This is a genomic window from Ruegeria sp. P10 (assembly GCF_056534925.1).
In genome coordinates this window covers 55,572-110,438 of the sequence record NZ_JBQERJ010000009.1, presented here as the reverse complement: position 1 = coordinate 110,438, position 54,867 = coordinate 55,572, and the positions used below count along the sequence as shown (strand labels likewise).

Annotated in this window: 56 protein-coding genes (1 of these 56 cut by a window edge); 29 read left to right on the top strand and 27 right to left on the bottom strand. The window is 59.3% G+C overall.

Annotated features, from left to right (window positions below; all coding sequences use genetic code 11):
- Positions 1–457 carry the 5' end (the start) of a carbamoyl-phosphate synthase large subunit gene (gene carB, locus ACR0FB_RS15770; protein ID WP_480621227.1) on the bottom strand. It extends 2,888 nt beyond the left edge of the window, so only the first 457 of its 3,345 coding nucleotides appear in the window; it begins with the start codon at positions 455–457; the stop codon falls past the left edge of the window.
- Between the two features lie 177 nt (positions 458–634).
- On the opposite strand from carB, the gene ACR0FB_RS15765 reads away from it, so the two are divergent.
- From ACR0FB_RS15765 to aspS, 4 genes are all read left to right on the top strand, one after another.
- A complete protein-coding gene (locus ACR0FB_RS15765; RefSeq protein WP_171634384.1) occupies positions 635–1,762 on the top strand; it encodes an aminodeoxychorismate synthase component I in 1,128 nt (375 codons plus the stop codon).
- Positions 1,717–2,364, top strand: a complete 648-nt coding sequence (locus ACR0FB_RS15760; RefSeq protein WP_171722764.1) for an aminotransferase class IV family protein — start codon at positions 1,717–1,719, stop codon at positions 2,362–2,364. Before ACR0FB_RS15765 ends, ACR0FB_RS15760 begins: the two co-directional genes overlap by 46 nt.
- Positions 2,361–3,032 carry a CPBP family intramembrane glutamic endopeptidase gene (locus ACR0FB_RS15755; protein ID WP_480621224.1) on the top strand — a complete coding sequence of 224 codons (672 nt, stop codon included), beginning with the start codon at positions 2,361–2,363 and terminating at the stop codon, positions 3,030–3,032. Before ACR0FB_RS15760 ends, ACR0FB_RS15755 begins: the two co-directional genes overlap by 4 nt.
- Before the next feature lie 77 nt (positions 3,033–3,109).
- The gene (gene aspS, locus ACR0FB_RS15750) at positions 3,110–4,888 is read left to right on the top strand and encodes an aspartate--tRNA ligase (protein ID WP_171722765.1); all 1,779 of its coding nucleotides are present in this window, start codon (positions 3,110–3,112) and stop codon (positions 4,886–4,888) included.
- 172 nt (positions 4,889–5,060) lie between these two features.
- Here aspS and ACR0FB_RS15745 read toward each other — a convergent pair whose 3' ends face one another.
- Positions 5,061–5,780 (bottom strand): response regulator, encoded by a 720-nt coding sequence (locus tag ACR0FB_RS15745; protein WP_480621222.1) that lies wholly within the window; start codon positions 5,778–5,780, stop codon positions 5,061–5,063.
- A 136-nt stretch (positions 5,781–5,916) separates the two neighbouring features.
- Here ACR0FB_RS15745 and mce point away from each other — a divergent pair, with 136 nt between their 5' ends.
- Both mce and ACR0FB_RS15735 read left to right on the top strand, forming a co-directional pair.
- Complete coding sequence (gene mce, locus ACR0FB_RS15740) at positions 5,917–6,321, top strand: methylmalonyl-CoA epimerase (RefSeq protein WP_170346086.1); 405 nt, start codon at positions 5,917–5,919, stop codon at positions 6,319–6,321.
- A 24-nt stretch (positions 6,322–6,345) separates the two neighbouring features.
- On the top strand, positions 6,346–6,618 hold the full coding sequence (locus tag ACR0FB_RS15735; protein WP_117867937.1) for a DUF1467 family protein: 273 nt from the start codon (positions 6,346–6,348) through the stop codon (positions 6,616–6,618).
- A 6-nt stretch (positions 6,619–6,624) separates the two neighbouring features.
- On the opposite strand, the gene ACR0FB_RS15730 is transcribed toward ACR0FB_RS15735, so the two are convergent.
- The gene (locus ACR0FB_RS15730) at positions 6,625–7,323 is read right to left on the bottom strand and encodes an EI24 domain-containing protein (RefSeq protein WP_171634371.1); all 699 of its coding nucleotides are present in this window, start codon (positions 7,321–7,323) and stop codon (positions 6,625–6,627) included.
- Positions 7,320–7,898: a nitroreductase family protein gene (locus tag ACR0FB_RS15725; protein ID WP_171722766.1), complete on the bottom strand. Its 579-nt coding sequence runs from the start codon at positions 7,896–7,898 to the stop codon at positions 7,320–7,322. Before ACR0FB_RS15725 ends, ACR0FB_RS15730 begins: the two co-directional genes overlap by 4 nt.
- A gap of 135 nt (positions 7,899–8,033) precedes the next feature.
- On the opposite strand from ACR0FB_RS15725, the gene ACR0FB_RS15720 reads away from it, so the two are divergent.
- The gene (locus ACR0FB_RS15720) at positions 8,034–8,309 is read left to right on the top strand and encodes a DUF167 domain-containing protein (protein WP_480492128.1); all 276 of its coding nucleotides are present in this window, start codon (positions 8,034–8,036) and stop codon (positions 8,307–8,309) included.
- Here the strand turns inward: ACR0FB_RS15720 and ACR0FB_RS15715 are convergent.
- On the bottom strand, positions 8,297–8,545 hold the full coding sequence (locus ACR0FB_RS15715) for a hypothetical protein (RefSeq protein ID WP_170346090.1): 249 nt from the start codon (positions 8,543–8,545) through the stop codon (positions 8,297–8,299). The genes ACR0FB_RS15720 and ACR0FB_RS15715 overlap by 13 nt on opposite strands.
- A 120-nt stretch (positions 8,546–8,665) precedes the next feature.
- On the opposite strand from ACR0FB_RS15715, the gene ACR0FB_RS15710 reads away from it, so the two are divergent.
- The 5 genes from ACR0FB_RS15710 (at position 8,666) to ACR0FB_RS15690 (ending at position 10,603) form a co-directional block, all read left to right on the top strand.
- Positions 8,666–9,373, top strand: coding sequence for a M48 family metallopeptidase (locus tag ACR0FB_RS15710; protein WP_480621220.1), 708 nt, complete (start codon positions 8,666–8,668; stop codon positions 9,371–9,373).
- The gene (locus tag ACR0FB_RS15705) at positions 9,370–9,738 is read left to right on the top strand and encodes a YigZ family protein (RefSeq protein WP_171206242.1); all 369 of its coding nucleotides are present in this window, start codon (positions 9,370–9,372) and stop codon (positions 9,736–9,738) included. The genes ACR0FB_RS15710 and ACR0FB_RS15705 overlap by 4 nt, the downstream gene beginning before the upstream one ends.
- 69 nt (positions 9,739–9,807) lie before the next feature.
- Positions 9,808–10,059, top strand: a complete 252-nt coding sequence (locus tag ACR0FB_RS15700; RefSeq protein WP_171634356.1) for a DUF6455 family protein — start codon at positions 9,808–9,810, stop codon at positions 10,057–10,059.
- Between the two features lie 14 nt (positions 10,060–10,073).
- Positions 10,074–10,343: a DUF6455 family protein gene (locus tag ACR0FB_RS15695; protein WP_480621218.1), complete on the top strand. Its 270-nt coding sequence runs from the start codon at positions 10,074–10,076 to the stop codon at positions 10,341–10,343.
- A complete protein-coding gene (locus ACR0FB_RS15690) occupies positions 10,343–10,603 on the top strand; it encodes a DUF6455 family protein (RefSeq protein WP_171634351.1) in 261 nt (86 codons plus the stop codon). The genes ACR0FB_RS15695 and ACR0FB_RS15690 overlap by 1 nt, the downstream gene beginning before the upstream one ends.
- Here ACR0FB_RS15690 and ACR0FB_RS15685 read toward each other — a convergent pair whose 3' ends face one another.
- Complete coding sequence (locus tag ACR0FB_RS15685) at positions 10,604–10,846, bottom strand: CDGSH iron-sulfur domain-containing protein (protein WP_171634349.1); 243 nt, start codon at positions 10,844–10,846, stop codon at positions 10,604–10,606.
- 229 nt (positions 10,847–11,075) lie between these two features.
- Here ACR0FB_RS15685 and ACR0FB_RS15680 point away from each other — a divergent pair, with 229 nt between their 5' ends.
- Positions 11,076–11,264, top strand: a complete 189-nt coding sequence (locus ACR0FB_RS15680; RefSeq protein ID WP_050604769.1) for a hypothetical protein — start codon at positions 11,076–11,078, stop codon at positions 11,262–11,264.
- A 136-nt stretch (positions 11,265–11,400) separates the two neighbouring features.
- Here ACR0FB_RS15680 and ACR0FB_RS15675 read toward each other — a convergent pair whose 3' ends face one another.
- Positions 11,401–11,760 (bottom strand): hypothetical protein, encoded by a 360-nt coding sequence (locus ACR0FB_RS15675; protein ID WP_480621216.1) that lies wholly within the window; start codon positions 11,758–11,760, stop codon positions 11,401–11,403.
- Positions 11,761–11,872: 112 nt separating this feature from the next.
- Positions 11,873–13,261 (bottom strand): 30S ribosomal protein S12 methylthiotransferase RimO, encoded by a 1,389-nt coding sequence (gene rimO / locus ACR0FB_RS15670; RefSeq protein ID WP_171634341.1) that lies wholly within the window; start codon positions 13,259–13,261, stop codon positions 11,873–11,875.
- A 40-nt stretch (positions 13,262–13,301) separates the two neighbouring features.
- Here rimO and ACR0FB_RS15665 point away from each other — a divergent pair, with 40 nt between their 5' ends.
- Positions 13,302–15,311, top strand: coding sequence for an AsmA family protein (locus tag ACR0FB_RS15665; protein WP_480621214.1), 2,010 nt, complete (start codon positions 13,302–13,304; stop codon positions 15,309–15,311).
- A 47-nt stretch (positions 15,312–15,358) separates the two neighbouring features.
- Here the strand turns inward: ACR0FB_RS15665 and ACR0FB_RS15660 are convergent, their stop codons facing one another.
- Genes ACR0FB_RS15660 through ACR0FB_RS15645 form a run of 4 tightly spaced genes read right to left on the bottom strand, consistent with a single transcriptional unit; the run spans position 15,359 to position 19,924 of the window.
- Positions 15,359–16,855 (bottom strand): phosphomannomutase/phosphoglucomutase, encoded by a 1,497-nt coding sequence (locus ACR0FB_RS15660; protein ID WP_171634338.1) that lies wholly within the window; start codon positions 16,853–16,855, stop codon positions 15,359–15,361.
- 15 nt (positions 16,856–16,870) lie between these two features.
- The gene (kdsA, locus tag ACR0FB_RS15655) at positions 16,871–17,704 is read right to left on the bottom strand and encodes a 3-deoxy-8-phosphooctulonate synthase (RefSeq protein WP_171722771.1); all 834 of its coding nucleotides are present in this window, start codon (positions 17,702–17,704) and stop codon (positions 16,871–16,873) included.
- A gap of 5 nt (positions 17,705–17,709) precedes the next feature.
- Positions 17,710–19,287: a KpsE/RkpR family capsule polysaccharide export protein gene (locus ACR0FB_RS15650; RefSeq protein WP_171722772.1), complete on the bottom strand. Its 1,578-nt coding sequence runs from the start codon at positions 19,285–19,287 to the stop codon at positions 17,710–17,712.
- Positions 19,265–19,924, bottom strand: coding sequence for an ABC transporter ATP-binding protein (locus ACR0FB_RS15645; RefSeq protein ID WP_152458943.1), 660 nt, complete (start codon positions 19,922–19,924; stop codon positions 19,265–19,267). The genes ACR0FB_RS15650 and ACR0FB_RS15645 overlap by 23 nt, the downstream gene beginning before the upstream one ends.
- Positions 19,925–20,172: 248 nt before the next feature.
- Here ACR0FB_RS15645 and ACR0FB_RS15640 point away from each other — a divergent pair, with 248 nt between their 5' ends.
- Together ACR0FB_RS15640 and ACR0FB_RS15635 are read left to right on the top strand one after the other, a co-directional pair.
- Positions 20,173–20,760, top strand: a complete 588-nt coding sequence (locus ACR0FB_RS15640; protein ID WP_171634328.1) for a uracil-DNA glycosylase family protein — start codon at positions 20,173–20,175, stop codon at positions 20,758–20,760.
- Positions 20,753–21,541 carry an SseB family protein gene (locus ACR0FB_RS15635; protein WP_480621211.1) on the top strand — a complete coding sequence of 263 codons (789 nt, stop codon included), beginning with the start codon at positions 20,753–20,755 and terminating at the stop codon, positions 21,539–21,541. Before ACR0FB_RS15640 ends, ACR0FB_RS15635 begins: the two co-directional genes overlap by 8 nt.
- Before the next feature lie 60 nt (positions 21,542–21,601).
- Here the strand turns inward: ACR0FB_RS15635 and yghU are convergent, their stop codons facing one another.
- Positions 21,602–22,480 carry a glutathione-dependent disulfide-bond oxidoreductase gene (yghU, locus tag ACR0FB_RS15630; RefSeq protein WP_480621209.1) on the bottom strand — a complete coding sequence of 293 codons (879 nt, stop codon included), beginning with the start codon at positions 22,478–22,480 and terminating at the stop codon, positions 21,602–21,604.
- 235 nt (positions 22,481–22,715) lie between these two features.
- Between yghU and ACR0FB_RS15625 the strand changes: the two genes are divergently transcribed.
- Positions 22,716–23,234: a YHS domain-containing (seleno)protein gene (locus ACR0FB_RS15625; RefSeq protein WP_171634317.1), complete on the top strand. Its 519-nt coding sequence runs from the start codon at positions 22,716–22,718 to the stop codon at positions 23,232–23,234.
- 49 nt (positions 23,235–23,283) lie between these two features.
- On the opposite strand, the gene ACR0FB_RS15620 is transcribed toward ACR0FB_RS15625, so the two are convergent.
- The gene (locus tag ACR0FB_RS15620; protein WP_480621207.1) at positions 23,284–23,949 is read right to left on the bottom strand and encodes a J domain-containing protein; all 666 of its coding nucleotides are present in this window, start codon (positions 23,947–23,949) and stop codon (positions 23,284–23,286) included.
- Between the two features lie 230 nt (positions 23,950–24,179).
- Entirely contained in the window at positions 24,180–25,046 is an 867-nt protein-coding gene (metF, locus tag ACR0FB_RS15615) for a methylenetetrahydrofolate reductase [NAD(P)H] (protein ID WP_480621205.1), read from the bottom strand.
- 94 nt (positions 25,047–25,140) lie between these two features.
- Between metF and ACR0FB_RS15610 the strand changes: the two genes are divergently transcribed.
- Together ACR0FB_RS15610 and ACR0FB_RS15605 are read left to right on the top strand one after the other, a co-directional pair.
- Positions 25,141–26,046: a LysR family transcriptional regulator gene (locus tag ACR0FB_RS15610; protein ID WP_171723621.1), complete on the top strand. Its 906-nt coding sequence runs from the start codon at positions 25,141–25,143 to the stop codon at positions 26,044–26,046.
- 98 nt (positions 26,047–26,144) lie between these two features.
- A complete protein-coding gene (locus ACR0FB_RS15605) occupies positions 26,145–26,930 on the top strand; it encodes an inositol monophosphatase family protein (protein WP_171118687.1) in 786 nt (261 codons plus the stop codon).
- An 18-nt stretch (positions 26,931–26,948) separates the two neighbouring features.
- On the opposite strand, the gene ACR0FB_RS15600 is transcribed toward ACR0FB_RS15605, so the two are convergent.
- Positions 26,949–27,692: a rhomboid family intramembrane serine protease gene (locus ACR0FB_RS15600; protein WP_171722778.1), complete on the bottom strand. Its 744-nt coding sequence runs from the start codon at positions 27,690–27,692 to the stop codon at positions 26,949–26,951.
- A 42-nt stretch (positions 27,693–27,734) separates the two neighbouring features.
- Entirely contained in the window at positions 27,735–31,133 is a 3,399-nt protein-coding gene (putA, locus tag ACR0FB_RS15595; protein ID WP_480621203.1) for a bifunctional proline dehydrogenase/L-glutamate gamma-semialdehyde dehydrogenase PutA, read from the bottom strand.
- A gap of 108 nt (positions 31,134–31,241) precedes the next feature.
- Here putA and ACR0FB_RS15590 point away from each other — a divergent pair, with 108 nt between their 5' ends.
- Positions 31,242–31,724 carry an Lrp/AsnC family transcriptional regulator gene (locus tag ACR0FB_RS15590; RefSeq protein ID WP_171634300.1) on the top strand — a complete coding sequence of 161 codons (483 nt, stop codon included), beginning with the start codon at positions 31,242–31,244 and terminating at the stop codon, positions 31,722–31,724.
- Positions 31,725–31,808: 84 nt separating this feature from the next.
- The gene (locus tag ACR0FB_RS15585) at positions 31,809–32,321 is read left to right on the top strand and encodes a tetratricopeptide repeat protein (RefSeq protein ID WP_480621200.1); all 513 of its coding nucleotides are present in this window, start codon (positions 31,809–31,811) and stop codon (positions 32,319–32,321) included.
- Positions 32,322–32,435: 114 nt separating this feature from the next.
- Here the strand turns inward: ACR0FB_RS15585 and ACR0FB_RS15580 are convergent, their stop codons facing one another.
- Positions 32,436–33,209, bottom strand: a complete 774-nt coding sequence (locus tag ACR0FB_RS15580; RefSeq protein WP_152458933.1) for a FadR/GntR family transcriptional regulator — start codon at positions 33,207–33,209, stop codon at positions 32,436–32,438.
- A 335-nt stretch (positions 33,210–33,544) separates the two neighbouring features.
- On the opposite strand from ACR0FB_RS15580, the gene ACR0FB_RS15575 reads away from it, so the two are divergent.
- The 4 genes from ACR0FB_RS15575 to dld all read left to right on the top strand — a co-directional run bounded on the left by ACR0FB_RS15575 (position 33,545) and on the right by dld (position 39,640).
- Positions 33,545–34,594 carry a TRAP transporter substrate-binding protein gene (locus ACR0FB_RS15575; RefSeq protein ID WP_171634294.1) on the top strand — a complete coding sequence of 350 codons (1,050 nt, stop codon included), beginning with the start codon at positions 33,545–33,547 and terminating at the stop codon, positions 34,592–34,594.
- Between the two features lie 120 nt (positions 34,595–34,714).
- Positions 34,715–36,778, top strand: coding sequence for a TRAP transporter large permease subunit (locus ACR0FB_RS15570; protein ID WP_480621198.1), 2,064 nt, complete (start codon positions 34,715–34,717; stop codon positions 36,776–36,778).
- Positions 36,779–36,790: 12 nt separating this feature from the next.
- Positions 36,791–37,942 carry an alpha-hydroxy acid oxidase gene (locus ACR0FB_RS15565; protein ID WP_171118676.1) on the top strand — a complete coding sequence of 384 codons (1,152 nt, stop codon included), beginning with the start codon at positions 36,791–36,793 and terminating at the stop codon, positions 37,940–37,942.
- Positions 37,943–37,960: 18 nt separating this feature from the next.
- Positions 37,961–39,640 carry a D-lactate dehydrogenase gene (gene dld / locus ACR0FB_RS15560; RefSeq protein ID WP_480621196.1) on the top strand — a complete coding sequence of 560 codons (1,680 nt, stop codon included), beginning with the start codon at positions 37,961–37,963 and terminating at the stop codon, positions 39,638–39,640.
- A 722-nt stretch (positions 39,641–40,362) separates the two neighbouring features.
- Here the strand turns inward: dld and gph are convergent.
- Entirely contained in the window at positions 40,363–41,022 is a 660-nt protein-coding gene (gene gph, locus ACR0FB_RS15555; protein ID WP_171722783.1) for a phosphoglycolate phosphatase, read from the bottom strand.
- Between the two features lie 206 nt (positions 41,023–41,228).
- On the opposite strand from gph, the gene hemP reads away from it, so the two are divergent.
- Positions 41,229–41,396, top strand: coding sequence for a hemin uptake protein HemP (hemP, locus tag ACR0FB_RS15550; protein WP_083445319.1), 168 nt, complete (start codon positions 41,229–41,231; stop codon positions 41,394–41,396).
- Positions 41,393–41,869: a hypothetical protein gene (locus ACR0FB_RS15545; RefSeq protein ID WP_171228953.1), complete on the top strand. Its 477-nt coding sequence runs from the start codon at positions 41,393–41,395 to the stop codon at positions 41,867–41,869. The genes hemP and ACR0FB_RS15545 overlap by 4 nt, the downstream gene beginning before the upstream one ends.
- Before the next feature lie 50 nt (positions 41,870–41,919).
- Here the strand turns inward: ACR0FB_RS15545 and ACR0FB_RS15540 are convergent, their stop codons facing one another.
- The 8 genes from ACR0FB_RS15540 to ACR0FB_RS15505 all read right to left on the bottom strand — a co-directional run bounded on the left by ACR0FB_RS15540 (position 41,920) and on the right by ACR0FB_RS15505 (position 52,903).
- On the bottom strand, positions 41,920–44,985 hold the full coding sequence (locus ACR0FB_RS15540; RefSeq protein WP_480621194.1) for an aminotransferase class III-fold pyridoxal phosphate-dependent enzyme: 3,066 nt from the start codon (positions 44,983–44,985) through the stop codon (positions 41,920–41,922).
- Between the two features lie 104 nt (positions 44,986–45,089).
- Positions 45,090–45,962 (bottom strand): NAD(P)-dependent oxidoreductase, encoded by an 873-nt coding sequence (locus tag ACR0FB_RS15535; RefSeq protein ID WP_480621192.1) that lies wholly within the window; start codon positions 45,960–45,962, stop codon positions 45,090–45,092.
- Positions 45,963–46,063: 101 nt separating this feature from the next.
- The gene (gene cueR, locus ACR0FB_RS15530; protein WP_171634268.1) at positions 46,064–46,453 is read right to left on the bottom strand and encodes a Cu(I)-responsive transcriptional regulator; all 390 of its coding nucleotides are present in this window, start codon (positions 46,451–46,453) and stop codon (positions 46,064–46,066) included.
- Positions 46,450–48,918: a heavy metal translocating P-type ATPase gene (locus tag ACR0FB_RS15525; RefSeq protein ID WP_480621190.1), complete on the bottom strand. Its 2,469-nt coding sequence runs from the start codon at positions 48,916–48,918 to the stop codon at positions 46,450–46,452. The genes cueR and ACR0FB_RS15525 overlap by 4 nt, the downstream gene beginning before the upstream one ends.
- 79 nt (positions 48,919–48,997) lie before the next feature.
- A complete protein-coding gene (locus tag ACR0FB_RS15520) occupies positions 48,998–49,762 on the bottom strand; it encodes an SDR family NAD(P)-dependent oxidoreductase (protein ID WP_171634261.1) in 765 nt (254 codons plus the stop codon).
- Positions 49,759–50,691, bottom strand: a complete 933-nt coding sequence (locus ACR0FB_RS15515) for an SDR family oxidoreductase (protein WP_171722786.1) — start codon at positions 50,689–50,691, stop codon at positions 49,759–49,761. The genes ACR0FB_RS15520 and ACR0FB_RS15515 overlap by 4 nt, the downstream gene beginning before the upstream one ends.
- On the bottom strand, positions 50,688–51,590 hold the full coding sequence (locus tag ACR0FB_RS15510; protein ID WP_171722787.1) for a bile acid:sodium symporter family protein: 903 nt from the start codon (positions 51,588–51,590) through the stop codon (positions 50,688–50,690). The genes ACR0FB_RS15515 and ACR0FB_RS15510 overlap by 4 nt, the downstream gene beginning before the upstream one ends.
- A complete protein-coding gene (locus ACR0FB_RS15505) occupies positions 51,587–52,903 on the bottom strand; it encodes a flavin-containing monooxygenase (RefSeq protein WP_480621188.1) in 1,317 nt (438 codons plus the stop codon). Before ACR0FB_RS15505 ends, ACR0FB_RS15510 begins: the two co-directional genes overlap by 4 nt.
- Before the next feature lie 65 nt (positions 52,904–52,968).
- On the opposite strand from ACR0FB_RS15505, the gene ACR0FB_RS15500 reads away from it, so the two are divergent.
- Positions 52,969–53,631: a TetR/AcrR family transcriptional regulator gene (locus ACR0FB_RS15500; protein WP_480621186.1), complete on the top strand. Its 663-nt coding sequence runs from the start codon at positions 52,969–52,971 to the stop codon at positions 53,629–53,631.
- Positions 53,632–53,888: 257 nt separating this feature from the next.
- On the top strand, positions 53,889–54,584 hold the full coding sequence (locus ACR0FB_RS15495) for a THxN family PEP-CTERM protein (protein ID WP_480621184.1): 696 nt from the start codon (positions 53,889–53,891) through the stop codon (positions 54,582–54,584).
- The last annotated feature ends 283 nt before the right edge of the window (positions 54,585–54,867 follow it).

The following is a 54,867-nucleotide window of genomic DNA, read 5'->3' as shown; positions in this document are numbered from 1 at the left end:
TGGGGGCGGTCACAATCTCGGCCTTGGGGTTTTCGATGCCCAGCCGGTCCATCGCCTCGCGGAACAGGGCGCGGTCTTCGGCCATTTCGATGGCATCGCGCTTGGCGCCGATCATCTCGACGCCGAACTTGTCCAGCACGCCCATTTCTTCCAGTGCCAGCGAGGTGTTCAGGCCGGTCTGTCCGCCCATGGTGGGCAACAGGGCGTCAGGGCGTTCTTTCTCGATGATCTTGGCGACCACTTCGGGTGTAATCGGCTCGATATAGGTGGCGTCGGCCAGACCGGGGTCGGTCATGATCGTCGCCGGGTTCGAGTTCACCAGAATGACCCGGTATCCTTCCTCGCGCAGGGCCTTGCAGGCCTGAGCACCGGAATAGTCGAATTCACAGGCCTGACCGATAACAATGGGGCCCGCCCCAATGATCATGATCGACTGGATGTCGGTTCTTCTCGGCATGGCCTTGTTCCTTCGATTGTCCGCGAGTCAGGGCACCGCCCCAGCGCCCAAATTGTCCTGCGTTATAGGGACCGCGCAAAAAGGTGCAAGAGGTATCGGAAACAGGGACGAAATTGCCGCTTTCCCCTCTTTCACTTGGCAGAGTATTCTCTATATGGCCCCTCACGGCAAATGAGGATGCAAGTGCGTATTCGTTTCGATCAGGGACCGGCCGGGCGAGGAACCCGGTTTCAGCGTCCGTCTCAGGTGATCCGCGCGGATGTGGCGGAGGACGTGCCCCAGGCTCTGGCGGCGCTGGACGAGGCGCGCGCAGGCGGTGCCTGGCTGGCAGGGTATGCCAGTTACGAGCTGGGCTATGCGCTTGAACCCCGGCTCAATGGTCTATTGCCGGAAGAACGACGCCTGCCTTTGTTGTGCTTTGGAGTCTATGATGCACCGGATCGTGTCGCCCTTCCGTCGCCTGCGGGTGAAGTGGGCGCATTCCGGCCGCGCTGGGATGAAGCGCGCTACGGCAAGGCCTTCAGGGCCGTGCATGACGCCATCGGTGCCGGCGACATCTATCAGGCCAATCTGACATTTCCGATTGATCTGTCCGTCTCGGGCAACAGCGAAACGCTCTATGCCGCGCTGGCGGTGGGGCAGCCAGTGGGCCACGGAGCACTGGTGCAGCAGGATGGGCTGCCCGATCTGCTCAGCCGCTCGCCGGAGTTGTTTTTCCGCACCGATGAGGGTGGGCGGATCGAAACCCGGCCGATGAAGGGCACGCAACCGCGCAGTGAAGACCCGGATGAGGATGCGCGCCGCCGAGCTTTTCTGAGCGCGGACGAAAAGAATCGGGCCGAGAACCTGATGATTGTTGATTTGCTGCGCAACGATATCAGCCGCGTCGCGCTGCCCGGATCCGTTCATGTGCCTGACCTGTTCCGGGTGGAAACCTATGCCACCGTACATCAGATGGTCTCGCTGGTGCGGGCGCAGCTGCACAAATGCGTGGGGTTGGGTGAAATACTGACCGCCCTGTTTCCCTGCGGGTCGATCACCGGAGCCCCCAAGATTCGCGCGATGGAAATTCTTGCGGAACTGGAGCCATGGGCGCGCGACATCTATTGCGGGACGATTGGCTGGGCCGCGCCTGATGGTCGGTCCGAGTTCAACGTGGCCATCCGCACCTTGATGCTTGAGGATGATCAGGCCACTCTGAACGTAGGTGGCGGTGTCGTTTGGGACAGCACCGCCCCGTCAGAGTATGAGGAGGCGTTATGGAAAGCCCGCTTCGCCCGCCAGCTGAACCTGATTTCAGCCTGATTGAAACACTGGCCTTCCGCCCAGATCAGGGCTTTGTCAGGCTGGACCGCCATCTTGCACGAATGGCCCGTACTGCGCGGGTGTTCGAGATTCCTTTCAACCCCGATGAAGCAACCGCCCGACTGAATGGCGCTGCTTGTGACACCCCGCTGCGTTGCCGCCTTACGCTGGATGTGTCGGGATCGTTCGATCTGTCGACCGGCGAACTGGTGGACAATCCCAGAATCTGGCGCGTCGCTCTGTCGGATCAGCGTCTGGCTTCGAATGACCTGTGGTTGCGTCACAAGACCACGCGCCGTGCGCTCTATGATGCCGCGCGCGCAGCGCTGCCCGAGGGGGTGGACGAACTGTTGTTTCTGAATGAACTGGATGAGCTTTGTGAAGGCACCATTACGAACCTGTTTCTGGAAATGCCTGATGGCCGGGTTCTGACGCCCGCTCTGTCCTGTGGGCTCTTGCCGGGGATACTGCGCGAAGAACTGTTGGAAAATAAAGCGGTCACCGAAGCTGTGCTGACCTTGACCGACCTGAAAAATGCGCAAACTGTGCGGATCGGAAATTCACTGCGCGGACTGATCGAGGTGGAGCTGATAGACGGGTGACAAAAAACAGCATGATGATCGGACCGCCGGTTGCATTGCGACAGCTGCGGCTGGAATTTGGCCTGTTCTATATTGGCTTGCCGCTGCTGATCGCTGTTCTTTTCCCTCCGAACTGGATGTTTCCGGCGCTGTTTGCGCTGACCGGGCTTGGTATCGTGCTATTGCACCGGACGCCCGGGTTTCAATGGGCCGAACTTCGTTATGACTGGGCCAACTGGACCCTGCGCGAGGTGGCTTTGTTCTCTGCCATCGTGGCTGCCTTTTGTGTTGGGTTGATTCAGATCACGCGCCCGGAGGCCGCGTTCTTCCTGCTTGTGCACCGCCCCGAAATGCTGGCCTTCATCTGGGTCGGCTACCCACTTTTGTCAGCGCTGCCGCAAGAGCTGCTGTTCCGTCCTCTGTTTTTTCGCCGCTATCACGCGATCCTACCGGATGGGCGTGCGGCCTATCTGCTGAACGCGGCCATATTCTCGTTCGCGCACCTGATGTACTGGAGCTGGATCGTCGCGCTGATGACATTCGCCGGCGGCCTGCTGTTCACATGGGCCTACCGGCAGCGTGGGTCATTCTTCTATGCGGTGTTGTTGCACGCGATTGCGGGCAATATCATTTTTGCGGTGGGGCTGGGCGTATATTTCTACTCGGGCAATGTGCAAAGGCCGTTTTGAAGGGGCAACCCGCCTTGACTTTCCGGGGCTGACAGGGTGTATCGGCGCGACGAATTCTGCGCCCGAAGGGATATTCCATGCACGCCTATCGCAGCCACACCTGCGCCGCCTTGACCGCCGCCAATGTCGGAGAAACCGTTCGCCTGTCCGGTTGGGTGCATCGGGTTCGAGATCATGGGGGCGTGCTGTTCATCGATCTTCGCGACCATTTCGGCGTAACCCAGATCCTGTGCGACGGCGACAGCGCCGCCTTTGCCGAGCTGGAAAAGGTGCGGTCCGAATGGTGCATCCGTATCGACGGCACCGTCAAAGCCCGTGACCCGGACTTGGTGAACCCGAAACTGCCCACCGGCGAGATCGAGGTTTACGTGCGCGAACTGGAAGTTCTGGGGGCCGCCGACGAATTGCCGCTGATGGTCTTCGGCGATCAGGAATACCCCGAGGAAACGCGTCTGCGCTATCGCTATCTGGACCTGCGCCGCGAGGCGATGCAGCGGAACATGACCCTGCGCTCGGACGTGGTAGCCTCAATGCGCAAGCGTATGTGGGATCAGGGCTTCCGCGAGTATCAGACGCCGATCATCACCGCCTCGTCGCCCGAAGGCGCGCGTGACTTCCTGGTGCCGTCGCGTCTGCACCCGGGCAAATTCTACGCGCTGCCACAGGCACCTCAGCAGTTCAAACAGCTGATCATGGTGTCGGGCTTCGACAAATACTTCCAGATCGCACCATGCTTCCGTGACGAAGACCCGCGCGCCGACCGCTCGCCCACCGATTTCTATCAGCTCGACCTCGAGATGTCCTTTGTTGAACAGCAGGACGTGTTCGACACGATCCAGCCCGTTCTGACCGGCGTGTTCGAAGAGTTTGGCGGTGGCCGCAAGGTCGATCAGCACTGGCCGCAGATCTCGTACAAGGACGCGGCGCTGTGGTACGGCACCGACAAGCCGGACCTGCGGAACCCCATCAAGATGCAGGTTGTATCCGACCACTTCCGCGGTTCCGGTTTCGCGATCTTTGCCAAGCTGCTTGAACAGGAAGGCACCGAGATCCGCGCGATCCCCGCGCCGGGCGGCGGCAGCCGCAAGTTCTGCGATCGCATGAACGCCTTTGCCCAGAAAGAGGGTCTGCCGGGCATGGGCTATATCTTCTGGCGCGATCAGGGTCAGGGGATGGAGGCTGCGGGACCGCTGGCCAAGAACATCGGCCCCGAGCGCACCGAGGCAATCCGTCAGCAACTGGGTCTGGGCGTTGGCGATGCGGCGTTTTTCCTGGGCGGCAAGCCAAAAGCCTTTGAAAAGGTTGCCGGCAAGGCGCGTGACGTGATCGGTGAGGAATTGAACCTGACCGAAAAAGACCGTTTTGCCTTTGCCTGGATCGTCGATTTCCCGATCTATGAGCAAGACGAGGAAACCGGCGCGATCGATTTCGAACACAACCCGTTTTCGATGCCGCAGGGCGGTATGGAGGCGTTGCAGGGCAACCCGCTGGATGTGCGCGGCTACCAGTATGATCTGGCGTGCAACGGGTACGAGCTGGTTTCAGGCGCGATCCGGAACCACAAGCCGGAAATCATGCTGAAGGCCTTTGAACTGGCGGGCTATGGCGAGGATGAAGTGAAATCCCGCTTTGGTGCCCTGTTCAATGCCTTCCACTACGGCGCCCCGCCACACGGTGGATGCGCGGCTGGTATCGACCGGATCGTGATGCTGTTGGCAGATGAGGCCAATATCCGCGAAGTCATGATGTTCCCGATGAACCAGCGAGCCGAAGATCTGATGATGGACGCACCTTCGGACCCGACCTCGGATCAGTTGATGGAGCTGGGTCTTCGCATTATCCCTCAGGACCAGTAAAAAAACCGCCCGCTTGTCGCGGGCGGTTTTTTTGCACGCAGGCAGTCTGTGTCAGTCCAGCGGGTCTTTCAGATTGGTTCGGTTGACGCGGATGGAACGCGCGGCCTGCCGTGTTTGGCGGTACAGCCAGATGCACAAAAGGGTTGCAGTGATGAAATACGCTGTCACCATTTCAAATCGCCTCTTGCTGTTCCAGTCGGTTCTGCACCATCCCGGCAACCTGCGCCGCCTGCGCCATGATCGGCGTCCCATTCGCGCGTGACAATGCCAGCTTTCGCGCTGCTTCCGCCAAGGGCCTGTCATTTGCTTCGCGCGCGACGCCGTGCAGGAACTGTGCGGCGTAGTCCAATGTACGGTGATCGTTGGGACCTGCGAGCACATCGGCGATATGGGCCATGTCGTCCTGATAGGCCAGAGGGTCCGGGCGGATGATTTCATCGCGCACGGCATGAAGCCCGCTGGGGCGCCGGTCCTCTGGCAGGCGTTCCAGAATGGATTTCTGAAAATGGGACATTGATTTTAGCGGCTTGGACAAAAAACCATCCGCGCCGGCCGCAAGAGCCATGTCTTCGCTGCCGTCATCGCCCGAAAGGCCCATGATGACACTGATACGGGGCGTGGCCTCGGCCAATTCGGCGATCAGGTCGGCGCCGGAACCGTCCGGCAGGCCCATATCGACCAGGATAACCGAAGGCCGATAGATCTGTAGGTGCCTTCGGGCCGATTTCAGGCAATCCGCACGGCGAATGCGCGCGCCGCTGTGCAGGCACATCAGGCGGATGGCATCGCAAGCGTACCGGCTGTCTTCGACAACCAATATGGTCTGACCCAGCAAGGGTCGAGTCGCGGTAGGCGCGGCGGCGGTGGTGGCAAGTAGGCCCGAATCGTCCATGGCAGCTCTCCTATGCAGCAGATGCTTCACGCTAGGAACTTCTGGCTAACACGACGTTAACGCGCGATTTGGCGCACTTGTCCTTTGGCGGATCAGCCCCCATAACCCATGCAACGCAGGACAGCAGGAGTGAGACATGATTGGACGTCTGAACCACGTCGCCATCGCCGTACCGGATCTTGAGGCGGCGTCTGAGCAATACCGCAACGCGCTGGGCGCCAAAGTCGGCGCGCCGCAGGACGAGCCGGATCATGGTGTCACGGTCGTGTTCATCGAACTGCCCAACACCAAGATCGAACTTCTGTATCCACTGGGTGACGACAGCCCGATCAACGGGTTCTTGGAAAAGAACCCGGCCGGCGGCATCCACCATGTATGTTACGAGGTCGAGGATATCATCGCGGCCCGTGATCATCTGAAAGCGACCGGAGCCCGGGTTCTGGGATCAGGTGAGCCCAAGATCGGTGCGCATGGCAAACCGGTTCTGTTTCTGCACCCCAAGGATTTCAACGGCTGCCTGGTCGAGCTGGAGCAGGTATAACCCCCCAGCCCCGGAGGGCCTGAAATGACCATTACTGCCGCGCTGGTGTTGTTCGCCGTCATCTGGTTCATGACGTTATTGGTGGTGCTGCCCATTCGCATCAAAACCCAGGGCGATCTGGGCGACATCGTTCCCGGCACGCATGCGGGCGCGCCGGAAGTGCATCACATGAAAAGAAAGATGTGGATCACCACCGGTATCTCTGTGGTTCTGTGGGCGATCATCGCCGGGATCATCCTGTCGGGCGTGATCTCGGTGCGGGATTTCGATTGGCTGAACCAGTTGGAGCCAAGGTAATCCCCGTCAGGCCTTTTGGCCTGACAAGGCATGATAGATATGGGTGAACGTGGCGGCCCCGATGATCGGGATCACGAGGTTCACCAGCGGCACTGAAAGCGGAATGGCCATCAGTGTGCCCGCCACCCAGATCGTCGTTGAATGTTTGGCCCGCAGTTTGCGCGCGCCGTCGCGCCCGATCCTTCGCATCGCGGCAAGGGTAAAATATTCACGCCCCAGCAAAAATCCGTTCATCGCCCAGAAGATGAAAGGCGCAAGCGGGGTGAAAATCGCATAGAGGATCAGCGCCAGCAGGTTTGCCACAATCAGAAGGCCAAGGAAGCTGAGACCGTCCATAAGCGCCTCTGACACCGGGATGCGCCGTGCGGGCGGCAATGTCGGAAAATGTTTGTCCTCAACCGCCTGGGCCACCTCGTCCAGAAAGATCGAGGTGATGGCCGACGCGACCGGCACCATCAGGAAAACGGGCAGGATCAGAACGAGCACGATACCGGAATAGTTCAGAACGTCGTTCAGCCACGGCACAGCTCCCACAAACGGCAGTGAGATTTCGCTGCCGGACAGCCAGTTGATCAACCAAATCGCACCTGCACAGGCCAGAACCAGCAGCAGAATGGTCAGGCCCACGCCGCGCAGCAATACGGCGCGAAACCTGGGGTCTCCGGTCTGGCCAAGTGCGCTGAAAAAGGCGTTCAGGATGATCATTCCGAAACCCACTCTGTCAACGCGGCCACGTTGGGCCGCGGGCGTTCCGGCGGGGTCGCTCCCTCGGTGGCGATATGAATCAAACCGGCCACGCGTTCGTTTTCGGCAAGCCCGAAAGCATCGACACAGAATTCGCGATCATGTGTTTGCCAACCCGACAGCCAATTGGCGCCCCAGCCCGCAGCCAGCGCGGCATTCAGCAGCGCCAGACAGACCGCGCCAGCAGAGTAGGATTGTTCGATGGCCGGAATCTTTTCGGATTGTTTGCGAACCTCGATGACCGCGACGGCCAGATGCCCCATATCGAACTGGCTGCGCGCTTTGGCGATGTCTTCCGGGCTCTTGTTCAGCCTTTGTCCGCAGGCCTCGGTCAGGGTCGCCAGGCGTGACATGGCGCCCTTTTCCAGAACGATAAATCGCCAGGGCTCCAGTTTGCCGTGATCGGGGCTGCGGGCTGCGGCCGTCAGCAACGGCAGCAACTCTTCCCGTGTTGGGGCCGGAGCAACCAGTGTCTTGGCCGGCCGGGACCGGCGCGACTGCAAAAACTCCAGAGCGGCGGGGTTTTTCAGGGACATATGTTAACTTCCTTTACATCGGGACTCTGTATCTTGGTCGGTATTCCGCCCGTTTCAAGGGCACGACAATGGATTGCGTGGATCAATTTCATTACGACGTGCTTCGTGCAAGACTTTGAGAAAAAAGAGGAGACAATGGCGAAAACCAAACTGCGCGATCTGCCGGATCTCAGCGCAATGGCGCAGGCCGGGGCCGTGTTCAAACTGAAGGTGACGCCCAAGGCGGCCCGCGATCGGGTGAGCGTCGAAGACGGGCAGATCAGGGTATCCGTTACGGCCCCGCCGGAAAACGGCAAGGCCAACAGGGCCGTGCAGTTGCTGCTTGCAGAATGTCTTGGCGTCGCGCCCTCGACCCTGACGCTGAAGCAGGGGCCAGCCGCACGGATCAAGCTGTTTTCCTATGACCCCTGAGGTCCGGTTTCGCGAATTTGATAAACACCTTCGGGCAGATCCAGCGCGGCCGCCAGATCCCGCACCTGCTCGGGTGACAACGTGATCTTCTGTATTTGATCGGTTCGGGGATCAAGTTGTTCCAGCGTGACGCATTCCGCGAAATTGTTGATCACCACATCTTCCTGCAAAGGTTGTTCACCTTCGTCCACAAGCGTAATGACCGTCGAGTCGAATTCATGCTCAATCGTAAACATGAGGCCAGAGTGCAAGCCGCTGGGGCGCAATGCAAGCCGTTCGTTTAACCGGTGGTGTGGTTTCGCCGGCACGGGCGTACTATGTTGAAATCACGGCCATTCGGTCTCAAAGGATATGACATGCACAGATGGTTTGTTTTATTGCTGTCCCTGCTGCTTGCGGCATGTGGAGGGGGGGCCTTGCGCGTCCAACCCGCCGAGGAATGGCTGGGGGACGAGCCAGAGGCCGAACCGATGGTGCAAACCTTCCGAGAGGTCAGTCGCGCTGTTGGAGCGGAAGCCCGCAGCCAGTGTCTGAAACAGACGACCGGGCAGAATTGCGACTTTCGGATTCTTGTCGACCTGAACCCTCGGGCTTCGGTCAATGCATTCCAGACGCTGGATGAAAACAAGCAGCCGGTGATCATATTCACCCGCTCGATGATCGAATCCACCAAGAACGCGGATGAACTGGCGTTTGTCATGGGGCATGAAGCAGCCCACCACGTGTTGGGGCACATCGCCAGGCAGAGTGAAATCGCCAGCGCCAGCGCGGCCGAGTTCGGGCGGGTGGCAGAGTTGCGCGGCGGGGATGCCGCCGCCATTGAAGAGGCACAAAAGCTGGGCGCGCAGGTTGGCGTTCAGGCTTATGTGAAAGACTTTGAGCTGGAGGCAGACCAGTTGGGAACCATCATTACGTATAATGCGGGATACAATCCGTTGGTCGGGGCAAGATTCTTTGATCGCATCCCGGATCCTGGTGACAGGTTTTTGGGAACCCACCCACCAAATGCACAACGTGTGCAGATCGTGCGGGAAACAGCAGAGCAATTGGGTTTGTCCCAATGACCGAACTTACATGCTTGGGTGTTGTCATGACGGATCGCGGCTCGAAATACGCGGTGTCTGGGGCGCAGGTCACGACGCGGGCTGAAATCGATGCCGTTCTGAACGATTTGAAATCCGACAAGAGCTATGCCAAGGCCACCCACAACACCTGGGCTGCGGCTTTGCCGACCGGCGCGTTGAAAGCTGATGATGGGGAAAGCGGCGCGGGCATGGTGATCCTTCGGATGATCGAACGCGCCGGGCTGAAAAATCACGTAATAATCGTGACGCGCTGGTATGGCGGCAAGAAACTGGGCGGGGACCGCTTTCGCCGTGTTCAGGATGCCACGCGGGCCTATCTGGATCACATCGGCGTCCAATCTTGACCTGAGTCAATGTTTGCCTTCGCAGATGCGCTACCCTTTGGACACAGCGTGAAAGCGAAAGGAAACAGCATGCCCTCCCACGAGACCCTGCGGCTGCATGCCGGATTGGTGGACGATATGGCCAGAATGCTGGACATTGATCTTGAGGAAGCCGCCATTGACGGGTCCGTTTCCGTGGACCAGATTTCTGATGCTGTTTTGCGCTGTACCGACTGCCCGAACCCGGATCACTGCAAGAGTTTGCTGAACAATCCCGGATCTGCCCGGCGGACGCCCGAATACTGCCGAAATCAGGAATTGCTTCACAATCTCCTGCCTTGACACAAAGGTCTGCCATGACACACCTGGGCGAAATCATGACCCATCTGCGCTTGGTGTTGCGTATGGGGCAAACAACCGGAACCGATTTGGCTGCGGCCTATCGGAAAGGTCATCTGAAACAGCAAGAATGGGCTGAAATCGTGCAGCAGTGTCGCGGCTGTTCCTGGGCCAGAGACTGCCCGGAATGGTTGGAACGGCGCGAGCAGGTTGAACAGGCACCGACGACATGCCCGAATCGCAAGTACTTTATTGCCCTCAAAACCAAGCAGGTGGAGAACGCTTGATGTCTCAGGTCACGTTGGGGGAAATCGAAAAGCACTTTTGGCTTACGCGCTCGGTGTCACGCTGTATGGGCATTTCAATGACCGAAGCGATGGCCGAAGGACGTCTTTCACCCGAAAAATACGCCGAGCTTGTCACGCGGTGCCGTGCTGCCGGATGTGACGTACAATGCGAGTTTTGGCTTGCCCGGCAACAGGGCACAGCGACCACTGCCCCGGATTTTTGCCCCAATGCCGAGATACTGAATGGGTTGAAAACCTGATCAAAGCCCGTTGTGCGTTCCGTCGCACAAAGGCGGTTTCGAGCTTTGCTTGCACCCACAAAAGAAGACCTTTTTGCTGTTTTCCGCAGTATATTTCACAGGCTCTAACCCGGTGCCTTTGTGCGATCCGTCGCAAAACGGCTGGCGGCTGGATTTGCCGCAGGCGCACCAGAAATAGGTTTTCCCTTCGACGACCTCGACCGGAAAAGGCGATTTTCGGGCAATGATGGGTGCGTTTGACATATGGCTTCTCCGTCTTTGGATGAATTCGCTGCAACAGTTTAGGGCGCCGGAGTCAGAAGGATAGGTTTTACGCCTCAAAGAACGTCATTGCGCCATTGGATTGGCATGGATTCGCTGTGACTCACGAAGACGTGATCGATTCAGTTGCCAGATTGTCGTTCAGCCCGTATTCTTAACCTGGCCCCGAAAAGCTGGGCAATATCAGAAAAGTAATAAAGGATTGACGGACATGAAACTGAAACTCGCTGCCGTTGGCGCATTTGCACTGATCCTGACTGCCTGTGCGCAGCAGGAAGAACCGACACCTGTTTACGTTCAGCCCAGCTATGACAAAGCCGGCACACCCAGCTGTCCAGGTGGTTATCAATTGGCCACAACCGAGGCTGGCCAAACGGTCTGTGACCCAATCACTCAGTAAGCCATTCGCAGGCGGCCCGGACCCGGACCGCCTGTACGCTTTCGGGAAAAACCGCCACCAGTTGTGGCGGTTTTTTCTTGCCTGCGATTTCTCGGCTATCGGACAGGTTGCGTTCTTCGCGTTGCGTGAACCCTGTTTAGTGCCTTTTGAGGCCGTAGGTATTCTTGAACTTGAATGACTTGAATTTCTGTCGCTTGACCGACCCGTAGGGCATATGCCCGAGGACACGCCGTTTGGGGGCGGTGTATCGATAAACCGGGGCCGGCTTTTTGATATGCGCCTTGGGCCGCTTGGCATGTGACCTGGCCTTTGGGGCCACGTAATACCGGTTTATCTTGTGACGCCCGTTTTTGTGAAAGCTCAGGTGTTTGCCGCCAACCGTTATGAATCCGGCAGAGCCGACCTGTGTAGGCTGGGCGTAACCGGGAGTGGCCACGAAATGCGCGGCCATCAGGAAAACCACGCAATTCAGGCCAAGCTTGAAGATACGAGACATGAAAACCTCCATGATTGGCTTTCAGTCCAAGATCGGGTCTGATCGCGTGTTCGGCCAATAAACTCGGTTCACGCTTTGCCCATATGCCGTGTGCTCGACGCGGTGTCAGACCTTAGACGGGTTTGCCCCACAAATCGTATTCTCCGGCCTCGTCCACTTCGACCGTGACGATGTCACCGGGCCTGAGGTTTTCGAACCCCTCATCGATGAACAGGTTACCGTCGATCTCGGGCGCGTCTGCTTTGGTGCGGCAGGTGGCGGCCTCGTCGTCGACCTCGTCCACGATCACCTCAAGCGTCTGTCCGACCTTCGCCCGCAACTTGGCCTCCGAGATCGCCTGTGCCTTTTCCATGAAGCGATCCCAGCGTTCTTGCTTGATTTCGGCCGGAACGTGATCGGGCAGGTCATTTGACCGCGCGCCATCGACGTTTTCATACTGAAAACACCCGACCCGATCCAGTTGAGCCTCGTCCATCCAGTCCAGCAGGGTCTGGAATTCCGACTCCGTCTCACCCGGATAGCCGACGATAAAGGTCGACCGCAGGGTGATATCCGGGCAGATCGCGCGCCAGGCCTTGATTTCATCCAACGTTCTGGCCGACGCGGCCGGGCGGGCCATGCGTTTTAGCACATCCGGGTGGGCGTGTTGAAACGGGATATCCAGATAAGGCAGCACGTTGCACCCGGCATCCGCCATCAGTGGGATCAGGTCCCGCACATGCGGATAAGGGTACACATAGTGCAGCCGCACCCAAGCATCGAGCTGCCCCAGCTCGCGCGCCAGATCGGTGATATGGCTGCGCACTTCACCGTCTTTCCACGGGTTGATGTCGTATTTCCGGTCCAGCCCATAGGCCGAAGTGTCCTGGCTGATGACCAGCAATTCGCGCACGCCGTTTTGCACCAGTTTTTCCGCCTCGCGCAGAACCGCATGCGCCGGGCGGCTGGCCAGTTTTCCGCGCATGTCGGGGATGATGCAGAACTTGCACTTGTGGTTGCAGCCCTCGGAAATTTTCAGATAGCTGTAGTGGCGCGGCGTCAACTGCACACTGCTGGCGGGCAACAGGTCCACGAACGGATCAGGATCGGGGGGCACGGCGGCGTGCACCGCATCCAGCACCTGCTCGTATTGGTGTGGGCCGGTGACAGCCATGATGCGAGGGTGATGCTCGCGAATGTAATCCGGCTCGGCCCCCAGACAGCCGGTCACGATGACCTTGCCGTTTTCCACCAGCGCCTCTCCAATCGCGTCCAGCGATTCCGCTTTGGCGCTGTCGAGGAACCCGCAGGTGTTCACAATGACGGCATCGGCCCCGGCATAATCTGGCGAAATGCCGTATCCTTCGGCACGTAGTCGGGTCAGAATGCGTTCACTGTCGACCAACGCCTTCGGGCAGCCCAAAGACACCATGCCGATGGTTGGCTGGTTCGATTGGGGTGTCTCGGTGATCCGGGCAGAAGGCGCCAGGTCGGGGCGGAGGTTCGGAGGGTTTGTCGTCATGCGCGGCATATAGTCGGGAAAGCTTCCCCTTGCAAATGTGATGCGTGATTTGAATGATCACGGCAATGACAAGCCAAAAGGCGGAGAGCAGAAAATGAAATGGCTGATGCGCATCCTGTTTATCGTTGTCGCCGTGATCGCGTTGATCATCGGCGCGCTGTTGCTGATGCCGGGGGAAAAGCTTGCCGCGATTCTGGCCGAGCAGGTCAAAGCCCAGACCGGCCGTGATCTGACGCTGACCGGTGATGTGCGCATTTCCTTCTGGCCGGTGGTCGGGATGGAAACCGGGCCGGTACGTTTCGGCAACGCAAGCTGGGCCGGACCGGAGCCGATGCTCAGCGCGGATAGCCTGGCCGTCGGGGTAGACGCTGCCGGGCTGTTGAACGGGGATTTGCGGATCAAACGTGTTTTTGCAGACAATCCCGTGTTGCGGCTGGAACGATCCGATGGTCGCGGCAATTGGGAATTGAGCGCCCAGACAACCGCGACAACTGCGGTCGCGACCGGGGGCACGACGCCCGCTGAGCATTCGGGGCAGGTCACGCTGGATCAGCTGCAGCTGACAAATGCACGGCTGATTTACGTGGAAAACGGTTCGACGCAGATGGATTTCTCGGGCGTGACACTATCTGCGAGCTGGCCCGAGGTGGCGGCCCCGTTGGTGATGGAGGCCGCCATGCCAGTGCCCGGAGGTGCGGTTCAGGTTGACCTGAAAATCCCGGACTTGCCGGCATTTGCCGCCGGGTCAGTGACTGATCTGGAATTGGCTTTGACGGCCCCGGGCGGAGAGATCGGATTTGACGGACGCGTCAATCTTGCGGGTGAAATGGATGGAACCACCAAGGTCGTAACGCGTGACACTGAAGGGATGCTTGCCGCCTTCGGTCAGGCTGGCACATCCGTACCGCCCGGATTGGGCGAGACTGCCGACATTTCAGCGCATATGACGTATACGCAGGATGGGCGGGTTTCCATGCGGAACATGGTTGCGCAATTGGATGACAACCGGTTCGTGGGTGAGGCGGATATAACCATTTCGGACCCGCCGCGTATCGTGGCCCGTCTGGAAGCCGGTGATCTGGATCTGTCGCGGATTTCCGAAACTGCTTCTGCCTCAGGCGGCACGTCTCAGGCAAACGCTCCTGCACCTGAGGGGTGGTCGACGGCCCCTATTGACGCATCCGCTCTGGCGCTAGCGAATGGTAAGATCCGCCTGACGGCGAACTCGATCGCCGTGCCCGGGATGACGTTCGGCAAAAGCGATCTGACCCTGTCGCTGGATCGGTCGCGGGCCGTTCTGGAAATGCACCCGGCCACGCTGTTTGCGGGTCAGTTGCACGGTCAGGTGGTGGCCAACAACCGCAACGGCCTGTCTGTGGGCGGCAACGTGACCGCCACCGGGATCGATCTGAAACAGGCACTGACCACGATGGCCGGGGTCAAACGCCTGTCGGGAACCGCTGCGGGAGCGTTTGAGTTTCTGGGTGTCGGCCAGTCCGAGGATCAGATCATGCGGTCCCTCAGCGGCAAGGGAAACCTGGATGTCGGTCCCGGAGTGATTTCCGGGCTCGATCTGGACCGATTGATGGGGCAGGGTACCGGATCAGGCGGAACCACCGTGTTCAACAGCCTGACGGCCAGTTTCACCATCGACCAGGGCGTGTTGACGAACAGCGATCTGCTCATGTCACTGAAGAATTTCCGCGCAGATGGCACCGGCACCGTGGATCTGGGGGCTCGCAACATCGACTATCTGTTCACGCCCGTGGCGCTGCGGGCCAATTCCGGGCAGGGGATATCGGTTCCCGTTCGCATCAAAGGCCCCTGGAGCGACCCGTCGATCAAGCCGGACCTGACCAAGGTGATCGAGGCGGCGGCGGATGTGAAGGTCAAAGAACTGGAAGACGACGCCAAACAGAAGGTTTTTGAAAAGGTCGGAAACGAATTGGATACGACGATCACCGACAGTGACCAGATCGAAGACGCCATCAAGAACAAGCTTGAAGAAGAGGCAAAAAAAGGTCTGCTCAAATTATTCGGCGGCGACTGAGCAACCATCGTGCTTGGGGCATCGGGATGTGCCCCAAGCAGTTGTTTTCAGATGGTTTGGTCGTAATCGCCGACACCGGGCTCGGTTCGGATGACGGCGTCAATGTCCGCGAAGATGGCGCGCATCTCAGCCTCGCTTTCGCTGCTTTCACAGACGACGACCAGATTGGGGGTATTGGACGAAGCCCGCACCAGACCCCAGCTGCCGTTGTCCAGAATCACACGTGCGCCGTTCACCGTAACCACTTCTTTGATTGCGCGGCCTGCGAGTGTTTCGCCCGCATCTCCCTTGGCGACCAGCTTGTCGACCAGCCGCTGAAGGATATCATATTTCTGGGTATCGGCGGCGTGGGGTGACATCGTGGGCGTGGACCAGGTCTTGGGCAGGGCCTTGCGCAGGTCCGACATGCTCTTGCCCGGGTTGCGGTCCATCAGTTTGCAGATTTCGACTGCGACACGCATCCCGCAGTCGTATCCACGCCCGATCGGTTCGGCCAAAAAGTAGTGGCCTGATTTTTCGAACCCTGCCAGTGCCCCGATTTCCTTGACGCGGCGCTTCATGTGGCTGTGGCCGGTCTTCCAGTAATCGGCTTTGACGCCCAGGGCCTGCAACTCGGGGTCGCTGGCGAACAGACCGGTGGATTTCACATCCGCAACAAAGGTCGATCCGGGGTGAAGCTTGGCCAGGTCGCGGGCCATGATGACGCCAACCTTGTCGGCAAAAATCTCCTCACCCTCATCATCGACGACGCCGCAGCGGTCTCCGTCACCGTCAAACCCCAACGCCAGATCGGCACCGCTGGATTTCACCGTGGCGGCCATGTCGTGCAGCATCTCCATGGCTTCCGGGTTCGGGTTGTAGTTGGGGAAGGTATAGTCCAGCCGGTTATGGCTGGGCACGACCTCAACCCCGATCCGTTCGAAAATCTCGGGCGCAAAGGCCGAAGCCGTACCATTCCCGGTCGCGCAGACCACTTTCAGTGGACGGGACATTTTGAAATCCCCGACCAGGTCGTCGATATAGGCCTGTTTGACGCCATCGACGAACTCGTACGAGCCGCCTTCGCGCGCGACGCCCTCGCCGTTCAGAACGATGTCACGCAGTTCCGACATCTCATCCGGGCCATGGGTCAGCGGGCGGTCAAAACCCATTTTGACCCCGGTCCAGCCGTTCGGGTTGTGGCTGGCGGTGACCATGGCCACCGCAGGCACATCCAGATGGAACTGCGCAAAATAGGCCATGGGGCTGAGCGCAGGGCCGATGTCTTTGACGCGGATACCAGCCTGCATCAGGCCCAGCATCAGGGCATTTTTGATCGCCAGTGAATAATCGCGATAGTCGTTTCCGACCGCGATAACAGGCTCTATCCCGCGCCTGTGCATCTGTGTGCCAAGTCCCAGCCCAAGCGCGGTCATGCCGGGCAGGTTGATCTCTTCAGGATATTTCCAACGGGCATCGTATTCACGGAACCCGGTGGGCGTGATCATCGCGTCGCGCAGAAAGGTCCAGCTGTTGGGTGTTACCTCGGTGAGGGGTTTGATCATAAGAAATCTCAATCGTTAAATCTGAATCGGATTCGCTTTAGCAAGCGCATCAAATCGCATCAATGTGTCAACAAGTTGGGGCATCTGATCGAGCGGGATCATATTTGGCCCGTCCGATGGGGCCGAGTCCGGATCCTGATGGGTTTCAATGAACACGGCCCCGACACCCAGAGAAACCGCGGCGCGGGCCATCACGGGTGCAAATTCGCGTTGTCCGCCCGAAGACCCGCCCTTGCCTCCGGGTTGCTGCACGGAATGGGTGGCGTCCATCACCACCGGATACCCGGTCTTCGCCATTTGGGGCAGCGCACGCATATCGGCAACCAGCGTGTTGTAGCCAAATGAGGTGCCACGTTCGGTCAGTAGGATATTCTGATTCCCGGTGCTTTCGATTTTGTCGACGATGTTGGTCATTTCCCAAGGTGCAAGGAATTGCCCCTTTTTCACATTGACCGCTTTTCCGGTGTTACCGGCCGCCAGCAGCATGTCGGTCTGACGGCACAGGAATGCCGGAATTTGCAGAACGTCCACCGCCTCGGCGGCGATGGCGCATTGCGCTTCGGTATGAACATCGGTCAGAACCGGGATGCCCATCGTTTTACGGATGTCATCCAGTACCTTCAGCCCCGCATCGATGCCCATGCCACGCTTACCCGACAGGGATGTCCGGTTCGCCTTGTCATAAGACGCCTTGAAGACGAATTGCGCCCCGGCTGCGTCGCAGGCTTCTTTCATTTTGCCCGCAATCATCTGCGCATGGTCTGCCGTTTCAAGCTGACATGGCCCAGCTATGATGGTCAGCGGAAGGTCGTTGCCGACTGTCAGGTCGGAGATTTTAACATGTTTCATGAGTTTTATGAGGATACCTGTTCACGAAGGACCGACGCGGTAAGCGAGATCATCAGGTAGATACCAGCAAACAACAGGAATGCCAAAATCGTATTTTCGAACTTGCGCGGATAGCTGGGCTCCTGACTGGGAACAGGGTTGACCGAGACGGTCAGATAGCGCACCTGCCGGTTGGCTTCGGACCGGGTCGCTTCCATTTGCTGCATTGCCGTTTGCAGCATCATGTCGCGCGCCGCCAGGTCCGCCTGCGCGATCTGGATACGCACGCTCAGCCGCGCCAGCGAGTTTTCGCCGTCCGAGGCATCCTGCATCTCGGCATTCAGTTCTCTCAGAACTTTTTCCAGGCGGGCGATATCTGCCTTGACGCCATCAACCTTTGCCTTGTTCGGGCGCAGGTTGTCCTGAAGCGCGGCGAGCTCAAGCTCTTTGTCCTGAACCAGTATTTCGATTTCGTTGATGCGGGCACGCAGGCTGGCAATGACGTTTTCGGGGTCAAGAACAGCGCCCTGAAGCTGAAGCTCGATCAACTCTTCCTGAGCCTGCCTGCGCGCTTCCTGCGCCGCTTCGAAACTTTGCAGCGCGTCGCGCATCTGGTCTTCGCGTTTTTTTCCGGACAAGGCGTTCACCCTGTCTTCGGCATAAGAAATCAGGCGCTCGGAAAATTCGGTCGATGTCTGCGCGTCGGGGGCGGCAACCTCCATCCGAATGACCCCTTCGGTCGGGTCATAGCCGATTGTAATCATGCGTTTGAACAGCTTATAGGCGTCTTCAAGCGAGGCGTCTGGCGCCAGTCTTTGAATCGGGTCGATCCATTCCTGCTTGAAAACATCAGAAAACCCGGCATCGCGGTCCAGCAACAGCAAAGCTTCTTTCGATTCCAGAAAGGACTGAACCGAGATCGAATCCTGTGTGGTGGCGAATTGCGTGCCGGCAAGCAGACCGCCGATATTGCCCGGTCCGCCATCCGCTTGCAGAATCAGGAATTCGGAATCGCTGGCATACATCGGCGTGGCGATGCGATAGAAATAGAAGCCGACAATGAAGGTCGGCAGGAACACAAAGGCCGCCAGACGCGCAAACAGTCCAAACAATTTACGCTTGCGACGACGGGCGATGTCTTTTTGGATTTGGCCAATTTCAAAATTGCGCCGCTCAGCTGGGCTGAGCTCGGGCCCGGGCAGATTTGTTTTCTCGGCACCCATGGCCTGCGGCAGTTGAACGTTGATCCTGTCCGTGGGTTTGTCACCCTCGTCCGATGGCCTTGCGGCGGCAAGGTCCAGAAGATTGGTGCGCTGGAAGGGGTCGATGCCCTTTTTGCGCAGCAATCGCACCGCGTCATAGTCCGACGTCGCGGCCAGACCGTGTTTCTGCGCCAGACGTCGTGCGATACGCAATTGACGGCCCGTCAGGCCTTCGCGCTTGATGTCGTCCAGCTGCGTCCCGGGCTGTGCTTCGTCGGCGGCCGCAGGGCCTTGTGTCGCGTTGCGAATACGCGAGATGGCGTCCGATCGCGCCTCGGCCGAGTTTTCCGTCTGGCGTCTGCGGCGCCAGTTGTATTTTCTAACCTTGGGTTTCGTAGTCATACAGCTGCTTTGCCTCTTCCAAGGAGTCAAACATATACAATTGCCCGTCCAGAAGTACGGCCGCTTTCTGGGCGAATTTCTCCAACACGGACGGGCTGTGCGATACGATTACCAAAGTCGTCGTGCGCAACCTTTCCTTCAGGATCGCCCCTGCCTTTTCGTTGAATTCGACATCTGTTGTCGCCGGCATCCCTTCGTCGATGAGATACATGTCAAAGTCCAGCGCCAGCATCAAAGAAAAGGTGAAACGCGCCCTCATCCCAGAGGAGTAAGTGGCAAGGGGCTGGTCGAAATATTCGCCCAGACCGCAGAGCCATTTGCAATAGGCCTCGATATAGTCGGGGTCCATACCGTAGATCTTGGCGATGTAGCGCGCGTTCTCAAGCGCTGACAGTTTTCCCGACACGCCACCGGTGAACCCCATGGGAAAGGACACCCGGCATTCGCGGCGGACCACGCCTTCGTCGGGTTTCTCCAGGCCGGCCATCATGTTGATCAACGTGGTTTTTCCGGTTCCGTTCGGGGCCAGAACGCCCAGTGAGGTGCCCAGTTCGACCCGAAACGAGACCCGATCCAGAATCACCTTGCGGCGCGTTCCGGTCCAGAAGGATTTGCTGACGTTGTCGAATTCTAGCATTCGCGGTCTGCTGCTCATTTCGTTCGTGTTGTCGCACTTGCGGGCGGCCAGAAAAGGTATTTTTTACCGGCCCATGTTGGCTACATTATGTCGAATTATGAAACAAATGATCAATGCGGTCCGGTTGCGCGCATGAATGTCTGATTGGGTGCAGCAAAGGTTATCGGTCACTTGGTGCCGCGTCAGGTCGTTATTATCTGTTTTGGCAGCCGACAACAGACGGGATGGGCAGGGGCCTTCACGATCATATGAACGCTTTACGTCAGGAAATCCGCGCCTGCCGCTTGTGTGCCGACAGGTTCGCGCAAACAAAAACCGCACACGAGCCGCGCCCGGTGGTCTGGTTCCGCCCCGGAACACCGATCCTTGTCGCGGGGCAGGCACCGGGCGCCCGTGTGCACGAGTCGGGGCGGCCCTTCACCGACCCGTCCGGCGACAGGCTGCGGCACTGGCTGGGGATTGATGAGACGGTTTTTTACGATCGCGACCGTGTTTCGATTGTACCGATGGCCTTCTGCTTTCCGGGGTATGATGCGCGCAATGCTGATCTTCCGCCACCTGCGATTTGCCGCAAGACCTGGCATGACCGGGTGATGCAGGACCTGGGGCGTGTGCCGCTGACCGTGTTGGTCGGAGGTCATGCACACAAGTTTCATCTTGGCGCGCGCGGGTCGGTGACGGACACCGTCCGCAACTGGCGGGACCATGCGCCGCGGGTCTTTGCCTTGCCTCACCCGTCCTGGCGCAATACGGCATGGTTGAAGAAAAACCCGTGGTTCGAGGCTGAACTGCTGCCTGTTTTGCGTGCACGGGTCCAAGAGGTGCTGAATGATTGAATCCACGGCGTTGGACACTGCGCATGCCGCGATGCAGGCGGACCCGACAAGTGATGCCGCTCGTCTGCGTTTCTTCGAACGGCTTGCGGATAGCGAGCTGTTTCTGATGCTGACCGAAGAAGCGCGGGACGAGAATATCTCGCCCGAATTGTTCGATGTGGCTGACGGGCGCTTTGTTCTGGCCTTTGATCGTGAGGACCGGCTGGCGCAGTTTGCCGGGCGGCCCGTGCCTTATGTGGCACTGTCGGGGCGGGTGCTTTCGGGGATGCTGTCGGGGCAGGGCATCGGGCTTGGTCTGAACCTGGTGACTGCGCCATCTTCGATGCTGGTCCCGGCGGAAGCCCTGGAATGGTTGACTGAAACGTTGCAGCACCGCCCGCAAAAGGTCGAGGAAGAGCTTGCCGAGTTTTTGCCCCCTGCCGGCCTGCCGCAGGCCCTGCTGACCGCGCTGGATGCGAAACTGGCGACGGCAGGCGGACTTGCAAGCGCGGCCTATCTGGTTGCCACCAAGTCCAAATCGGGCGCGCAGGGCCATCTGTTGGGATTTGTCGATGCCATCGAGGGGGCCGAGCCCGCTTTGGCCAAGGCCGCGTCCGAGGCGCTGACCTTTTCCGGGATTGAGGCAGGCGCGATGGATGTCGGGTTTTTCACCGCAAGCGAGGCCGCCGCCGCGCTTCTGGCCAAGGTGGGCCTTCGGTTTGATCTGCCCCAGCCGCAAATTGCCGAAGCGGTCCGCGAAGCCCCCGGCAGCAATCCGGACAACCCACCCATTCTGAAATAACCATCCAAACACAAACACGCGGCGCAAGCTGCACCGCGTGTCATAGCGCCTAGGATATGTTTATTCCGCTGCCGCTTCCAGCTTGTCCTGCGTGCGGGTTTCGAAATCGCTGGCGTCGTGGCGTTCGTGAAGCTGCGTGTGCGGCTCGCCAAAGGCGCGGTTGACCATGCGGCCGCGCTGAACCGCCGGGCGCGCGTCGATTGCCTTGGCCCATCGCATGACGTTCTTGTAGGATTCCACGTCCAGGAACTCTGCCGCGCTGTAAAGGCGGCCCAGAACCAACTGGCCATACCAGGGCCAAATCGCCATGTCGGCGATCGAATAGTCTTCGCCCGCGATGAAGGTTTTTTCCGCCAGTTCACGATCCAGAACATCCAGTTGGCGCTTGGTCTCCATGGCGAAACGGTTGATCGGGTATTCCCATTTCTCGGGTGCATAGGCGTAGAAATGCCCGAACCCACCGCCCAGGTAAGGCGCGCTGCCCATCTGCCAGAACACCCAGTTCATCACCTCGGTCCGCTCGGGGCCGGATGCGGGCAGAAACGCGCCGAACTTTTCAGCCAGATGGAACAGGATCGAGGCGCTTTCAAAAACACGAACAGGTTTGTCACCTGACCGATCCCAAAGCGCGGGGATTTTCGAGTTCGGGTTGGCCTCGACAAAGCCTGAGCTGAATTGATCGCCTTCTCCGATGTTGATCAGCCAGGCGTTGTATTCAGCGCCTCCATGACCAAGTGCCAACAGCTCTTCCAGCATCACCGTGACTTTTACGCCATTGGGTGTCGCGAGCGAGTAAAGCTGAAGAGGATGCTGTCCGACCGGCAGGTCCTTGTCATGGGTCGCTCCGGCGATCGGTCGGTTGATGTTGGCGAATTGTCCGCCACTTTTACTGTCCCAGGTCCAGACCGCTGGAGGGGTATACGAGGATTGGTCGCTCATCTCTTGCCTTTCTTGCCTATGTCAGGGCTGCCATACAGCTAATATTGCAAACCGCCGAGTCCAACCCCACTCAACTGGCGTATTCTGTAACAATCCGCCGCCAAACTCTCACGTTTTCTCGTGTCGGGTCACAGCGGCGTTAGGGGGACTACGCACCGCTTGGGAATCGCATATTGTCCTGTCAGACCTGCCGCAAGGCATCACGGATTTAGTTGACCCGAAAAGGATGAACGACATGAAACGCTTTGCATTGACACTCGCTGCGGCCATAGCTCTGGCGGTTCCGGCTTTTGCCGGCCCTCAATATATCGACGGCACAGGTTTTGCTGTTTCGGGTTATGATGTCGTTGCCTATCGCAGCCTGGATCAGATGCCTGTGGGCCAGTCGCAGCCCGAAGGTGTGCGCGGAAATGCCAACATCACCGCCGAGTACAACGGTGCGACCTGGGCATTTGCGACCGAGGAAAACCGCGACAAATTCCTTGAAAACCCAGCATACTACGCGCCGCAATATGATGGGCACTGCGCTTACGGCGTGTCGCGTGGTGGCAAGGTTCCTGCAAATCCAAACCTGTGGCGGATCGTGGATGACAAGCTGTATCTCAACATCACCGACGTGGTTGTCGGATTTTTCGAGGAAGACATTCCAGGTAATATCAATCTTGCCGAAGGAAACTGGCCCGGTATCGAACCAAGCGACGCTTCGACCAATGTGATCCCGAAATTCACGTCGGAAGGCCCGGTTTCAAACTGATCCGGCCTCAAAAGACCCAAGCCCGGCTGGTCCAGCCGGGCAGAGGCCGTTACCCCGCAAGCCAGAATTGATCCCGAATATCCTGATCGGCATCAAACCTGATCCGCACGCTCTTGGCGCCCGGAAACTTCCGTTCGCGGATCGTATCGGGGATGATGACTTCTCCGGCGCCGGTATCTTTTGACTGAAAGCTCAAAATTTCAGCCTCGGTGTGGCGCGCGTTGGTCAGGACGGTCGTCGGCAAGGCCACGCGATTTGCCCCATGATGCACGGGCGTGGTGACAAAATAGGTCAGATGCCGCCCGTAACACCCGACCGCGTCGGGAACGTGATCCGAGACACATGCATCAGATCTGTCCTGAAAATCCGCTTCATCGTGCATTTGCGGCAACCTCTGGTCGGGATTCAGCATCGCCTTGCAGGCGGCGATATCCTCCAGCGGAAGTTCGATGATGCGCTTCTTCAAACGGGGTCGGCGCGGTTGCGGAGGGCCGGAACTGGCACCACCTTTCATAACCAAACCTTCTTTGCGCAGAAAATCATAAGCCGCCTTGGCGCGCGAAAAACCGGAACTGTCCCCATCCTTGTGATCGGGGTGTGAATGGAATGCGATCTGCCTCCATGCGTCCCTGATCTCTTGGGAACCGGCGCAGGGGCTCAACCCCAGATCCGCCAACGCATCCGCGCGTGCCCGCACTTTATCGACAGGTTCCATACTCAAAACACTCTTTACAAACTACACATTGCCAGTGTGGTCACAGTCATAGTTTTGTCAATTTTCAAGGATGATTTGCGGGGCTGGTGACAACAATCGCGATGTTGAGATTCAATTGTCCCTCAAAGGCGCCGTTTTATAGGCGTGGTTGTGAAACAGTACACATCTTCCGAAACGACAAACGCCCGGGCGTAAACGTAACCCGGGCGAACCATTGGATTTTTTGAAAGTCAGGCAACGTTTTCCAGTTCAACGCGCGGTGTAATGCCCAGTGCAAAGCAGACATCGCGCGTCAATTCGGGACGGTTCAGGGTATAGAAATGCAGCTTGTCCACGCCGCCTTCGATCAGGTCTGAACACAGCTCTGTGCAGATTGCCGTGGCTAACAGATCCTCACGCTCGTCGCGCACCGCTTTTTCAAACGCCTGTTCGACCCACTGGGGAATATGCGTGCCACAGCGCTTGGCGAAGTTGCGGGCGCCTGCCCAGTTCTCGATCGGCAGGATGCCCGGCACGATCGGTTTGTCGATGCCGGCCTTGGCGCAAGCATCGCGGAACCGGAAAAAGGTTTCGGCTTCGAAGAAGAACTGCGTCAGCGCTTCGTCTGCACCTGCGTCCAGCTTGGCCTTCAGCCAGTCCACATCCGCAGCCATGTTGGCAGCCTCGGGGTGGGTGTCGGGATAGGCCCCGACACGAATGCTGAACATTTCGGTTTGGGCCAGTGCCTCGATCAGTTCAACAGAACTGGAAAACCCGTCGGGGTGCGGCACAAACTTGTCTTGACCCTTTGGCGGGTCGCCGCGCAGGGCGACGATGTCCTGCACGCCGGCGCGGGCAAAGGTGTCTGCGATCTCCAGCGTTTCCTGCCGCGAAGCATCGACACAGGTCAGATGAGCGGCCACGTTCAGGCCCGATGACTTGTGCAGGGTCGAAACCGCGTCGCGCGTCAGTTCACGCGTCGTGCCACCAGCGCCGTAGGTGACGGAAACAAAACGGGGATCCAAAGGGGCCAATGTCTGGACCGTGTCCCAAAGGCGGAAAGAGGCTTCCAGAGTTTTGGGCGGAAAGAACTCGAAGGAAATTTCAGGTTTGGACATCGTGGCCTCACTGGATCAACTGAGCCTCTTGTGCCATGGCATGCATTGTGAAACAAACTCATATTACTCAACAACAACATGAATGCTGTTTGAAATGCATATTGAATTCCGGCACCTGCGCACCATCAAGGCGATCCATGAATGCGGCGGGCTGGCCCGCGCTGCGGATCAGTTGAACATCACCCAGTCCGCATTGAGCCATCAAATCAAAGGGTTGGAGGATCAGGCCGGGGTCGAGCTGTTTCTGCGCCGCTCCAAACCCATGAAACTGTCGGCTGCCGGTTTGCGGCTTTTGCGCCTGGCCGAGCAGATACTGCCGCAGGTCGAAGCCGCCCAGAATGAATTTTCTTCGCTGCGGGACGGGCGCACGGGGCGGATGCATATAGCCATCGAATGCCACGCTTGTTTCGAATGGCTGTTCCCGGTGCTCGAATCCTTCAGGAAATCCTGGGGCGACGTGGATGTCGATATCCGCCCTGGTCTTGCCTTCGACGCGCTTCCGGCCTTGCAGAAGGAAGAGGTCGATCTGGTGGTCTCGTCCGATCCCGAGGACCTGCCGGGTGTCGAGTTTGTCGAACTTTTTGATTATAACGCGGTGTTTGTGGCCGCTTCGACCCATCCCCTGGCCAAGAAAGACTATGTCGAGGCCGAGGATTTTCGCGGCCAGACCCTGATCACCTATCCAGTGGAACGCACCCGCCTGGATGTGTTCAGCCAGCTGTTGATCCCGGCGCGGGTTGAGCCTGCCACGATCCGGCAGGTGGAACTGACCGCCGTCATTCTGCTGCTGGTCGCATCGAACCGGGGCATTTCAGTGCTGCCGGATTGGGTCGTGCGCGAGGTCAAATACAACTCGGACTACGTCACCAGACCCCTGACGAAAGAGGGCATTACACGGCGTCTCTATGCCGCGGTCCGTTCGGAAGATCTGGAGAAACCCTTTGTGCAGGAACTGGTGAAACTGGCCCGGGAAGAAGCGCGCAAGCTGCAATCCCAGTAACGGCGTTTCCTGCGGGTCTGTTATGCGCATCATTCCTCTTGGCAAGGGCGCATTGCGGCAGTATACGCGCGGTTTGACCGAACAGGAGCCTTTTGACAATGGTTGGCAGCGCAAATCTCAACATCATGATCAAGGCCGCGCGCAAGGCGGGGCGTTCTTTGGTCAAGGATTTCCGTGAAGTCGAGAATCTGCAGGTGTCGATGAAAGGCGCCGGTGATTTCGTCTCGAAGGCCGACATCGCCGCCGAAGCCATCCTGAAAGAAGAGCTGCTGGGCGCACGACCGACCTATGGCTGGCTGGCCGAAGAGGGCGGCTCCATCGATGGTGAGGATCCGACCCGCCGCTGGATCGTCGATCCGCTGGACGGCACCACCAATTTCCTGCACGGCCTGCCGCATTGGGCGATTTCCATAGCACTGGAACACAAGGGCAAGATCGTTGCCGGCGTGATCTATGACGCCGCCAAGGACGAGATGTTCTTTGCTGAAAAAGGTGAGGGCGCTTGGATGAACGACACCCGTATTCGCGTGTCGGGTCGTCATCGCATGATTGAATCGGTCTTCGCGACCGGTCTGCCCTTTGGTGGCCGCTCGGATCTGCCTGCGACTTTGCAGGATCTGGCGCGTCTGATGCCCGCCTGCGCCGGTGTGCGTCGTTGGGGCGCCGCCGCGCTGGATATGGCATATGTGGCCGCAGGCCGGTACGAAGGCTTTTGGGAACGCCGCCTGAATGCGTGGGATCTGGCTGCCGGTGTGATCATCGTCAAAGAGGCTGGCGGCTTCGTGCAGGCGCTTAACCCTGAAGGCAACGTGCTGGAAGATGGTGAAGTGATCTGTTCGAACGAACCGATCTTCGATCAGTTCGCCAAGGTGATCCGGGGCTAGGCGCCCTTTGAACCGGCTTTAGCGGCGCGGAACGCGCGGAATGCGGGATTGTGACAGCTTGTACTTCGCTTCCGGGTGGGGCGGATGTCCGTGGGTGCGATCCCAGAACTGAATTCCGCCGCGTCTCAGCCACAGCGGGATGCACAGGATCAGGCCAACGGCAAATCCCCCGGTATGGGCCCAATAGGCGATGCCGCCTTCGTCTGGATTGCTGGTGACGCTGCCAAAGAACTGTATCGCCAGCCAGACGCCCAGCATAATGAAGGCGGGGATGGTAAAGACCCTGAAATAGACGATCAGGATCAGCAGGATATCCACCCGTGCTTTCGGGAACAGCAGCAGATACCCGCCCATCACACCCGCAATCGCGCCCGAGGCCCCAACAGTGGGAACTTGGGATTCGGGCCCGGTGATGACGTGAATCAGGCCCGCGCCGATTCCTGCCGCCATGTAAAACAGCAGGAAGGGCAGATGGCCCATCTCGTCTTCCAGATTGTCACCGAAGATCCACAGAAACAGCATGTTGCCGGCCAAGTGCATCCACCCCCCGTGCAGGAACATGGATGTCACCAGGGTTTCCAGCCCGAACCCGTCGCTGACCCGCGCCGGAATAATGGCGTAGTCGAAAAACAGCCTGCCGATCCGTGGCCCATCATTCATGATCCCCACATAGCTGAGGAAGATCAGGATATTGGCCGCCAGCAAGGCATAGACAACATAAGGTGTGCGCCCCGAAGGGTTATGGTCGCGGATCGGAAACATGCCGTGACGCTGGGCTTTTGTGCGCCCAGCGTCAAGGCAAGCTTATGCCGCACCTCCCAACAACACGGCGTTTCCACCCGCCGCGGTCGTGTCCACGCAGACATGGCGTTCACCCAGAACACGCGCGCGGTCGGGCTTGCCGGGAATAAGCGGCAGAATCGGGCCGTCGCGGTGCGCCAGATGGTGTTCGATCTGCCCCGCTGTTTCCTCGTCTCCCCACCACATCACGCCCGAAATGCCGGTCAGGTTTTCCAACCGGTGCAGGTCAAGCATCCCGGTCGCCTGAATGGCGGTGCCACCCAGCGCAGATACAGCATCGGCCTGCGCACGCGCTGCGGCCTCTCCGGGTCCCAAGCAAAGAAGAGGCGGACGGGGATACACGCTCAGGCGGTTCGATTCACCGGTCGGGCCGGGCAGGGACCGGGTTTTGACCGGCGCAGGTTGACCTTGTGCAGCAGGCAGATCAGCCACGGCGCCCCAGGTATCCGCCGTGCTTTGACGGTCGGGTGCGCAAAACCGGATCATGTAGTTCGGCCCACCCGCCTTGGGGCCGGTGCCTGACAATCCTTCGCCACCAAAGGGCTGAGACCCGACGATGGCGCCGATCTGGTTGCGGTTTACATAGATGTTGCCCGCATGGATTGCCTCGGTCACATGCTGCACGCGGTCGTCTATGCGGGTGTGCAGGCCGAAGGTCAGGCCGTATCCGGTGGCGTTGATATCGGCGATGATCTTGTCGATCTCTTGCGATTTGAACCGGGCGACGTGCAGCACCGGGCCGAACACCTCGCGTTCCAGCGCGGCGATGCCGGGGATCTCGATCAGCGTCGGAGCAACAAAGATGCCTTCGGGCGGCAACGGAAGCTCCTTCAACACCCGCCCTTCGTTGCGCGCCTTGGTCACATGTTCGGCGATGCCCTGACGGGCCTGTTCGTCGATCACCGGTCCGCAATCCGTCGACAAAAGCCAGGGGTCGTCGACCGACAGCGCATCCATCGCCCCTTTGAGCATGGTCAGAACGTCATCGGCGATGTCTTCCTGCAAATACAGGCAGCGCAGGGCGGAACAGCGCTGGCCCGCCGACTGAAAGGCGCTTTCGATGATCGATTGCACGGCTTGTTCGGGAAGGGCGGTGCTGTCGACGATCATCGCATTCAGACCGCCGGTTTCCGCGATCAGCGGCGTACCGGGGCGCATGGATTCGGCCATCGCCACACGGATTTTCAGCGCGGTGGCTGTTGACCCAGTGAAGGCCACGCCTGAGATGCGCGGATCCGACGTCAGCGCCGCACCCACGGCAGGCCCACCCGGCAACAGTTGCAGCACATCGCGTGGTACCCCCGCCTCGTGCATAAGCTGAATGGCACGATGTGCGATCAGGGGGGTCTGGGGCGCAGGCTTGGCCAGAACCGCGTTTCCGGTTGCCAGCGCAGCAGAGATCTGCCCAGAGAAAATCGCCAGCGGGAAGTTCCACGGACTGATGCAGGTGAAAATCCCCGCGGGTTCGGCATCGGGGATGTTGGCTGCATAGTAACGCAGGAAATCCACCGCCTCGCGCAGTTCGGCCACCGCATCGGGCAGCGACTTCCCGGCCTCGCGCGCCAGCAGGGCAAACAACTCACCATAATGAGCTTCGTAAAGATCGGCTGCGGCATTGAGGATGCGGGCGCGTTCGGCAGAGGGGGCATCCCAGGGGTTGGCCGAGGCCAATGCCATTTCCACATCCGCCGCGCTGGCTGGGGCCACCGCGCCGGGCTTGTCCTGAGGCCGTGCCGGATTGATCACCGGCTCATCCGCATCGGGTTTAGCCGCATCGGCCAGCAAGGGTTGCGCATACCAATGATGGGCGCGGAACTGATCCCGTGCCGCATCAATCTGATCCAGGGTTGGTGTGTGATGCAGGTCAAAACCCTTGGAATTCGGTCTTTCAGGCTGGAACAATTCCGGCCCGGTCGGCAGTGCGGGCGGAGGGGTCCGGACCGCAACAAACGGATCGGCGGCGACCACTTCCGGTGGCACATCTTCGTCCACAATCTGGTTGACGAAGGATGAATTCGCGCCGTTCTCCAACAAGCGCCGAACCAGATAAGCCAGCAAGTCGCGATGCGCCCCCACCGGTGCATAGATGCGGCACCGGGTGTTCTGCTTGTCCATCACGATCTGATGCAAGGTCTCACCCATGCCGTGCAGGCGCTGGAACTCGAACGGTTGATCCTTGGCCATGTGAAGGATGGCGCTGACCGTGTGCGCGTTGTGCGTGGCAAATTGCGGATAAATCCGATCGGTCATGCCCAGCAGTTTGCGTGCATTGGCGATATAGGAGATGTCGGTTGCCGCCTTGTGCGTGAAGACGGGAAAGCCATCCACACCTTCGACCTGCGCGCGTTTGATCTCGGTATCCCAATAGGCGCCTTTGACCAATCGCACCATAATCTGGCGATCGTGACGTTCGGCCATGCCATACAGCGTATCCAGTACCAGGCCTGCGCGCGGGCCATAGGCCTGAACCACGATGCCAAACCCGTACCAGCCGGCAAGGGCCGGGTCGGACATCACCGCCTCTATCACCTGCAACGACAGCGACAGGCGATCCGCCTCTTCTGCATCGACGTTCAGGCCCATTCCGGCCGCCTTGGCCAGCAGGGCCAGTGCCCGCAGCCGCGGCACCAGCTCGTCCATCACACGCTGTTCCTGTGCCAGCTCATAACGGGGGTGCAGGGCGGACAGTTTTACCGAAATGCCCGGGTTGGCGCGGATATCGTCATGGGTGCAGGCCTCGGCAATGGCCGAGATGGCGCGGGAATAGGACAGGTGATAGCGCGCCGCGTCCGCTTCGGTTCGGGCCGCTTCGCCCAGCATGTCGTAGGAATAGGTATAGCCCTTCTCCTCCATCCCGCGTGCGCGGTCCATGGCGGACTGAATGGTTTCCCCCAGAACGAACTGCCGGCCCATCTCTTTCATCGCGCGTGCCACGGCAGTGCGGATCACCGGCTCGCCCAACCGCTTGATCGCACCGCGCAGCGCCCCGACCGGAGACGCCTTGCCCTCGTCCAGCACCTTTCCGGTCAACATCAGTGCCCATGTCGAGGCGTTCACCAGCGAGGACGAGGATTGCCCCAGATGCTTGCCCCAATCGGAGGGCGCGATCTTGTCTTCGATCAGCGCATCAATTGTGTCGGCATCCGGCACACGCAGCAACGCCTCGGCCAGGCACATCAGGGCGATGCCTTCGTCGGTGGACAGGCCATATTCGGCCAGAAACACCTCCATCAACCCCGGAGAGGTGCTGGACCGGATATCGCGCACAAGCTGCGCAGCCGCGGCGCCGATGGCGCTGCGATCCGTGTCCGTCAGGCTGGCCTGAGAGATCAGTGTCTCAAGAACTGCCGACTGATCGGCATAGGTGGAAGTATCGATGAGGGTGCGCAGGCTGTGTGACATATGTCCTCCGGTCTTTGCGATAATATAATGCGGAAAAATCAGGACAACGGACTGAGTTTGATATATTTGAAGGAGGATGATCTGAATTTTTAGCAGCGGACAGTTCAAATGAGTTTTCCTGATCTTGATCGGTTTGACCGCTCGATTCTAAGGATTCTGGCCGAGGACGGCCGTATCTCGGTGGCCGATCTTGCGCGCGAGATCGGGCTGTCGAAATCTCCGACGCAAGCGCGGCTCAAACGGCTTGAGGCGAGCGGAGTGATCCAGGGCTATCGGGCGATGCTGGATCCGATCCGGCTGGGCCTGGATCACGTCGCGTTTGTCGAGGTGCGTTTGACCGATACCCGTGAAAAGGCGCTGGCCGAGTTCAACGCAGCCGTCCGCAAAACCGCCGAGGTCGAGCAGGCGCATATGATCGCGTCCAATTTTGACTATCTTCTGAAAGTGCGCACCGCCACGATGTCGGAATATCGCCGTGTATTGGCCGAGAAGATTTCGTCTCTGCCGCATGTCGCCAATACTTCAACTTTTGTTGCGATGGAGGCCGTGAAGGAAACCGGTATGCTGGGCGGTTTTGAACATCAGCCTTGACGCGGTGGAATTATGGTCCACCCTTGTTCCGTGATGCGAACCTGTGCTGCAACGTTTCTACTGATCGCGTGTTCATGCTCGGCCATGGCCGAGACATGCCCCGCGGCTCCGGATCATATCGAAGGTGTGGATGCGCTGATCAAGCAGGTCCAAAAGGCGCAATCGCAAAGCGACGCCCGGGTCATCTCGAATAAAATGTGGGAACTTTGGACAGACGCGCCGGATGCCCGATCGCAGACCCTGCTGGATCGTGGAATGGCGCGACGAGAGGCGTGGGATTTGTCGGGCGCATTGGACGATTTCAACCAACTTGTCGAATATTGCCCGGATTACGCCGAAGGCTACAATCAGCGGGCTTTTGTAAACTACCTGAGGCAGGATTTTGACGCGGCATTGCGCGACCTGAATGTCACGATCGAAATGTCGCCAAACCATATCGGTGCGCTAAGTGGGCGGGCTTTGTCCCTGATGGGGTTGAGACGTTTGGAAGACGCGCGTGCAGCACTGTCCGAGGCGCTTGAGCTCAACCCGTGGCTGTCCGAGCGGGCCTTGTTGGAGCCAGGCGGCCTTCTGGAACCGCCCGGAGAAGATATCTGACAGCCGGATCGGGCAAGTTTGGAAACCGGTCGCAAATCGCCAAACAGGTGCCTTTCGCGGCCACCTCGTGGACTATGGCCCCGCAATCAGAAAGGAAAATGGGTGACAAAGCCGTCAGCGTGACAGTATCCGGCGCTTTTCGGCCATGGCTTCGCGTCGCCTCTGCTCGATCCCGAGTTTGAAAGATTCTTCAACAAAGTCGATGTGATCCTTTGCCGCTTTTTCGGCCCGCTTCTCATCCCCTTCGATCACCGCGCGACCAAGCTCGAGATGTTGTTGCAGCAGCTTTTCGCCGGTCCCGTCAATCGTGCGCAGGAAGTCACGATTGTAGAAAACGCCCTTGCGGGTGAGTTCGTAGATCGACGCCATCATGTGGATCAGGGTCGCGTTCTGGCTGGCATCCACAATCGCGGAATGCAGCGCAAAGTCCGCCTCTTGCGAAGCCTTGGCGTCCTGCTCTTGCCAGGCACGCTCGTTTTCATCAAGGATCTCGGAAATCCGTTCCTTGTCTGCCTTGGTGGCGCGACGTGCGGCAAGCCGGGCCGCGAAACCTTCCTGCTCACGGCGATACTCAAGATAGTCGAAGAAAGCCGGCTCGTGGCGTTCGTACAAAGCAAGAAGCGCGGGCATCATGGCTTGTCCGGTCAGGGCTGCGACGAATGTTCCCTCACCGTGTTGCGTTGTGACCAGACCGCGTTCTTCCAGCACCTGAAGGGCTTCGCGCAGCTTCGGGCGCGACACGCGCAACATCTCGGCCAGATCACGCTCGGAAGGCAGTTTCCGGCCCTGCTTCAGGATGCCCGAAGCGATCAGGTCCTCGACCTGTGAAACCACCGCATCAGCCAGCGATTCGTGTCCAACCGGTTCAAAAATCGCCGTGGTGTTCATGAGATGCTGCCCCGTGTGACGCTATAATAACCAGAATAACTGGTAAACAAAGATAACCATATCTGTTCAAATTTCAAGCGCGAGGCTGTTCTTCCCGGACGTGAATTACGTGTCTGTTTATGAATGGTTTTTGGAGAATCTGTTGGCTTTTTGAAGCAGTCGCATCGGGATTTTGCAGGGCTTGTCGAAGGCGAACTTCCAGTTTCGGTTAGCGTCAGTGGTAAACAAAGTTATTGACTGGTTTGAGTTGGTAAAGTTAGTTTACCACCGGAGCGGCGCTGGAAGAGCCTGCGCCACTGATCGGAGAAAACCCGACCAAACCTGGAGGAGATTTCATGAAGAAGACCCTGACAAGCCTGGCCGTGGCCGCCAGCCTGCTGGCGGCACCCGCAGTTGCGGCGGACAAGCTGCTGCTGAAAACACCGATTGCCTTTTCGACCGAACTGCCGGGCCTGGGTTCACCTATTCCACGTGTGGCTGATCAGCTGGAACTGATGTCCGGCGGCACGATGAAGATGAAGGTGTACGAGCCGGGAAAACTGGTGCCGCCCTTCGAAATTCTGGACGCCGTGTCCACCGGCAAGATCAACTCGGGCTACACCACGGCTGGTTACTGGGCCGGAAAAATCCCGGCTGCGCCGCTGTTCTCGGCCGTGCCGTTCGGCCCCGAGGCGGGCGAATACATGGCTTGGCTGTATTATGGCAACGGCATGACCCTGTATCAGGAGATGTATGATCAGGCCGGTTACAACGTCAAAGTACTGCCCTGCGCCATCATCGCGCCGGAAACCTCGGGCTGGTTCGCGTCCGAGATCAATTCGCCCGAAGACCTGAACGGGCTGAAGATGCGTTTCTTTGGTCTGGGCGGCAAGGTGATGCAGAAACTGGGTGTAGCGACCTCGCTACTGCCAGGTGGTGAGATCTTCCCCGCATTGGAAAAAGGCGCGATTGACGCGACCGAGTTTTCGATGCCTGCCATCGACGCGCGTCTGGGCTTCCACAAGCTGGTCAAGTTCAACTATTTCCCCGGCTGGCATCAGCAGGCGACCGTGTTTGAACTGTTGATCAACAAGGACGTCTGGAACGAAACCAGCGATCAGCACAAGGCAATCATCGAAAGCGCCTGCAAGGCTTCGATGGCGGACAGCTTTGCCGAAGGCGAAGCCATCCAGCATGCGGCCCTGATCGACAACGTTGAAAACAACGGCGTCACCATCAAGCAGTGGTCGCCCGAGATGCTGGATACCTTCCGCGCGACCTGGGAAGAGGTTGCCGCAGAAGAGGCCGCCAATGATGCCTTCTTTGCCAAGGTTCTGGCCGACATGAACGAATTCCGTGACGGCTATAACCTCTGGAAGACGAACGCCTTCCTCCCACGTCAGTAATCTCTCCCTCACTGACGTTGCCGGGGCGGCCCGATCCGCTGCTCCGGCCCCTGCTTTTCGATCTTCGGACTTTCTAACCTTTCACTGCCCGTATTCCGGGTTGCTGAGCGAGGAATGACCATGACAACCCAAAAGAACCTCAACGATCCAGTCGAAGCCTATGAAGGCATCCTGGAACACCCCGAGTCCGACCGTCAGAAAATCGCCGTCGCGATCGACGCCGGGGTCAAGGCTGTGGGTCATGTCGTCATGTGGGCCAATGTCCTGCTGATGGGCGCGATCTTCGCACAGGTCTCGTTGCGCTACCTGTTCAGCCAGAACTACCCGAAACTGGATGAGATCCAGTGGCATTTCTATGGAATCGTCACGATGATCGGCATCTCGTATGCCTTGATCACCGACAGCCATGTGCGTGTGGACGTCCTGCATATGCAGCTTTCGCGCCGCGCGCAGCGGATCATCGAGGTGATCGGCATCCTGACCCTGCTGACCCCGTTCATCTATCTGATGGTCGATCAGGGCTATGATTATTTCTACGAAAGCTTCCGCGTCAACGAACGCTCGGACAGCCCAACCGGCCTGCCTGCGCGTTGGGCTTTCAAGGCGGTCATTCCGATCAGCTTTGTACTGTTGGCGCTGGCCGCGTTGGCACGGTTGATCCATGACGGGCACGCGCTGATCTACGGGCCGGCCTCGGAACGTGAAGGCGCGCCGCTGCGCCGTGTTCTTCTGGTGCTGGCGGTATTCGCAGCCGTCTGTGTTGGCCTGACCTTCCTGGTCGAAACAACCGAGGAAAAGCTGGTCATCGCGATGTTCCTGACCTTTATCGCGCTTTTGTTCACCGGTTACCCGGTGGCGTGGGTGCTGGCCGGTGTCGGCGTCGCCTATTGCGGTCTGGCCTATCTTTTCGACAACGATCTGATGCTGTGGACCGGGTTGGAAAGCACCTTTACCGGGCTTGATTATCTGACGCTTGGCGCGGTGGTGAACCGGGTCTACGCGACCATGTCCAACGCGGTTCTGGTTGCCCTGCCGATGTTCATCTTCATGGGGCTGATGCTGGACGAATCCGGAGTGGCCGAGCGTCTGATGTCCTCGATGCAGCGCCTGTTCGGGACGGTGCGCGGAGGACTGGCCATCACCGTGACCCTGATCGGGATCATTCTGGCGGCTTCGACCGGCATCATTGGTGCCTCGGTTGTACTGCTGGGCGTGCTGTCGCTGCCGTCGATGATGCAGCAGAAGTACCAGCCGACGCTGGCTGCGGGCGTGGTTTCGGCCTCGGGGACCTTGGGCATTCTGATCCCACCCTCAATCATGTTGGTGATCATGGCCGACCAGATGGCGTTGTCCGTCGGAGACCTGTTCATGGCCGCGGTTTTCCCGGGCGTGATCATCGGCGCCTTGTACCTGACCTACATCTTCATTCTGGCTCTGGTGAAACGCGACGCGGCTCCCGTGCCCGAAGGTGCGAAAGCCCCCGACTGGGCAGCCGTGAAGGACGTTCTCATCGCCGTCATCCCTACGCTGATGCTGATCCTTGCCGTGCTGGGGTCGATCTTTGCCGGTCTGACCACACCAACCGAAGCGTCCGGCATCGGTGCCTTGGGTGCGACCTTGCTGGCGCTGGGCTATCGCAAGCTGACCTTTGCCAAGCTGTGGAACGTGCTGGTGTCGACCTTCAACACCACCGCCTATATCTTTGCGATCTTCCTCGGTGCGACCGTGTTTTCCTATGTGCTGCGCGAACTGGGCGGGGATGAACTGATCGAACATGTGGTGCAATCCACCGGCTTTGGTGCCAACGGAACAATTCTGTTCATCCTGTTCATCGTCTTCCTGCTGGGCTTCGTACTGGACTGGATCGAGATCACGCTGATCGTGCTGCCCCTGATGCGCTCCATCGTGAACGGTCTGGGCATCGACATCCCCGGCTTTGGCGTACTGGATGAACCGGCGCTGGTCTGGTTCGTGATCCTTGTCGCTGTGACGCTGCAAACCAGCTTCCTGACGCCGCCCGTTGGCTTTGCCTTGTTCTATCTCAAAGGTGTTTGCCCGCCCGAGATCAAGCTGACGCATATCTATAAGGGCATCATCCCATTTGTCCTGCTGCAATTGACCGGTTTGGCGCTAGTGTTCCTGTGGCCGACCCTTGCCACCTGGTTGCCGTCGGTCGCCTATTAAGGAGCTTATCGGATGCGTCTGAGCCAATGTCATAACTTCCACGACTTCCGGCGACTGGCCAAACAGCGGCTGCCGGGGCCGATCTTCAACTATATCGACGGTGGCGCGGATGATGAGGTGACGTATCGGGAAAATACCAAGGCGTTCGACCGCTGCGATCTGTTGCCTTCGGTCCTGCGCGGGGTTTCGGACGTGGACATGTCTGTCACGGTGATGGGGCAGAAACTGGACATGCCGGTCTATTGCTCACCCACCGCGTTGCAGCGCCTGTTCCACCATCAGGGTGAGCGCGCGGTCGCGGCGGCGGCCGAGAAATACGGCACCATGTTCGGAGTTTCCTCTCTGGGAACCGTCTCGCTGGAGGAGCTGCGCCAAAAACACAAAAACCCGCAGGTCTATCAATTCTACTTTCACAAGGATCGCGGGTTGAACGCCGCCATGATGCAGCGCGCCAAAGAGGCGGGTGTTGAGGTCATGATGCTGACCGTCGACAGCATCACCGGCGGCAACCGCGAGCGTGATCTGCGCACGGGGTTCTCGATCCCGTTCCGCTTGACGCTGGGCGGCATGATCCAGTTCGCGATCAAGCCGATGTGGGGGATCAACTATGTCACTCATGAAAAGTTCCGGCTGCCTCAGCTTGAGGAACATGTGGATATGGGCGGTGGGGCCAGCTCGATCGGCGGGTATTTCACCGACATGCTCGACCCGTCGATGAACTGGGATGACGTGGCGCAGATGGTGCGCGACTGGGATGGTCAGTTCTGCCTGAAGGGGATCATGACCGTCGAAGATGCCAAACGCGCGGCTGAGATCGGTTGTACCGGCATCATCCTGTCGAACCACGGTGGCCGACAATTGGACGGATCGCGCACGCCGTTCGATCAACTGGCCGAGATTGTCGATGCCGTCGGCGACAAACTGGACGTGATGATGGACAGCGGCATTCAGCGTGGCACCCATGTGCTCAAGGCGCTGTCGATCGGGGCCAAAGCGGTGGGTATCGGGCGGCACTACCTGTATCCTCTGGCTGCCGCGGGGCAGGCTGGGGTCGAACGGGCCCTTGGGCTGATGCGTGCCGAGATCGAGCGCGACATGAAGCTGATGGGTGTCACCAGTGTTGGCCAGCTCAGCCGCGAGAATATTCGTTTCCGCAATCCCTAACCCGAAACGGGGGCCGATATGACCAATGACGCGTTGATCAAACATTTCCGCTCTATCGTCGGTACGCGTCACGTGCTGATCGGAGCGCGCGCGACAGAGCGCTTTCGGCGCGGTTTCCGCTCGGGCGAGGGTGAGGCGCTGTGCGTCGTTCAGCCGGGGACCCTGCTGGAGCAATGGAAGATCCTGCAAGCCTGCGTTGCAGCCGACAAGATCGTCATCATGCAGGCGGCCAATACTGGTCTGACCGAAGGGTCTACGCCGTCCGGCACCTATGACCGTGACGTGGTTCTGATCAACACGCGCCGGATGGATACTCTGGTGCCCTTGAACGACGCAGAGCAGATCGTCAGCTTTCCGGGCGCCACGCTTTTTGCGCTGGAAAAACTGCTGGCCCCGTTCGGACGCGAGCCGCATTCGGTGATCGGTTCGTCCTGCATCGGCGCGTCGATCGTGGGTGGGGTATGCAACAATTCCGGCGGTTCTCTGGTAGAGCGCGGTCCGGTTTACACGGAACTTTCCGTCTATGCGCAAATCACCGAACAGGGTGAATTGGAACTGGTCAACCATCTGGGCATCGATCTGGGCAGCACGCCGGAAGAGATCCTTGCAAACCTCGATGCAGGCAGGTTCGAACGCAATCCCGGGGCAACCAACAAACGCGCATCGGCCAGCGACTACGCACAGATCGTGCGGGACGTGAATGCGCAAACGCCTGCGCGGTTCAATGCGGACAAGCCCAGGCTTTTCGAATCTTCGGGCTCGGCCGGGAAGCTGGCCGTTTTTGCGGTGCGCCTTGACACCTTTCCCAAGAACGAGGTTGAGAAGGTGTTCTATGTGGGCACCAACAATCCCGACGATCTGGCGGACCTGCGGCGCCACATATTGTCAGAGTTCAAATCGCTGCCGGTTTCGGCCGAATACATGCATCGCGAAGCGTTCGATATTGCAGCACGCTATGGCAAGGACACGGTCGTGATGATCGACAAGCTTGGCACGGACCGTCTGCCGATGTTCTTTGCGATGAAAGGCGCCGTGGATGCACGCCTGCGGCGCATTCCGTTTTTGCGAAATTTCACTGATCGTTTCATGCAGGCAGCTATAGCTTTGTGGCCACGTGTCCTGCCCAAACGTATGACGGATTTTCGCGACAAATACGAACATCACCTTATCCTGAAAATGAAGGATGAAGGTGTATCCGAGGCCGCTGAGTGGTTGCCGCGATTTCTGAGTGGCCGGGATGGCGGATTTTTCGAATGTGATGCGCGCGAGGCCAGAATCGCAGGCCTTCATCGGTTTGCGGCGGCGGGCGCGGCGGTGCGTTACATGGCGATCCATTCGGACGACGTCGAAGATATCATCGCACTGGACGTCGCACTGCGCCGCAACGACCAGGACTGGCTGGAGAAGCTGCCGCCTGAGATCGAAGACCAGTTGGTTCACAAACTCTATTACGGGCACTTCATGTGCCACGTGATGCATCAGGACTACATAGTCAAAAAAGGAGCTGACCCAAAAGCTCTGAAGGCCGCAATGTTGAAACTGTTTGACGAACGCGGCGCGGAATACCCTGCTGAACATAACGTGGGGCACCTTTACAAGGCCAAGCCCGACCTGGCGGCACATTACAAATGCTGCGACCCGACCAACTCGTTCAATCCCGGTATCGGCAAAATGTCCAAGGCGAAGAATTACCAATAACCGGTTTTCCGGCGCGGCAGGGTGCTGTGAAAACGGCCGGCAGATACACCGGGTTCTGATGAAAAGGGTGTTGGTGCCCGACTGTCTGATATCCTGAGCGCAACCCGGCAAGCATCTGCCGCGCAGAAGGCTGCCAAAACCGAATGAGCGTCGCGTGTCAGGTATAGGGTAGATTCGGAAAGCGCAGTCGAAGTCGTCGGAATCGGCAGAGAATGTCGCGTTGAGACGCGGAATTCAGCAGCGTTTGACGCAAATCGTTTGGTTTTGAGTATCACACACACGCATTTGACAGGCTGTCCGGGATCTGAACCGGCGGGTTCATGCGGTCAATTGACAGAGCACCGTTCTGTTCAGGTAATTTCAGGGTCGCGTGATTTCTGGCAGGTTTTCCTAGGGTTACCCTTGGCTTGCAATCGGCTGCAGATCACCCCTGTGAAGCTGCGGGCCGGAAGCCTGTCTTGCATGCGAAAATTTGCAGATGACCGGGGCCGGGAAAGCGCCACTTATCCCTTATTTTTCGCGTTTTTTGGGGAACTACGGGAAACCCCCAATTTCGCGCCGCGACAAACAGGGGTAAACATATCTTACCGTACTTACCACACAAACACACACGGTACTAACTTTCCCCGATGAGGGGCTGGTCACACCCCCTCGGCCGGCCCCTCTTAACTATTGGGGTCCATGGCAGTTGGGGTCAGTGGTCATGCGGATCGTTGCCGGTGTCAGCTTTTGATCAATTTGGCGACGAGGGCGGGCAAATCTTGTGATGCGCCATAGGCCACGGTGTGTGGAATTTCGGCGACCGGCGTCTTCCGGTATCCTTCAGTAAACAGCAAAAACGGGATCTTCGCACGCGCAGCCGTTTCCGCGTCAACTTCGCTGTCGCCGACGAACAGACGCGGGCCGGACGCCTGAAGCGCATCGAAGCTTGCGAACAGATGGTTGGGATCCGGTTTTCGCGTCGAAAGGCTGTCGCCACCCAGAACCGCGTCGAAAAACCGGGACAGGTTCAGTGCCTCCAGCACATGCCGCGCCGGTGTTTCGGGTTTGTTGGTGCAGACGCCCAGAACGCATCCCATTTGCTGCAATTTGGCCAGTGCCTCCGGGATGCCGGGGTAGGGAACGGTCGTTTCGCTGGCTGCGGAATTGTAGTGTTTGAGGGTCAGTTGGGTCAGTTCCGCATGGCGATCCAGCGGCAGCCCGCAATGCCGGATCATGCGTTCGACCAGCTTGGGTAAACCGTTGCCGACGAATCCTTTGATGATATCCGTCGCCAATGGATCATGCCCAACGTCGTTCAGCGTGCGGTTGGCCGCCGCCGCCAGATCGCCCAGGCTGTCCACCAGCGTTCCGTCCAGATCGAATACAACTGCTGCGGTCATGTTTGCTTGCCCTTCATCGCCCGACCCAAGACCTAACCCGCCCTGTAACGAGGGGCAATCGCCTGTTTCAAAACCATGCTTGACAATCCTTACTAAAATAATCAGATTAAGCGGCAGGAACAGAAAGCCAACCCTTTCGGGGTCAGCCAAATCAAGTGAAACGCGATAGATATGGCACCATGCCGAAACGCTCTGGAGATGTCCCGATGAACGTACAGAACCCGACCCCAACCCAAGGTTACGCTGTCTCGATGCTTCCCGCGCACAAGGCCGAGGATCTGACCAAGGGCGGCAACCTGGCCCATATAGAACTTGGCGATCAACTCTATACCCTGCGCATCACCCGTGCAGGCAAACTGATCCTGACGAAATGAGCGCGCCTTTCAAGCGCGGCGGTGCAGCGGTTGGCCGCCTTGCCGATCTCGATCCCATCGAAGCGGGCGCCGTTATGTATCTGCGGATGTGGAGCGAAGGCGAGGGCGGTCGTGCCGACGCTGCCAGCGATTTCCAAGTCGCGCTGGGCGCGGATTGCGGGCGTGCGGCAATGCTGACTTTGGATCGTTTATGCTCGCTATGTGCTACCCATGGCCGCCGCCCGCTGATCCGGCATGGTCTTGGATGTGCATGCCTTGGCGCGGACGAGAATTGCTTTGCACAGATGATCGCGGCAGCGTCCGAAGGGGCGCGTGAAGATGCGATGATGCTGGCGTCTTTGATCGTACGTCCGGATTTTGCCCCCGCGCTGGCATCTCTGTCGGAAGAACTGGGGCTGACTCTCAGACGTATGACCGCAGGTTTCAAAATGCCGACCACCGGCCACCAGACCCCCTCGGCCGTGCTCCACTGACCCTGAGTGTGGAACGGTTGAACCCCGGCGCTGCGCCGGGGTTTTTTCGTTCAGCAGCACCCGCATCCGGCATGGTGATGGTCATGATCGCAAACAGGGGCAGGGGTAAAGTCGCCCACCTCGGACAACACATCCCGCAGCGCCCAGAGGATCATGTCAACATCCTCGGCCTCGATGGTCAGGGGCGGACGGATTTTCAGGATGTTGTCTTTGGGCCCTTCGCTGCCGATCAGGATGCGATGATCGCGCATCCGGTTTTTGACATAGCTGCAAATCTCGGTGCCTTCGCTTCCATCGGGGTTGATCAGCTCCACGCCGAGAAACAACCCCATACCCCGCACGTCGCCAACGCAACCAAAGTCGGCTTCGATCTGGCGCAGTCCCGCCATCAGACGATCCCCCATCCGGCGGGCATTGTCCTGCAACCCCTCGTCATCGACGATATCCAGCACCTCTTTGCCGATCCGGCAGGACAGGGTCGAGCCGCCAAAGGTCGAAAAGAACTCGATCCCGTTGTTGAAGCTGTCCGCGATCTCGCGGGTTGTCACCAGCACGCCCAGTGGGTGCCCGTTTCCGATTGGCTTGCCCATCACTACGATATCCGGAACCGCGCCCTGGTGTTCGAAGCCAAAGTAATACTCACCCAACCGTCCCAGACCTGTCTGCACCTCATCGGCGATGCAAACACCCCCCGCAGCACGTATTTTTTCGTAAACCGCAGGCAGATAGCCCTTGGGCGGAATGATCTGGCCGCCGACCGACGGGAAGGTTTCCGCGATGAACCCGGCCACGCCCTGTCCCCTGTTGCGAAGGGCGGCAATCGCCGGATCGACAAGATCAGCAAATTTCTGTGCCCGGTCCGCATCGTCTCGCCTGAATGACCCGCGATAGTCATCGGCAACCTCGACCAGTTCAACCCAGTCGGCTTTCCCGATGCCGCCCGGTTTGTTGAATTTGTAGGCCGAGATCGCCACCGCAGCGTTCGTGTTCCCGTGATAGCCGTGATCCGGCGTCACGATCCCCTTTGCGCCGGTATGGGCGCGGGCCAGCCGCAGGGCCAGTTCGTTTGCCTCGGTGCCCGAGTTGACGAAAAAGCAGACCTGTAGGTGATCCGGCATCTTCGACAGGATCTTGTCGGCAAATTCCACCTGTGCCGGATGCAGATAACGGGTGTTCGAATTCATCCGCTTCAGCTGATCCGCCGCCACGGCCTGAATGCGTGGATGCGCGTGCCCCACATGCGGCACGTTGTTGTAGGCGTCCAGATAGGGGCGTCCCCATTCGTCGAACAGGTGATGCTTCCAGCCGCGCACCAGCATGACCGGATCGTCATAGGTCAGGGATAGGTTGCCCCCGAACTGCGCCCGCCGTTTGTGCAGGATTTCCGCTTTGTCAGTTGGGTGATAGAACACCTTGTCATCCGGCAGGTTCAGCAACGCCGCCGGGTTCGGGCAGACCGCGTGCCACAGCTCCAGTTCGTCCGGGTCTCCGACACCGGGCCAGTCCGCTTCCATGCCATCGGTGGTCAGGGCCAGCTGGAAATGCACATGCGGGGCCCATCCGCCATTCTGGTCGGCATCGCCCAACCGCGCAAACGCGGCGCCCTGTGCCACCGGGTCGCCGGGTTTCAGCCGGTCACAGCATTCCGGATCCAGATGGCCATAGAGCGTATAGAACGGGTCGCCTTCGGGCGTTTCGTGATGGAGGATGATCACCCCGCCGTAGTCAAGGTGCTGGTCGCGGTTTTCGACCACTTCGATCCGCCCGCTCATCGGTGCATGCAGAACCGTCCCGGCAGGCGCAAACACATCCACGGCCAGATGAACCGTCCGCCTGTCCGAGGCTTTCCACGGGCCCTTGCGGAACCCCGGCTCGGCATAGATCAGGCGGGGCTCGTTATAGTAACCCAGCCACAGGTCCTGCCCGTATTCCTTGCCAACGCGCGCGGCCTCGGCCAAAGGCATGTGGAACGGGTTCCGGGGCCAGACGCAGTTTTCGACCGAAAGCGAGCCCATGGGCACATCGCCCAGGTCCTGGCCGAACATGTCGGTAAAATGCCCCCGGTGTTCCTGAAGATAGGCGTGGATGCGTTCAGCCCCATCAACCACGGGCAAGCCGCAAGCCGCCCGCAACCGCGCCGACATCAGCCCGCCATTGACTGACGTGTTCTCAAGGAACCGCCAAGCAGGCGCCTGAGAGATCGTCACATAGGGATCATCCGGATTCTCGGCCGCCATCAGGGTCGAATTGACGACCGATACGGCAAGCCGCATCCTCAGCAACGGCCAGATCAGGTCAACCTCATCCGCCCGCAGCCGGTTGGCCGCGTGATAGCCCTTTACCAACGCAGCCAGTGCCCGTTCCGGCTTGGGGTGATCCAGCACGACATACGCGCCGGCAATCGCCAGATCGCAGATGCGCGGCGCGGCGCACATGTCGCCCAGATCAATCAGGCCCGAGATCCGCCGCCGCTCGCCCAGTTCCCCTTCGACCAGAATGTTGTAGTCATTGGCGTCATTGTGGATGGCCTGTTTCGGCAGGTCCGCAAGGACATCCGCGATTGCAGCGAACCCCTCACAGATTTCCGTCAGCAGTGCCTGCCGCGCGGGGTCAGAGATCGCGTTTAACTTGTCAGCAATCCAGCCCGCCTGCATCAGGTCCCATTTGAAACCGACCCGGTGCAACCCTTCATGCTCAAACCCTTCCAGTGCCCGGTCGGTTGCCCCCAATACGCGGCCCAGTTTCAGGATCAGCTCTTCGGATTTTGGGGCGGCCTTCGCGTAACATTGGCCCGGCAGGCACTCCAACAGCCAAATCAGCCTGCGCTGTCCTTCAGAATCGGCAATCTCGGGCAGCATTGCTCCGGTCAAATCAGGGAACACCTTGGGAAACGGCAACCCCGGTGCCTCAGAAGCGATATGCGCCAGCGCCTTGATTTGCAAATCAACCAGATCCGCATCGCATCCGGCCCGCATGGCCTTAAGCACATAATCCTGACCATTGGTGGCGTGCACCAGAAAGTTCAGATCATATTCACCATCCAACCGCGTCAAGCGGGCGTCCAGCCCCCAGAGCTGCCGCAGCGCGGCCGTCCAAAAAGCACTTAAATCGTCCATTCCCGTCTCCGCTCCGATCGCGCCGGAGCCCTCTTCATCTGGCCAAAAATATCCTCGGGGGGAATCGCGCCTTGGCGCGATGGGGGGCAGACAGCCCCCCCGCGTTACCCCAGGGCCCGCAGGCGCTTGATCAACGACGAGGTGTCCCAGCGGCCACCGCCCAGTTTCTGAACATCCTTGTAAAACTGATCGACCAGAGCGGTAACAGGCAGGGACGCACCGGTTTCATTGGCGGTATCCAGACAGATACCCAAATCTTTGCGCATCCAGTCGACGGCAAAGCCATGTTCGAACTGATCATCCAGCATGGTCTCATACCGGTTTGCCATCTGCCAGCTGCCAGCGGCGCCCTGGCTGATCACCTCGACCACGGCCCTTCCGTCCAGCCCGGCCTTCTCGGCGAAGTGCAACGCTTCGCTCAGGCCCTGAACCAACCCTGCGATGGCGATCTGGTTGCACATCTTGGTCATCTGGCCCGCGCCGCTGTCCCCGATGCGGCGGCAGATCTTCGCATAGACCTGCATCACCGGTTCAGCCGCATCATAAGCCGCCTGATCTCCGCCGCACATGATTGACAGAACACCGTTTTCGGCGCCTGCCTGGCCGCCCGAGATCGGCGCGTCCACAAAGGCGATACCCTGTGATTGGCCGGCAGCGTACAATTCCCGCGTGACCTTTGCAGAAACCGTGGTGTGGTCGACGAAAACAGCCCCGCTGGACATGCCGTGAAATGCGCCGTCCTCGCCCGTGCAAACCATGCGCAGATCGTCGTCATTGCCGACGCAGGCCATCACAAACACGGCGCCTTCAGCCGCGTCTTTCGGGGTGGCTGCCATCGATCCGCCATGCTGCTTTACCCAGGCTTCGGCCTTGGCAGCCGTGCGGTTGTAGACAGTGACGTCATGGCCTGCGGCCTGAAGATGCCCAGCCATGGGATAGCCCATGACGCCCAGGCCAAGGAACGCGACTTTTGCCATTTTGTGATCCTCTCCGCTGTTCGGTCGGCTTCAGCGGTGCGTGCCTGGCCGAAATGTTTGGCGAAGACAAAGCAAAGCTGCGCCCAAAGGGCAACCCCAAGTCAGCCCTTCCCGCCCAGATCCTGCAGGATCGGGCAATCCGGCCTGTCATCCCCTGCGCAGGCGTCGATCAGGTGGCTCAGCGTTTCGCGCATCGCGTTCAGGTCGGCGATCTTGGCTTCGATCTGCGCCAGATGGTCCCGCGCGACCTGTTTCACATCTGCGCTGGCGCGGGTTTCATCCTCGTAAAGCGCCAGCAATGTCCGGCAATCCCCGATGGTGAATCCCAAAGCCCGGGCACGGCCCAGAAAGTTCAGCTTGTGCACATCCTGATCGCGAAATCGGCGATAGCCGTTGTCGTCGCGCAGCGGTTTGATCAGGTCGATGTCTTCATAGTACCGGATCGTCTTTGCAGGCAGGCCGGTGCGGGTGGACACATCTCCGATATTCATGCGTGCACCTCCTTGGCGGGCGGTATCGGGGTTTCCGGCACGCTGGCTTGAACGCGACGCAGACGCAGCGCGTTCGAGACGACAAAGACACTCGAAAGCGCCATCGCGCCCGCGGCCAGCGCCGGAGACAACAGATGGCCTCCGAACGGGTACAGCGCACCAGCGGCGACCGGGATCAGCAGGACATTGTAACCGAATGCCCATCCCAGGTTCTGGCGAATGTTTCGCATCGTTCTACGGCTGATCTCGGTTGCATTTGCAACCCCGCGCAGATCGCCGGACATCAGAACGACATCTGCCGTTTCGATGGCCACATCGGTGCCCGTCCCGATGGCGATGCCGATGTCAGCCGTTGCCAGCGCCGGGGCGTCGTTTATGCCGTCGCCGACGAAAGCCAGCGTTCCGAACTGGTCCCGCAAGGCGGTGATCGCATCCACCTTGCCGTCGGGCAGCACTTCGGCGGTGACGTGATCGATCCCCAGCCGATCAGCCAAGGCCTGCGCGGTGCGCGCGTTGTCTCCGGTGACCATGGCCACGGTCAGACCCATTTGGTGGAGCCGCTCCAGCGCCTCTTCGGTGCCGGGTTTGACCGGGTCGGACACAGACAACGTGGCTGCGGCCTGCCCATCCAATGCGACGAACAATGGTGTTGCCCCTTCGGCGGCGCGGGCCTCTGCCTCGCTTGCCAGGGGACCAAGGTCGATCCCGCGTTGTTGCATAAGACGGTGCGACCCGATCAACACGTTCCGGCCTTCAACCAGCCCCTGCATGCCAAGCCCGGTAAGCGACAGGACGTCCGTCGCCTGTGGCAGCGTCGCAGGCCCGGCCCGGGTGATCGCCGAAGCTATCGGGTGTTCCGACCGCGCCTCGAGGGCGGCGGCCAGCCGCACAACCTCATCCCTGTCAAACCCGTTCGCCGTCAGAACATTGTCCAGTTCCGGGCGGCCCAGTGTCAGGGTCCCGGTCTTGTCCAGCGCGATGACGCGTGCCTGCTGAAGCTGCTGCAAGGCATCGCCCTTGCGGAACAACACCCCCAGTTCGGCCGCGCGCCCGGTGCCGACCATGATCGAGGTCGGAGTGGCCAGACCCATGGCGCAGGGGCAGGCTATGATCAGCACGGAAACCCCGGCGACAAGCGCCAGCGGCAGGGCGGGGCTTGGGCCGAAGATCAGCCAGGCTGCGACGGTGATCACGGCGACCAGGATGACCGCCGGGACAAAGCGATATGTAATCCGATCGACCAGACCCTGGATCGGCAGTTTGGCCCCCTGCGCCTGCTGCACCATGCGAATGACCTGGGCCAGCACCGTGTCGCCCCCCACGCGCGTCGCCCGAACCCGCAAGGCGCCGGTGCCATTCACGGTGCCGCCGACAACAGCCGCGCCGGCTGATTTTCCAACGGGTATCGGCTCGCCCGTGATCATGCTTTCATCGACGTAAGAGGTGCCCTCGAGCACTTCGGCATCCACCGGCACGCGTTCGCCCGGGCGGATGTGCAGGATGTCGCCCACAGCAATCTCGGCGATAGGGCGGTCTTCAATCCGACCATCAACTTCGACCCGCGCGCTTTTGGGCTGAAGGCCCGCCAGTTTACGGATCGCAGCCCCGGTTTTGCCCTTGGCGCGCGCCTCCATCAGACGGCCCAGAAGGATCAGAACGACAATCACAGCCGCCGCCTCGTAATAGACGTTGGCAGTTCCCATCGGTAACGCGCCGGGGGCGAATGTGGCCACCACCGAATACAGATAGGCCGCCCCGGTTCCCAGTGCGACCAGCGCGTTCATATCCGGCGTGCCCCTCAGCAACGACGGGATGCCCTTGCGATAAAACACGCGACCGGGCCCCAGCAGCAGGGCCGTTGTCAGGGCGAACTGAATCAACTGGCTGGTCTGCGTGCCGATGGTGGCGTGTACCCAATGGTGGAAGGCGGGGATCATGTGCCCGCCCATCTCAAGAATGAACACGGGCAGGGCAAGAGCGGCCGCCAGCAGAGTGGCCCGGGTCAGCCCTGCTGTTTCAGTGTCTGCGCGATCTTCGGGTGTCGAAACGGCTTGAGGCCGCGCCGGGTAACCGGTGTCGGTGACCACCTGTGCCAGCGCCTGTGGCGATGTTGCCCCCGCGGCGTAGGTCACCGCGGCAGTTTGTGTCGCCAGATTGACCTGCGCTTCGATCACACCGGGGCTGGCCGTCAGCGCGCGCTCGATCTTGGCCACGCACGAGGCGCAGTTCATACTTTCAATGCTCAGATCCGCCCGGCTGGTCTCGGCCGGATACCCTGCCGCGTCCAATGCCTTGGTCAGCGCCGAAGCTGGCCCGTCAAAAGCCACCTGTGCGGACTTGGTTGCAAAGTTGACCGAGGCCGTTTCAACCCCGGGCACATCACGCAGCGCCTCTTCAACGCGTCCCACGCAGGATGCGCATCCCATGCCCGTGATTTTCAGCTCTGTCAGTGATTTTTGCGCCATGCGACTCGCCCATGAAGTTTCCTTACCCACCAGATGGGGGTTCCAGTGACGGGAAGGTCAAGGGCCTGGGGCAGCTTTTTTAGTGCCCCGAGCCGCGCATGTTTCGTTCCATCATGCGCTGATAGAGGCGCGGTGACAGACGGTTGAGCCACCAGGACAGGCGCGCCACGCGGCCAACCGGGATCATGGGCTGCGATTTGTCCAGCCCGCGCAGGATCGTTTCAGCGGCGGCCTCGGGGCTCATTTCGTCCATCCCGTCCTTCGCCGATCCGGGGCGCGCTGTGCCATCCGCCTGCTCTTGTGCGTTGCCGGGGTTGGTGGCCACAAAGGAGGGCGCAGCGATCAGAACGTCAACGCCATGAGGGGCTTCTTCCGAGCGCAGCGATTTGAAGAACCCCTCCAGCGCGTGTTTCGAGGCAGCATAGGCCGTCCGATGGTAAAGCGGTGCAAACCCGGCCACCGATGAGATGGCCAGATGTGTCCCCTTTGACGCCCGAACCGGGTGCAAGAACGCGCGGGCCATTTCAACGGCCGCAAAATAGTTGATGTCAAACAGAGTTCGGTGGCTGGCCGCGTCGGACTTTTCAAAGCCCCTGATTTGCGTGACGCCGGCGTTGTAGATGACCAGATCGATACTGTCGCTGGTCGCGATCACCTTTTGAGTTGCCCTGGCAAGCTGGTCGGGATCCGTTAGATCGCAGCCAACAGGCAACTGGTTCGGCCCGGTGTCCAGACCTGAAACATCGCGATCCAGCAGCACCACCCGCCACCCGCGACTTTGCAGAGCATGGCTGAGGGCCCGCCCCAAACCGCCCGCCCCGCCGGATATGACAGCCGTCTTCATAGGCCCGCCTGCTTTTGCCAGAGCGAGAATACCTGGGCGCTGGTTTTTTTCGGAGTGTAACCGAAGTCGGATTTCAGGGCGGTGTTGTCCAATACCGGTCGATATTGCAGAAATCGCACCTGTTCCGGCCCATAGCGGGACAGACCCAGCGGACGTGCAGCGGCCAAAGCCGATTTCAGCGCCCAAGCGGGCAGGCGCAGAACCGGTTTCCCCATCGCACGCGCCAGATCGGTCACGCCCATCGCGCCGTCCCCGGCGACGTTGTAAACGCCAACCGGCCCGTCGGTTGCCGCGCGCTTCAGGATGCGTGCCAGATCATGCGTCCAAATGAACACAAACGGGCTTTCGCTGCCGACGACGGCCAGCAGGCGGGGTTTGCGAAACAGGGCGGTGATCTGGTTTTCGGACCCGGCCCCCAGAACCGTGCCCACGCGCAGCACGACCTGTTCCAGATCGGGGGCGGCACTGCGAACCTCGGCCAGCATCTCTTCGACCTGCCTTTTGTGATCGGAATACGGAAACTCGGGGTTGCCGCGCAACGGATCATCCTCGCGCAGGGGCACGGGGTTGTCCGGGTGATAGCCGTAGGCTGCACCCGAGGATGTGACCACCAATCTTCGCACTCCGTTGGCAAGGGCCGCGTTCACCACCTTGCGGGTGCCCTCGACATCAACCGCATATGCCGCCGCCCGTTCCATTTTTGGCGGAGGCGTCACGATGGAGGCCAGATGCACTATGACATCAGGCTTCACGTTGCAGATCACGCGCGCGGGCGCGTCGGTCGTCACATCCAAGGGCAGATAGTGGACGTTTTCCGGCATGCTGTCGGGGCGTTTGATATCCGTTGCAAAAACATCGTGCCCCTTGAGTTCGGGCAACAGTGCCTGCCCGACCATACCGGCGGCGCCCGTGATCAGGATACGGCTCATCGCGCGGCCTCGGTTCGGGCCATGAACGACGCCAGGGCAATCCCCGAGATCGCGTGCCAGATGCCCCAGAACGCGGCCACCACGGCCATGCCGCCCAGCCCGTGAAAAAAGGCAAAGATCAGCACCAGCCCAAGGCCGGAATTCTGAATGCCGGTTTCGATGGTGATGGCGCGGCGATCGAAAGGGGACAGCCGGGTCAGAGTGGCCACAACCCAACCGCCCCCCAGCGCCAGGGCGTTGTGAAGGATCACAAGCCCGGCAACAGCCCCGGCAAAGCTGAGGAAGAACCCCCAGTTCGCGCCCAGGGCAAGTAAGATGAAAGCCGAAAAAATACCCATCGACAGGTATTGCAGCGGCGCACGCAACCGTGCGGTCAGGGCCGGGCGGCGCTGGTTCAGAGCGATGCCCAGGACCAGAGGCAGGATCAACATCAACCCGACAAGGATTGCGATTTGCACCGGGTCAATCTGGGTCTGTTGCAGGATCGCGCGTGTTGGCGGATACAACCCGCCCCAAAGCGCAATGTTGAAGGGCGTCATGAAAATCGCGCCGATGGTGGCAAAGGCGGTCATCGACACCGACAGCGCCGCATTGCCACCGGCGCGGTGCGTAATGAAGTTCGAGATATTGCCCCCCGGACAGGCTGCGACAAGGATCAGCCCAAGCGCAATAGACGGTCGAGGAGCCGTCACCCACACAAGTGCAAAAGTCAGCGCCGGCAGGACCAGGAATTGGGATACCAGCCCGACGATCACTGGCTTCGGCGCGCGCCTGAGGCGATCAAAATCCCTTGGTGTCAGATCGATCGCAATCGAGAACATCACGATCGCCAGTATCGCATTCAACAGCGTCAGAGAGGCCGGGCTGAAATTCAGCGTAATTTCGTCGATACCACTCATACGGCGGCTTTCCGCAGCCGTTCGATCCATCCGGTGACAGCCTTTCTGTAGGTGGCCTTGTCCACGTAGTAAGCCATTCGCGGCAGATCGATATAGCTCATGCCTCCGGTGGCGCGCGTATAGTCTTTTTGTTTTTTGGATTTCAGATCGGCCGCCACCGGGCAGCCCTGTTGAAGACCTTTGATATAGCGCGCCACCATTTCGGCCTGCTCGTGCCTGCCTTGCCAGCCCAGACCCGTGGCCTCGACCATGCCCAGCACAAAAAGATCGTCCCGTTCGGGGTGCATCGCGTTCAGGTACAGATGTGGGGCATCGCCCTGCCAGTTCAGCAGGCCCTGGTCGATGAACGGATAGTGCAGCTTGTATCCGGTCGCGGCGAGAATCATGTCATAGTCTGCGCGCGTGCCGTCCTTGAAATGCACGGTTTTGCCTTCCAGGCGGTTGATATCGGGGCGAATGCGCAGGTCGCCATGGCCCGCGTGATACAGGACAAGCGAATTCACCACCGGGTGGCTTTCGTAAAGCTGATAATCGGGCTTGGGAAAGCCGTATTTCTGCGGATCACCGACAAACCAACTGAGGATGAGGCTGTCCACCTTGCGCTTCAGCCACATCGGCAGGCGGATCTTGCCGCCCATCGTGTCGGCCGGTCTGCCGAAAACGTATTTCGGCACGAAGTAATAGCCGCGCCGCATCGACAGATCGCAGCGTTCTGCGTGATGGATTGCGTCAACCGCAATGTCACAGCCGGAATTGCCCGCGCCCACGACCAACACGCGCTTGCCGTCGAACTGGCTGGGGTACCGATATTGCGAGGCGTGGATCAACTCGCCGTCAAACGTGCCGCGAAAGCTGGGCATATTCGGTTCCGACAAGGTGCCGTTTGCAATCAGAACCCCTGCGAATTCGGCCTGATGTTCACCTTGGGCGTCCCGCCAGCCAACACGCCAACCATCACCGGATTTGCCTAGCGGAGTGATCCGGGTGACTTCTGCATTGAACCTGTAGGTTTCACGCAGGCCGAAACGATCGGCAAAGGACCGGAAATAGTCGCGCATCGCTTGGTGCGAGGGGTACTCGGCCACCGCCTCATCCATCGGGAAATCCTCGAATTCGGTCATGCGCTTTGAGGAGATCAGATGCGCCGATTCATACATGGTTGATCTGGGGGCATCGATATCCCACAGACCGCCCACATCCGAATGCAATTCGAACCCCTGAAAGGCGATGCCCTGTTCCTTCAGCACCTTGGCTGCGGCCAAACCCATCGGCCCCGCCCCGATCAGGGCGAATGCGTTGCGCGTCTGTGTCATGAACCCTCCCGAAGTTCGTGACGCTTAACTTGAACGAACGACCAAAATAAGGCAAGATGAAATTCATGAGTCCAAAAAACATCGAAAAACCAAGGCAAAGAGCCCCGTCCAGGCGATCGCTTGAAACCAAGGCGCGGATCATGGATGCGGCTGAAACCGTCTTTGCCGAACGGGGATTCGAGGGTGCGTCGATCCGGGATATCGCGGCCTTGGCAGGGGTTCAGATTGGTCTTGTGCACCATCATGGTGGTGGCAAGGAGGAATTGTTTTACAAAACCGTGGCGCGGCGCGCGGACGCGCTGGCGCAGCTTCGGATCGACGCGTTGAACAGGGCCAAGGCCGTCGCTCCGCTGACGCTTCACAGCATTCTGGACAGCTTTATCCGACCCTATGTGGACCTGGCAGAAACGGGTGGGCCTGGATGGATGGCATATGGGCGGTTGGTGGCCCACGTATCGGTTGACCCCAGGTGGCGCGATATCGCAGCGGAATGTTTCGACCCTACCGCCCAGCTGTTCATTACCGAGATCGCCACGCTTTACCCGGATGTCGATCCTGCGGTTTTGGCAAGTGGCCAGGTTTATTCGGTCTCGGCGATGCTGGCCCATCTCAACAGCGGATGGCGGGTCAAAGCCCTGTCGCAGGGCGGTGACGTATCAGGCATGGAGCGTCTGGTGGACTTTTGCGCCGCCGGTATCGAAGCAATGGTACGATCCGGTCGTGAGTGAACCCTCACGCGACGCCGGTTGTGCGTTCAATCGTTGAGGTGGTGCCCTGTATCTACATCTACATACCTGTTTCCAAAAACCGGACAATTAGCGCAGGCAGAACGATTGTGTCCTCTTTGACGCTCTTTGGGGCGTCATTCGCCTTGATTGAGGTGAAAACGTGGCGTCAATGTGGCGTTTGAGCTAGGAATATGATCCTGTTGTGCTGCTCTTTCCCAGAGTGGTTTGTAACGAGTATTCATACGTAAGGTGGGCACATGACATTGATACGAAACATAGCTGCGATCGCTGTTGCAGGTGTGATGGCTGCAAGCGGTGCGTCGGCGCTGACCATTTCCAGCATCTCGCCCTCTTGGCAAAACGTAAATCCAAGTTCCGGCGTTACTGAAAGCACCTCTGGTTCTACGATTTCTCTTCGGTGGGGAAGTGGCAGCAGCTCAAGTGGTTACGATTTCACGCCAACTGGCACGCCAATTTCAGGTCTGTTGCCTGGAACGGCATTTGCTCTGGGTCAGTTCTCGCATCTGAATTTCCCGATCACTGGAACAACACTGAGCTCGGTCGACCTTCTTGTCGATATATTGATAAGCGGTGGCCCTCTGGTGTCCTCTTCGTTTGCCCTGACGCATAACGAGACATTGAATCGCCCAGCGAACTGTCCGGCGGATTCCACCCCTTGTGATGACATCGTGACCATTGCCAATACTTTGGGCTCTCAAAGCTTTAATTTCCGTGGACAAAATTATGTGTTCTCGGTCCTCGGTTTCTCTCAGGACGGCGGCAGCACCATTTCTAACGGCTTCAGCACAACGGAAAACATGCAAAACGTCGCAACGCTGTATGGGGAATACACGATTGCCCCCGTGCCGCTGCCCGCTGCTGGCTGGCTGCTTCTTGGCGGCATCAGCGGTTTGTTTGTGATGGGGCGTCGGAAAAAGCGCAGCACGGCCTGATTTGGCTTTACATGCTCTCACCATTATTGGTGGTGAGAGCAGACCCGGAACTGTGCCGACCTTTTTCGACCAGGATTTTCAGCCTGACAGCGCATGCGCCCCCTGGGTTCGACTTGATAGCTTTTGTTGGAATCGACAAGCGCGCTTGTTGGACACCTGTCGCGGTGACGCGCGGTCATCATTCTTGCTGCAAGTGTTCGAACAAAATCTTGCTGAATACCGATGGCGGCGATGTTCGTACCGCACTGGGTGAAGCGAAAAAACCGAACATGATGATCAGAAC

Excerpts from the sequence above, each read along its gene's own strand:
- ACR0FB_RS15760 (WP_171722764.1), top strand. The coding sequence starts at position 1,717 with ATGGAAAGCCCGCTTCGCCCGCCAGCTGAACCTGATTTCAGCCTGATT.
- putA (WP_480621203.1), bottom strand. The coding sequence starts at position 31,133 with ATGTCACACAGCCTGCGCACCCTCATCGATACTTCCACCTATGCCGAT.
- ACR0FB_RS15500 (WP_480621186.1), top strand. The coding sequence starts at position 52,969 with ATGAGTCCAAAAAACATCGAAAAACCAAGGCAAAGAGCCCCGTCCAGG.
- yghU (WP_480621209.1), bottom strand. The coding sequence starts at position 22,480 with ATGAGCGACCAATCCTCGTATACCCCTCCAGCGGTCTGGACCTGGGAC.
- ACR0FB_RS15735 (WP_117867937.1), top strand. The coding sequence starts at position 6,346 with ATGACCATTACTGCCGCGCTGGTGTTGTTCGCCGTCATCTGGTTCATG.
- ACR0FB_RS15765 (WP_171634384.1), top strand. The coding sequence starts at position 635 with ATGCAAGTGCGTATTCGTTTCGATCAGGGACCGGCCGGGCGAGGAACC.
- ACR0FB_RS15645 (WP_152458943.1), bottom strand. The coding sequence starts at position 19,924 with ATGCTAGAATTCGACAACGTCAGCAAATCCTTCTGGACCGGAACGCGC.
- ACR0FB_RS15590 (WP_171634300.1), top strand. The coding sequence starts at position 31,242 with ATGAGTTTTCCTGATCTTGATCGGTTTGACCGCTCGATTCTAAGGATT.
- ACR0FB_RS15745 (WP_480621222.1), bottom strand. The coding sequence starts at position 5,780 with ATGGACGATTCGGGCCTACTTGCCACCACCGCCGCCGCGCCTACCGCG.
- ACR0FB_RS15625 (WP_171634317.1), top strand. The coding sequence starts at position 22,716 with ATGAAACGCTTTGCATTGACACTCGCTGCGGCCATAGCTCTGGCGGTT.
- ACR0FB_RS15720 (WP_480492128.1), top strand. The coding sequence starts at position 8,034 with ATGGCGAAAACCAAACTGCGCGATCTGCCGGATCTCAGCGCAATGGCG.
- ACR0FB_RS15700 (WP_171634356.1), top strand. The coding sequence starts at position 9,808 with ATGCCCTCCCACGAGACCCTGCGGCTGCATGCCGGATTGGTGGACGAT.
- ACR0FB_RS15725 (WP_171722766.1), bottom strand. The coding sequence starts at position 7,898 with ATGTCCCTGAAAAACCCCGCCGCTCTGGAGTTTTTGCAGTCGCGCCGG.
- ACR0FB_RS15505 (WP_480621188.1), bottom strand. The coding sequence starts at position 52,903 with ATGACACAGACGCGCAACGCATTCGCCCTGATCGGGGCGGGGCCGATG.
- gph (WP_171722783.1), bottom strand. The coding sequence starts at position 41,022 with ATGACCGCAGCAGTTGTATTCGATCTGGACGGAACGCTGGTGGACAGC.
- ACR0FB_RS15575 (WP_171634294.1), top strand. The coding sequence starts at position 33,545 with ATGAAGAAGACCCTGACAAGCCTGGCCGTGGCCGCCAGCCTGCTGGCG.
- ACR0FB_RS15695 (WP_480621218.1), top strand. The coding sequence starts at position 10,074 with ATGACACACCTGGGCGAAATCATGACCCATCTGCGCTTGGTGTTGCGT.
- ACR0FB_RS15515 (WP_171722786.1), bottom strand. The coding sequence starts at position 50,691 with ATGAGCCGTATCCTGATCACGGGCGCCGCCGGTATGGTCGGGCAGGCA.
- dld (WP_480621196.1), top strand. The coding sequence starts at position 37,961 with ATGACCAATGACGCGTTGATCAAACATTTCCGCTCTATCGTCGGTACG.
- rimO (WP_171634341.1), bottom strand. The coding sequence starts at position 13,261 with ATGACGACAAACCCTCCGAACCTCCGCCCCGACCTGGCGCCTTCTGCC.
- ACR0FB_RS15535 (WP_480621192.1), bottom strand. The coding sequence starts at position 45,962 with ATGGCAAAAGTCGCGTTCCTTGGCCTGGGCGTCATGGGCTATCCCATG.
- ACR0FB_RS15520 (WP_171634261.1), bottom strand. The coding sequence starts at position 49,762 with ATGAAGACGGCTGTCATATCCGGCGGGGCGGGCGGTTTGGGGCGGGCC.
- metF (WP_480621205.1), bottom strand. The coding sequence starts at position 25,046 with ATGTCCAAACCTGAAATTTCCTTCGAGTTCTTTCCGCCCAAAACTCTG.
- hemP (WP_083445319.1), top strand. The coding sequence starts at position 41,229 with ATGAACGTACAGAACCCGACCCCAACCCAAGGTTACGCTGTCTCGATG.
- ACR0FB_RS15585 (WP_480621200.1), top strand. The coding sequence starts at position 31,809 with ATGGCCGAGACATGCCCCGCGGCTCCGGATCATATCGAAGGTGTGGAT.
- ACR0FB_RS15540 (WP_480621194.1), bottom strand. The coding sequence starts at position 44,985 with ATGGACGATTTAAGTGCTTTTTGGACGGCCGCGCTGCGGCAGCTCTGG.
- ACR0FB_RS15565 (WP_171118676.1), top strand. The coding sequence starts at position 36,791 with ATGCGTCTGAGCCAATGTCATAACTTCCACGACTTCCGGCGACTGGCC.
- ACR0FB_RS15730 (WP_171634371.1), bottom strand. The coding sequence starts at position 7,323 with ATGATCATCCTGAACGCCTTTTTCAGCGCACTTGGCCAGACCGGAGAC.
- ACR0FB_RS15710 (WP_480621220.1), top strand. The coding sequence starts at position 8,666 with ATGCACAGATGGTTTGTTTTATTGCTGTCCCTGCTGCTTGCGGCATGT.
- ACR0FB_RS15510 (WP_171722787.1), bottom strand. The coding sequence starts at position 51,590 with ATGAGTGGTATCGACGAAATTACGCTGAATTTCAGCCCGGCCTCTCTG.
- ACR0FB_RS15635 (WP_480621211.1), top strand. The coding sequence starts at position 20,753 with ATGATTGAATCCACGGCGTTGGACACTGCGCATGCCGCGATGCAGGCG.
- ACR0FB_RS15620 (WP_480621207.1), bottom strand. The coding sequence starts at position 23,949 with ATGGAACCTGTCGATAAAGTGCGGGCACGCGCGGATGCGTTGGCGGAT.
- ACR0FB_RS15545 (WP_171228953.1), top strand. The coding sequence starts at position 41,393 with ATGAGCGCGCCTTTCAAGCGCGGCGGTGCAGCGGTTGGCCGCCTTGCC.
- ACR0FB_RS15580 (WP_152458933.1), bottom strand. The coding sequence starts at position 33,209 with ATGAACACCACGGCGATTTTTGAACCGGTTGGACACGAATCGCTGGCT.
- ACR0FB_RS15605 (WP_171118687.1), top strand. The coding sequence starts at position 26,145 with ATGGTTGGCAGCGCAAATCTCAACATCATGATCAAGGCCGCGCGCAAG.
- ACR0FB_RS15690 (WP_171634351.1), top strand. The coding sequence starts at position 10,343 with ATGTCTCAGGTCACGTTGGGGGAAATCGAAAAGCACTTTTGGCTTACG.
- ACR0FB_RS15640 (WP_171634328.1), top strand. The coding sequence starts at position 20,173 with ATGAACGCTTTACGTCAGGAAATCCGCGCCTGCCGCTTGTGTGCCGAC.
- mce (WP_170346086.1), top strand. The coding sequence starts at position 5,917 with ATGATTGGACGTCTGAACCACGTCGCCATCGCCGTACCGGATCTTGAG.
- ACR0FB_RS15665 (WP_480621214.1), top strand. The coding sequence starts at position 13,302 with ATGCGTGATTTGAATGATCACGGCAATGACAAGCCAAAAGGCGGAGAG.
- ACR0FB_RS15660 (WP_171634338.1), bottom strand. The coding sequence starts at position 16,855 with ATGATCAAACCCCTCACCGAGGTAACACCCAACAGCTGGACCTTTCTG.
- ACR0FB_RS15600 (WP_171722778.1), bottom strand. The coding sequence starts at position 27,692 with ATGTTTCCGATCCGCGACCATAACCCTTCGGGGCGCACACCTTATGTT.
- kdsA (WP_171722771.1), bottom strand. The coding sequence starts at position 17,704 with ATGAAACATGTTAAAATCTCCGACCTGACAGTCGGCAACGACCTTCCG.
- ACR0FB_RS15525 (WP_480621190.1), bottom strand. The coding sequence starts at position 48,918 with ATGGCGCAAAAATCACTGACAGAGCTGAAAATCACGGGCATGGGATGC.
- ACR0FB_RS15685 (WP_171634349.1), bottom strand. The coding sequence starts at position 10,846 with ATGTCAAACGCACCCATCATTGCCCGAAAATCGCCTTTTCCGGTCGAG.
- ACR0FB_RS15570 (WP_480621198.1), top strand. The coding sequence starts at position 34,715 with ATGACAACCCAAAAGAACCTCAACGATCCAGTCGAAGCCTATGAAGGC.
- ACR0FB_RS15610 (WP_171723621.1), top strand. The coding sequence starts at position 25,141 with ATGCATATTGAATTCCGGCACCTGCGCACCATCAAGGCGATCCATGAA.
- ACR0FB_RS15715 (WP_170346090.1), bottom strand. The coding sequence starts at position 8,545 with ATGTTTACGATTGAGCATGAATTCGACTCGACGGTCATTACGCTTGTG.
- ACR0FB_RS15680 (WP_050604769.1), top strand. The coding sequence starts at position 11,076 with ATGAAACTGAAACTCGCTGCCGTTGGCGCATTTGCACTGATCCTGACT.
- ACR0FB_RS15650 (WP_171722772.1), bottom strand. The coding sequence starts at position 19,287 with ATGACTACGAAACCCAAGGTTAGAAAATACAACTGGCGCCGCAGACGC.
- aspS (WP_171722765.1), top strand. The coding sequence starts at position 3,110 with ATGCACGCCTATCGCAGCCACACCTGCGCCGCCTTGACCGCCGCCAAT.
- ACR0FB_RS15495 (WP_480621184.1), top strand. The coding sequence starts at position 53,889 with ATGACATTGATACGAAACATAGCTGCGATCGCTGTTGCAGGTGTGATG.
- ACR0FB_RS15675 (WP_480621216.1), bottom strand. The coding sequence starts at position 11,760 with ATGTCTCGTATCTTCAAGCTTGGCCTGAATTGCGTGGTTTTCCTGATG.
- ACR0FB_RS15705 (WP_171206242.1), top strand. The coding sequence starts at position 9,370 with ATGACCGAACTTACATGCTTGGGTGTTGTCATGACGGATCGCGGCTCG.
- cueR (WP_171634268.1), bottom strand. The coding sequence starts at position 46,453 with ATGAATATCGGAGATGTGTCCACCCGCACCGGCCTGCCTGCAAAGACG.